Here is a 54,985-nt window from a genome sequence, read left to right on the forward strand (position 1 = left end):
CGGGGTACTTACGGGGTGCTGGCACTGCTGTAGTTCTCCTTACGCCTGGATCGTAACCCAGGCTTCAAGGACTCCACGAAAATCAGTGCAGCTCACGGTGCTCTGCTCGCCGCGTTCACCTACGATCCGAACGGAAACCTGCTCACCACCATCGACGCCACCGGCGCGCGCACCGGCCGGGAGTACGACGCACAGGGCCGCCTGCTGTCGGTCACCGACGCCCTCGGCCAGAGCCGGCGCTTCGAGACCAACCCGGCGGGCCTGATCACCGCGGTGTCCGACGGACTCGGCCATACGGCCCGCGTCACCTACGACGCCTTCGGCCGGGTCGTCGCCTTCACCGATCCGTTGGGTGCGACCACCCGCCTCGTCCGGCGGACGGAGGGTGAGGTCACCCAGCGCGTCCATCCCGACGGCGCCAGGGAGACGTGGACCTACGACCCCGAGGGCAACGTCGTCGAGCAGCGTGACCAGGCGGGCGCGGTCACCCGGTTCACGATCGGCCCCTTCGGACGGTTGGCCGGCCGCATCCTGCCCGACGGTGAAGAGCAGCGGTTCGACTACGACACCGAGCTGCAACTGCTCGCAGTCACCACGAACGGTGCGACCTGGCGGTACAGCTACGACGAAGCGGGCCACCTGATCGGCGAGACGGACTTCAACGGCCGCAGTCTCGCCTACCGGCGCGACGGCGCCGACCAGCTGGTGGAGACCGCGGACTCCGCAGGTCGCCGCACCGCCTTCGCCTACGATCTGCTGGGCCAGCTGGTCGAGCGCAGGAACCACGACGGCACCGTGACCACGCTCGGCTACGACCGGCAGGGCTGCCTGACCCGGGTCGAGAGCCGCGGAAGGGTCCTGGAGTACACGTACGACGCGGTCGGTCGCGTCCTGAGCGAATCCGTCGACGGCCGGACGACGGCGTACGCGTATGACGCTCTCGGCCGGCGCACCAGCCGTACGACGCCGAGCGGCATCGTCTCGACGTGGAGCTACGATGCCAACAACCAGGCCACCGGTCTCAGCGGCCCGCTCGGCACCCTTGCCTTCACCTATGATGCGGGCGGTCGGGAGACCACCCGCTACCTGGGCAGTGCTGCGGCACTGACCCAGACATGGGATCCCTGCAACCGGCTCACGGCCCAGGCGATCTGGGCCCGTGACGCTGCCGCGGAGTCCCACAGCGGCTACACCGGTCTGCAGGAGCGCGCCTACGGCTACCGCGCCGACGGCATGCCGACCACCGTGACGGACCGGCTCCGCGGCGCACGCGGGTTCGACCTGACACCGGCGGGCCGGATCACCCGGGTGACTTCCCCTGCCTCGACCGAGAGCTATGCCTACGACCCTCTGGGCAACATCACCCGCGCCGAGAACACCCTCGAACCCGACGGCGCCGCGGCCGGTGAGCGCACCTTCACCGGGTCGCTGCTGCGCGCCGCGGGGCGCATGTCGTACGAGTACGACGACCACGGCCGCCCTGTCCGCGCACTGATGCGCACCCTGTCGGGCCGGCGCCGTGAGTGGCGGTACTCCTGGGATGCCGAGGACCAGCTGGTCAGGATCGACACGCCGGACCGCGGTTCGTGGGAGTACGACTACGACCCGATCGGGCGCCGTGTCGCCAAGCGGCGCCTGGGGGAGCGCGACGACCGGACCGGCGCCGTGCAGGACGTCGTGTTCGCCTGGGACGGCACTCAGCTGATCGAGCAGTACAGCACCTTCGCCGACGGCAGTCGCCACAACACCTCCTGGGACTGGGAGCCGGGCGCCTGGAAGCCGGTGGCGCAGACCGAGTGGACGTGGCACCCGGGCGCCGGACGCGATCGGGAGGTCACCGACCAGCACTTCTTCGCCGTCGTCACGGATGTGGTCGGTACCCCCAGTGAGCTGGTGACCGCAGACGGAGAGGTCGTTCGGCTCACCGACACGGACGTGTGGGGCCGCCGCCTCCCGGGCAACGCCGTCGGTGGACCGGCCTGCCCCCTGGGACGGCCCGGCCAGTACCACGACGAGGAGTCCGGGCTCGACTACAACCTCTTCCGCTACTACGACCCCGCAACCGGCCGCTATCTGACCACCGACCCCCTCGGACTGGACGCAGGACCCAACCCGCACGCCTACGTCCCCAACCCGCTGTTCTGGATCGACCCCCTCGGGCTGGCGAAGCAGCCCTCCGGCATGGGCGGCTGGTACGGCAAGCTTCAGCCGGCCAACTGGACCGACGGCAGCGACAACACGCGCTACGAGATCAACCACCTGCCCGCCAAGGACGCCTACCTCCACCTCGGTCTGCCCACCGACCTCAAGGAGGCCACCGGTCCGGCCATCCGGATGGAGTACGACGACCACCGGAACTTCATCAGCACCGGATCGGGACGCGCTTCGCAGGCCTGGCGCGCCAAACAGGCGGCGCTCATCAGGCAAGGCAAGTTCGACGTCGCGATGGCGATGGACATCGGCATGATCCGCAAGCAGTTCGGCACCAAGTACGATGCCGCGATCAAGGAGATGGTCGACTCGCTGCCGAACAACAGGAAGTTCCAGAAGTACCTGGCCGACAACGGCTGGAAGATCCGGACCTGCCTTCTAGGATGACACGCATGGACATCGAGCTGGACCCGCCGAACGGCATCACGGGCTTCCCCCTGGGCATGCCCGCGCAGACCGTCAAGGAGGCCGCCGCAGCGCTGGGGCGGGTCAAGGTGCAGGACGACGGATCCGCCAGCCGGTTCAGCTACATGAAGGTGACCGTCCTGCATCCGCAGTTCGAGGTCGTGTTCCACCTCGAGGACGGCCGGACCCTGACCGCCGCCGAGGTGTGGAACCCCCGTCCCGGCCCCGAGGACGTCACGGTGCGCTTCCGCGGCATCGACGTCTTCCGCACGCCCGCCCTCCGCCTGGTGGAGCAGCTGGAGACGATGGGCCTCACTGTCCTGCACAGCGAGCCCAGCTACTGGTCCGTCCCCCGGCTCTCCCTCGGCCTCACCCGCGTCGCCGGTCACGAGGTCCCCCTGGACACCGACGGCGGGCCGCTGTACTTCCAGGCGGTCCTGACCGGCCCCGCCGACTACTACGACCACCTGATCGCGTAGGTGCTGCCCGGGGACCATTCCGTCGTGGGATCCGCGATGCGTACAGCACCCTGATGGAGCACACCCGGTGCCTCTGCGGAGCCTGGTACCCGCCCACGCCGGAGTGCGGCATCGAGCACCGGGAGCACGCCTCCTTCGAGGAACCGATCGTCGCTGACGTCGGTTTGATCCCTGCGATGCCGCACGAACTCTGCCCGCATCCTGTCGACGGCCCACTGCCGGTCCGGATCCGCAACCTGGCCTGTCGGCCGATCCACCGTCACGGAGAAGGCTCAGTAGTTGATTGCGCGGGGATGGTGCGCGTCCGTCGACGGTGGAAGAATGAACGCTTTACTCCGGTTGAACTCGTGAAGTCCCGTCTTGTGATCAAGGTGGCTCGATCTTCAGACCGGTCCCGGCGAGGCAGCCATCGATCCGGTCGGGCCGGTACTGGATCTTCTTCAGCTTCCGCTTCACCACGCGGGTGAGGTGGTCGAGGTTGGTGGCGGCGAGGTTCGCCAGGGAGCTCTTGAGCTGCGACCAGATGCCCCCCTGCGGGTTGAGCTCAGGCGCATACGAGGGCAGCTGGAACACCGTCAGCCACTCCTTGTTCTCCTCGGCGAAGTCGAACAGCTCCTGGACCAGGTGCACGTTGAGGTTGTCCCAGCACCACACCAGCGGAGCACGGAGCTGCTGATGGGTGATGACGATCAAGTCCCGGTAGTCCCGCCACGTGAACGCCTTCCGCTCGCCCTTGCGGCCCCGGTAGACGTGGAGCTTGTAGAACAGGTGCGAGCGATCTCCGAGGCGGTAGCAGACCACGCCGGCCACGTTCAACCGGCCGCGGTTGCTGCCGCGCACGTGCACCACCGGGCGCGCTCCGCGCGGTGCCCAGGTGCGTCCCTTGGGCGGCCTCAGCCCCTGGCCTGTCTCGTCCGCGCAGCAGATCCAGCCGTGCCGGGCCGCCGCGGTGGTTTTATCTGAACCGCACCGGCTTGGTCGGACCGGGCTGCGCTGCTACGATCCGCCGCCCGCCGGTGTGGATACTGGCGGCATGCGCATCGACTACGACCCCGAGGCCATGGACGCGGGGGCCTTCTACAAGCTGCTGACCGCCGTCGTCGTCCCCCGGCCCATCGCGTGGGTCTCCACGCTCGCCGGCGACGGGCAGACGGCGAACCTCGCACCGCACTCGTTCTTCACGGTCGCCTGCACCGAGCCGCCGATCGTGCAGTTCACCTCCGTGGGGCGGAAGGACTCGCTGCGGAACGTGGAGGCGACGGGCGAGTTCGTGGTGAACTTCGCGCCCGAGCCGCTCTTCGAGCAGGTCAACGCGACGGCCACCGACTTCCCCGGCGACGTGGGGGAGTTCGACGCGGTGGGGGTGGAGCGGGAGCCCAGTGTGCGGGTGAAGCCCCCGCGGGTGGCGGCGTCGCCGGTGGCGCTGGAGTGCCGGCTCCACAGCACGCTGCGCCTCGGCAACTCCACCGTGGTCTTCGGGCAGGTCGTGCACGCCGCCGTGCGCGAGGAGGTCGTGGTGGACGGGCACCCCGAGATCACCCGGATGCAGCCGCTGTCCCGCCTCGGGAGGAACGAGTGGGGGCTGACGAGCGGCATCCGGGAACTGGCCCGGATCCGGTACCAGGACTGGGAGCCGCAGGGCTGAGCCCGCGACCGTGAAGCGCTGCTGCGGTTCCGCTTAAGAAAACCTCGATGGACTTAAACCCCGCCACCGGGCAGATTGCTCTCTGCCCGGTGGATCACCGGGCCGGGGACCACCCGCACCCCCAGAACCGCACGCGCGGGCCCCCGCGCGCAGGACCGCACGCACAGGAGCCGCAGCCGTGAAGGCACTGGTGAAGGAGAAGGCCGAGCCCGGGCTGTGGATGATGGACGTGCCGGAGCCGTCCGTCGGTCCCGGGGACGTGCTGATCAAGGTGCTGCGCACCGGCATCTGCGGCACCGACCTGCACATCCGCGCCTGGGACGGCTGGGCGCAGCAGGCCGTGCGCACCCCGCTGGTGCTCGGCCACGAGTTCGTGGGCGAGGTCGCCGAGGTCGGCGCGGACGTCGTCGACGTCGCGCCCGGCGACCTGGTGAGCGGCGAGGGCCACCTGGTGTGCGGCAAGTGCCGCAACTGCCTGGCCGGCCGCCGCCACCTGTGCCGCGCCACCGTCGGCCTCGGCGTCGGCCGGGACGGCGCGTTCGCCGAGTACGTGGCGCTGCCCGCGTCCAACGTGTGGGTGCACCGGGCCCCGGTGGACCTCGACGTCGCGGCGATCTTCGACCCGTTCGGCAACGCCGTGCACACCGCGCTGTCCTTCCCCCTCGTCGGCGAGGACGTGCTGATCACCGGCGCCGGCCCGATCGGCATCATGGCCGCCGCCGTCGCCCGCCACGCCGGTGCCCGCAACGTCGTCATCACCGACGTCAGCGAGTACCGCCTGGAGCTGGCCCGCAAGGTCGGCGTGAGCCTGGCCCTGAACGTCGCCGAGACCTCCATCGCCCAGGGCCAGCGCACCCTCGGCCTGCGCGAGGGCTTCGACGTCGGCCTGGAGATGTCCGGCCGCCCCGAGGCCATGCGCGACATGATCGCCAACATGACGCACGGCGGCCGGATCGCCATGCTGGGCCTGCCGTCGGAGGAGTTCCCCGTCGACTTCGCCCGCGTGGTCACCTCGATGCTCACCATCAAGGGCATCTACGGCCGCGAGATGTTCGAGACCTGGTACGCGATGTCGGTGCTGCTGGAGGGCGGCCTCGACCTCAGCCCGGTGATCACCGGCCGCTACGCCGCCGCCGACTTCGAGGCCGCCTTCGACGACGCCGCGAGCGGACGCTGCGGCAAGGTCATCCTCGACTGGACCGCCTGAGCCCTCCCCACGGCCGCCCCGCGGCCGCCCACCGCCGCCAAGCCCCTGCGCACCCCGGGAGCCCCCGCCATGTTCGACTCGGTACGCGACGACCTGCGCACCACCCTGGACGAGATCCGCGCCGCCGGCCTGCACAAGCCCGAGCGCGTCATCGGCACGCCGCAGAGCGCCGCCGTCGACGTGACCGCCGGCGGCCGCCCCGGCCAGGTCCTCAACTTCTGCGCCAACAACTACCTCGGCCTCGCCGACCACCCCGAGGTCGTCTCCGCCGCCCACGACGCCCTCGACCGCTGGGGCTACGGCATGGCCTCGGTCCGCTTCATCTGCGGCACCCAGGAGGTCCACAAGGAGCTGGAGGAGCGCCTCTCCCGCTTCCTCGGCGCCGAGGACACCATCCTCTACTCGTCCTGCTTCGACGCCAACGGCGGCGTCTTCGAGACCCTCCTCGACGAGCGCGACGCCGTCATCTCCGACGCCCTCAACCACGCGTCGATCATCGACGGCATCCGCCTGTGCAAGGCCCGCCGCCACCGGTACGCCAACCGCGACATGGCCGACCTGGAGAAGCAGCTCAAGGAGGCCGCGGGCGCCCGCCGCCGCCTCATCGTCACTGACGGCGTCTTCTCCATGGACGGCTACGTCGCCCCGCTGCGCGAGATCTGCGACCTCGCCGACCGGTACGACGCCATGGTGATGGTCGACGACTCGCACGCCGTCGGCTTCGTCGGCCCCGGCGGCCGCGGCACCCACGAGCTGCACGGCGTCATGGACCGCGTCGACATCCTCACCGGCACCCTCGGCAAGGCCCTCGGCGGCGCCTCCGGCGGCTACGTCGCCGCCCGCGCCGAGATCGTCGCCCTGCTGCGCCAGCGGTCCCGCCCGTACCTGTTCTCCAACTCCCTCGCGCCGGTCATCGCCGCCGCCTCCCTGAAGGCCCTCGACCTCCTGGAGGAGTCCGAGGGCCTGCGGCAGCGGCTGCGCGACAACACCGCGCTCTTCCGCTCCCGGATGACGGAGGAGGGCTTCGAGATCCTCCCCGGCGACCACCCCATCGCCCCCGTCATGATCGGCGACGCCGCTGTCGCCGGGCGGATGGCCGAGCTGCTGCTGGAGCACGGCGTGTACGCCGTCGGCTTCTCGTACCCGGTGGTGCCGCAGGGCCAGGCCCGCATCCGGGTCCAGCTCTCGGCCGCCCACTCGGCCGACGACGTGGAGAAGGCGGTGGCCGCGTTCGTCGCCGCGCGCGCCGCCCTGGCAGGATGACCGTGTGATCGATGCGCGGCGGCTGCGGACCCTCCGGGCGGTGGCGGACCACCGGACGGTGACCGCCGCTGCCGCCGCGCTGTACGTCACCCCCTCCGCCGTCTCCCAGCAGCTCGCCGCGCTGGAGGCGGAGACCGGGCACCGGCTCCTCGAGCGGCACGGCCGCGGCATCCGCCTCACCGCGGCCGGCGAGATACTCCTCAGCCACGCCAACGCCGTCCTCGCCCAGCTGGAGCGGGCCGAGGCCGAGCTCGCCGCGTACACCTCCGGCGCGGCCGGCGAGCTGACCGTCGCCTCCTTCGCCACCGGCATCGGCCTGGTCCTCGCCCCCGCCCTCGCCGGGCTGGCCCGCACCTCGCCCGGCATCCGGGTGCGGGTGCGCGACGCCGAGGGCGACGAGAGCCTGCCCATGGTGCTGGACGGCCGCGCCGACCTGGCCGTGGCCGTCGAGTACCGGGGCGCTCCGCGCGAGGACGACCAGCGGCTCGCCCGGGTGCCGCTGTACGCCGAGCCCTTCGACGCGGTGCTGCCGGTCGCCCACCGCCTCGCCGGCTCCGGCCGCGTCCCGGTCGCCGAGCTCGCCGAGGAGCCGTGGATCGGCCCCTACCCGGGCAACCCCTGCCACGACGTGGTGGTGCTCGCCTGCGAGTACGCCGGCTTCCAGCCCCGGATGGAGCACTCCTCCGACGACTTCCGTGCCGTCGTCGCCCTGGCGGGCGCCGGGGCCGGGGTCGCGATGGTGCCGCGCTCCGCGCTGCGCGGCATGGACCTCACCGGCGTCGTGGTCCGGCCCGTCGACGGCGTCGCCGCCACCCGCCGGGTCTTCGCCGCCGTGCGCCGCGGCGCCGAGGACCACCCGCTGATCCGGCCCGTCCTGGAGGCCCTGCGCACCGCCGCCGGCCAGGTCCTGCCGGCTGCCGAGGGTTCCGAGGGTGCCGACCGGGCCGCCGGCCCCGCCGGAGGCGGCTGATCCGGGCCGGATCCCGCCGGATCCCGCCGTCAGGCGGCCTGCCGCTGCCGCAGGCGGCTCGCTACGCTGAGGGGCCACCCAGGGGCGGCGGCGGGGGAGGCAGGATGGGTCTGCGGCGGGGACTGCTCGCGGTGCACGCGCATCCCGACGACGAGTCGCTCTTCACGGGCGGCGTGCTGGCCCAGCACGCCGCCGAGGGCATCCCCACCGCCGTGGTCACCTGCACCGACGGCGAGGTCGCGGAGGGCGCCCCGTTCGCCCCGCCGGGCACCCGGGCCGAGGAGCTGGCGCGGGCGCTGACGGTCCTCCGGGCGGGCAGGCCGGACATCCTCCCCTACCGCGACTCCGGACCCCTCGGCCGCGGGCACGGCTCGCTCTGCGCGGCCCCCTTCGACGCGCTGGTCGCCGCACTCGTCACCCGCATCCGCCTGCTGCGCCCCGCCGCCGTGGCCACCTACGACGCGTTCGGCGTCTACGGCCACCCCGACCACGTCCGCGTGCACCGGGCCGTCCTGGCCGCGGTGCACGCGGCGGCCCACGGCGGCGTGCAGCCGGAGGCGGGCCCCCCGTGGGAGGTCCACTCGGTCTGGCTGGCCACCGTCCCCGAGTCGCTGGTCCGCGAGCTGACTGCACTGGGCCTGGAGGCACCCCTGCCCTGCACCCCCGACGACCGGATCTCGGCGGCTGTCGACGTGCGGCCCTGGCTGGACGTCAAGTGGGAGGCGGTGCGGGCCCACGCCTCGGAGTTCGCCCGCGGGGCCCGCATCTCCGCCTTCCAGGAGCCCCGGCTGCGGCGGCTCTGCCTCGGCACCGAATGGTTCCTGCACCACCCCGGCCCGGCCGCCCGCCCCGCCGCGGCGCCCCGCGCCCGGCCCCGCCCCCGCCTGCTCGCCGACCCGTTCTGAGACCGGCCGCCGTCCCGTCGGCCCGCCCCCGGCAGGCGCCGCCGCCCGTCGGTCAGCCACCACCGCCCGGGCCGGAGAGCCGGGGGAAGAGCGGCACCGGAGGCGCCAGTGTGCTCCCCGCGCACCGCGCCGCGATCCGCGCCGCACCGTCGGGGAGGAAGGGCGCCAGTTCCCTCCCCAGGGTCCGGCAGCAGTGCACCAGGACGGCCAGGGACTCGTCCAGCCGTCCGCCCGCCCTCCGGTCGCCGCCCCCCTCCGCGCGGGCGAGCTCCCAGGGCCGCACGGACTCGACGTACCGGTTGGCCTCCTCGACGACGCGGAGGACCGCCCCGGTCGCCCGCCGCAGGTCGAACGCGTCCAGCGCCTCCGACACCTGCACGGCCACCTCCCCGCACGCCGCCACCGCCGCGCAGTCCGGCAGCGGTGCCTGCGGCACGGCCCCGTCCCGGTAGCGGTGGACCATGGCGACGGTCCGGCTGACCAGGTTCCCCACCCCGTTGGCGAGGTCGGTGTCGTACCGGGCCGCCAGCCGCTCCTCCGTGAAGTCCACGTCTCCCGTCCGAGGCACCTCGCGCAGCAGCCACCAGCGCACCGCGTCCGTCCCGTACCGTCCGACCAGCTCCACCGGGTCGGCCGCGCCGCCGCCCGCCGACTTGCTGATCTTCCGCCCGTCCGCCGTCAGGTAGCCGTGCACCAGCACGTCGGTCGGCAGCGGCAGCCCGGCGGAGAGGAGGATCGCGGGCCAGTGCACGGCGTGGAAGCGCACCACGCCTTTGCCGACGTGGTGCACCCGCCGGTCGCCGCCCTCCCACCACGTGCGGTAGGCCGCGCCGTCGGTGGCGTAGTCCAGCGCGGTGATGTAGTTCCCCAGGGCGTCCCACCACACGTACACGACCTGGCCGGGGTCGTCCGGCACCGGCACGCCCCAGCCGCGGGCCCGCTCCCGGGAGCGGGAGACCGGGAAGTCCCGCAGCCCGGAGGCGATGAAGGCGAGCACCTCGTTGCGGCGCGCCTCCGGTTCGACGCGCAGCCTGCCGCTCGTGACGAGGGCGTGCAGCCGCTCCGCGTACCGGGAGAGGCGGAAGAACCAGTTCTCCTCCACCACCAGGTGCGGTTCGGTGCCGTGCTCGGGACAGCGGCCGCCGTCGAGCTCCTCCTCGGACCAGAACTGCTCGCAGCCCACGCAGTACAGGCCCGCGTAGTGCTTCCGGTACAGGTCGCCGTTGGCCGCACAGGCCCGCCACAGCCGCTCCACCCCGGGCCGGTGGCGCGGGTCGCTGCTGGTGCGGAGGAAGTCGTCCGGGGAGAGGGAGAGCGGGCCGTGCAGCGCGGCGAACGCGTCCGCGTTCCGGTCCACCAGCTCCCGCACCGGGACGCCCAGGGACTCGGCGGCCAGCACGTTCTTCAGCGAGTTCTCGTCGGTGCCGGTGAGCAGGCGCACCCGGTGGCCGAGCCGGCGGTGGTGCCGGGCCAGCACGTCGGCCTGCACCAGCTCCAGGGCGAAGCCCAGGTGCGGGCGGGAGTTGACGTAGGGGATGGTGGTCGTCAGGTAGTGGCGGGGCGCACCGGAGCCCGTGGATCCGGCATGCGCCGGGCACGGCCGGTCCGGCTCGTGCGCCTCGTCCGGCTCGTGTGCTTCCTGCGGCTGGTGCGCCTGGGTGTCGTCCACGGTCGGGGAGCTCCTCGTCGTCGGGCGGCGGGGCTCCGGGTGCGCGGTGCGCGCCGAGGCCCCGGTGCGGGGCCTCGGATGGTGTGGTCGTCCGGATTCAGCAGCCCCTGGAGCGGGGCATCATCGGCTGGTGCGCGGGCGGCCTGGACATGCGGCCGACGCTAGCAGGGCGCACGGGCCGCCCGCACCGGGATTCCTCCGCACCCGGGACGGCCGCCGCGGCCCCCTCAGCCCCCCGCCGGTTCCGCCGACTCCGCCGGTTCCGGCGGCTCCGGCGGCTCGTCGCCGAGCAGGTAGCGGGCTCCCGGCCCGCCGTCCGCCGCCGCGTCGTCGGGGTTGTACAGCCGGCAGGTGCGCAGCGACAGGCAGCCGCAGCCGATGCAGCCGTCGAGCTTCCGGCGCAGCCGCTCCAGCTCCGCGATCCGGGCGTCGATGCGGTGCTGCCAGGTCGACGCCACCCGCGCCCACTCGCGGGCGTTCGGCGACCGGTCCTGCGGCAGTCCGCCCATCGCCCGCCGCGCCTCCTCCAGCGACAGGCCGACCTGCTGCGCCGCCCGGACGAACGCGACCCGGCGCAGCGCCGCCCGCGCGTACCGGCGCTGCCCGCCGGCGGTCCGCTCGGAGTGGATCAGGCCCAGCTCCTCGTAGTAGCGCAGGGCGGAGGGGGCGAGTCCGCTGCGGGCGGAGAGCTCCCCGATGGTGAGGCGGTCACGGAGTGCGGTCACACCGCCGATCCTAGGCCCCTTGACTTCAAGCGCGCTTGAGGTTGCAGCATCGTCCCATGACGCTGACCAGTGAGAGCGCACGCCTCGGCCACCGCGACCTGCCCCGCCTGATGGCCCTGATGACCGGCGACGAGAAGCACGGCCCGGCCGCCACCTCCACCCTCGACGTCCTGTGGGTCCTCTACGACCGGGTGCTGCGCGTGACGCCGGAGACCGCCGACGCCCCCGACCGCGACCGCTTCCTCCTCTCCAAGGGCCACGGCCCGATGGCCTACTACGCGGTGCTCGCCGCCAAGGGGTTCCTCGACCCGGCGCTGCTGTCCGGCTTCGGCGGCTTCGACTCGCCGCTCGGGTACCACCCCGACCGGGTGCTGGTGCCCGGCGTGGAGATCGGCAGCGGCTCCCTCGGCCACGGCCTGCCGCTGGGCGTGGGCACCGCGCTCGGCCTCCGCGCCCAGGGTCTGACCGACTCCCGGGTCTGGGTCCTCACCGGGGACGCCGAGCTCGACGAGGGATCCAACCAGGAGGCCGCCGCCTACGCGGGCGCGGTCGGCCTGGAGGCCCTGCACACCGTCGTCGTCGACAACTCCTCCGCCACCCACGGCCGCCGCGGCGGCATCGCCGCCCGGTTCGCGGCGGAGGGCTGGTCGGTGCTCACGGCGGACGGCCGGGACCACGAGGCCCTGGAGGAGGCGTTCACCGCCCCGCACCCGGGACGGCCGCACGCCGTCGTCGCCGTCGTCGAGCCGAAACACTGACCGGTCCGCCCGCCGGCCCGCCCCGGACGCCCCGCCCCTGCCCGTCCTCCCTGCCCGCCTGCTCGCCCGCCCGTCCCTCCGTCCGCCTGCCCGCCCGATCAGGAGACCCCGCCGTGCCCGCCATGCGCGACCGCTTCGCCGCCGTCACCACCCGCCTGCTCGACGAGGACCCGCGCCTCGCCCTTGTCCTCGCCGACATCTCCGCCGACCGCTTCACCGCGGCCGCCGCCGCCCACCCCGACCGGGTCCTCAACGTCGGCATCCGCGAGCAGCTGATGGTCTCCGTCGCCGGCGGCCTCGCCCTCACCGGCCTCCGGCCGGTCGTGCACACCTTCGCGAGCTTCCTCGTCGAGCGCGCCTTCGAGCAGGTCAAGCTCGACCTCGACCACCAGGACGCCGCCGCCGTCCTGGTCAGCGCCCTCGGTTCGTACGACTGGCCCGAGGGCGGCCGCACCCACCAGGCGCCCGGCGACGTGGCACTGATGGACACCCTGTCCGGCTGGACCGTCCACGTGCCCGGCCACCCCGACGAGGCCGAGGTGCTGCTGCGGGACGCCGTCGCCTCCGACGACCGGGTCTACGTGCGGCTCTCCGCCCAGCAGAACGCTGCCGCGCGGCCCGTGGTGCCCGGGCGGTTCACCCCGGTGCGGCAGGGCTCGGCCGGGACGGTGGTCGCGGTCGGACCGATGCTCGACGCGGTGCTCGCCGCCGTCGAGGGACTGGACGTCTCCGTGCTCTACGCCGCCACCGTGCGGCCCTTCGACGGCGCCGCGCTGCGTGCCGCGACGGGGGGCGCGGCCGACGTGGTGCTGGTGGAGCCGTACCTCGCGGGCACTTCGGTCCCGTTCGCCGCACAGGCGCTGGAGGACCGTCCGCACCGGCTGCTCGGCCTCGGCGTCGCCCGTGCCGAACTGCGCCGCTACGGCACCATGGCCGACCACCTCGCGGCCCACGGTCTGGACCCCCGCTCCCTGCGCGCGCGCATCTCCGGCTTCCTGCCGCTGCCGGTGTGACGCCGGACCCGGCCGGGGTCCGCCCAGGTCCGGCCGGGTCCGGCGGCGTGTCCCGCCCGGTGGGGCGGGGCCGGGCCGTCCCGGGACGGCCCGGCCCCGCCGGCCGTCAGGCGGCCGTCCGGTGGACGGTGCACCGGTCCGCCGGGTCCGCCTCCCGGCCGCCCGCCGGGGCGGCGGGGAGCCCGCCGGGCCGCTCCGTGGCGGCGCGGTCCACGCCGGCGGCCTCCCTGCCGTGGCGCTCGACACCGGCCCGCTCCACACCGGCCCGCTGTGCGCCGACCCGTTCCGCGGCGGACGGCCGCCCGGTGCGGCGCAGCAGCAGCCAGGCTCCGGCGGCCGCCGCCGCGGGCAGCGCCCCGGCGAGGAGCGAGGCCGTGCCCATGCCCTCGACGAAGGCCTGCCGGGCGGCCGCCATGACCGCCTCGGCCGCCGGGCCGGGCAGTCCGGCGGCGACCTCGGCGGCACCGCCCAGGGAGTCGCGCACCCGGTCGGCGGCACCGCCGCCGACGCCCGCCGGCACGGCGACCCCGGCCCGGTACAGGCCGGTCAGGACCGATCCGATCAGCGCGATGCCCAGGGCGGCCCCCAGCTCGTACGCGGTCTCGGAGACCGCGGAGGCGGCGCCCGCCTTGCGGGCGGGGGCGGCGGCCAGCACCAGGTCGGTGGCCAGGGTGTAGACGACGCCCTCCGCCGCGCCGACGGCGAGGAAGGCCGCGCCGAGCAGCGGGTACGGGGTGCCGGTGCCGGTCCAGCCGAGGGAGCCGAGTCCGGCGCCCATCAGCAGCAGGCCGCCGGCCAGGGCCGCCCGGGGGCCGGAGCGCCGGGCCAGCCGTCCGGCGAGCAGGCCGCCCGCGATCGCGCCGCCGAAGGCGGGCAGCTCGGCGAAACCGGCCCGCAGCGGCGACCAGCCCCGGACGAGCTGGAAGTACTGCGAGACGAAGAAGACCACGCCGGACAGGCCGACCAGCGCGACCAGCGCGGCGGTCACCGCCGCGGTGAAGCGGCGGTCGGCGAAGAGGCGGACGTCCAGCAGCGGCACCGCGAGCCGCAGCTGCCGCCGGACGAACACGGCCAGGGCGGCGGCACCGGCCAGGCCCGCGGCCAGGACGTCGGCGCGGCCGGGGCCGTGCACGGCGGCCTCCTTCACCGCGTACACGGTGCCGACGACGCCCGCCAGGGACAGCGCCACGCTCGGCAGGTCCCACGCGCCGGGCCGCGGGTCCCGCGACTCGGGGAGCAGCCGGGCCCCGAGGACGAGCAGCAGCGCCATCACCGGCAGGTTGACCAGGAAGACCGAGCCCCACCAGAAGTGCTCCAGCAGCAGGCCGCCGAGCAGCGGACCGGCCGCGGCGCCCGCGGTCGCGGCGGCGCCCCAGACGCCGATGGCGGTGGCCCGCTCGCGGTCGTCGGGGAAGAGGGTTCGGATGAGCGACAGGGTGGACGGCATGATGGCGGCGCCGGCGACGCCGAGCACGGCGCGGGCGGCGATCAGGGCGCCGGGGCCCGGCGCGTACGCGGCGGCCAGCGAGGCCGCGCCGAAGCCGGCCGCGCCCCAGAGCAGCACCCGCCGGCGTCCGAGGCGGTCGCTGAGCGAGCCCATGGAGACCAGCAGGCCGGCCAGGACGAAGGAGTAGACGTCGCCGATCCACAGGAGCTGGGTGCCGCCGGGCCGCAGGTCCTCGCTGATGAAGGGGACGGCCAGGGAGAGCACGGTGGCGTCGACGGCGACCAGCAGCACGCCGAGGACGAGCACGCCGAGGGGGGTCCACCGGCCGCGGTCCGACAGGGCCGGTGCGGTGGTGGCGGGGGCCGCGGCGGTCGGGTGAGCGGCGATGGGACGCGTGCCGGCGGTGGCGGGGGTCGCGGGGGTGTGCTGCGTGCGGGGGGTGGTCATGGTGCGGATCTCCTGGTGGCTCCGCCGAGGAAGAGCTCGGCGAGGGCGTGGGCACTGTCGCGGGGGGCCAGCCGGCCGTCCTGGACGGCCCAGCCCACGCCCGCGACGAGGTCGAGGAAGGCCTCGCTCAGCCACGCGGCGGGAAGTTCGATGCGGAAGGCGCCCTCCTGCTGGCCGCGCAGGAACAGGGCGCGGACGCGGGCGTCGAGGCGGTCCCAGGCCTCGCTGATCCCGGTGTCCTCGTAGAGCTTGCTCTCGCCGGTCAGGAAGGCGCAGAGCTGCGAGAGCGGGATGACGGCGTCGACCAGCCGGCGGACGGCCGCCACCGCGTCGCCCTCGTCGATCCGGGCGTCGTCCAGGGCCTGGGCGAACCGCCGCAGGGCCAGTGCGCCGACCTCCCGCACCAGGGCGTCGCGCCCGGGGAAGAGCCGGTGCAGGGTGGCGCGGCTGACGCCCGCGGCGCGGGCGATCTCGTCCATGGCGGCGTTCGGCTGCCGGGAGAGGACGCCGACGGCGGCGTTGAGCACGGAGTCGCGGTCGATGGCCATGAGTCAACCATAGCCCATGTGAGACACAACTGTCTCACTGGTAATCGTGGCGTATCCGATGAGACCTTCCCGGAGCGCTTGCGCGGGGGAGGCGTGCAGGGGAGGAGGTGCGCCGGAATCGACCGGACCGCGTCCGACCCGCGCAGGTCCGGTGACCGTGCGGCCCCTGCGCCCGGCCGCGGCCCGGCCGGTCCGGCCGGTCCGCCGACACGCCCGCGCGGGGGCGGCCGGGAACGCGCAGAAGCCGGCGTGCGGCACGGGGCCGCCCGCCGGCTTCGTGGCCGGAGGCTCGGGAGGGGAGGGAACAGGAGGGGACGGGAGCGGGACGGGGCGCAGCTGCGGCCGCCCCGGAGCGTCAGCTCTGGTTGTAGAACCCGGTGTCGTCCAGCGGCCGGTCGATCACCATGACCTCCACCTCCGGCGGTGTCAGCAGGAACACCCGCCGGGCGATCCGCTCGATGGAGCCGCGGGTGCCGAAGACCAGGCCGGAGGCGAAGTCGACCAGCCGCTTGGCGTCGGCGTCCGGCATCTCCGAGACGTCCATGACCACCGGCGTGCCGGACCGCACGTGCTCGCCGACCACCCGGGCGGTCTCGAACCCGCTCGGGCGCACCGAGACGATCCGCGCCGCCTCGGCCGGGGCGGGCGCCGCCACCGCCTCCGTGGCCCACGGATCCTCGTGGACGGGGACCGCGTAGCCGCCGGAGGGCATCAGCCACCCGTGGTGCTCGTCACGAAGTGCTCCCATGCCGCGCCTCCTCATCCCGTCACATCCTGTTCCGGCGGCCTACCCGTCTTCTGACGTGTCATCCACTCGCCGGAACTGTCCGAGTATCGCACTGATCAGTCCATCCGCGCCCGCACGGGACCGCCGTACGGGTCGTGGCGCGTGCGACACCGGTCGTCTCCTGCGACGCCGCAGCCCGGCGCCCGGTTCCGCGGACGGGAACGTCAATCCGGCGTGACCCGGCGTCACCCTTCCGGTCGTCACTCCCCGGTGGCACCGTCGATCCGCTCGCGCAGCAGGTCGGCGTGGCCGTTGTGGCGCGCGTACTCCTCGATCATGTGGACGAGGATCCAGCGCAGCGAGACGTCCTCGCCGCGCCGCTGCCTCCTGCCGACCGTGTCCAGCGGCAGGCCGGCCGCGGCCTTCCGCGCCCCCTCGCACTCCGCCCGCCAGGTGGCGAAGGCCTCGGCCGGGTCGGCGGTGTCCACGTCGTCGAAGTCGCCGTCCGGCCGCTCCTCGCTCCAGTAGCGGCCCCGGGTGAACTCCTCGCCGCCCAGGATCCCCTGGAACCAGTGGCGCTCCACCTCGGCCATGTGCCGCACCAGGCCGAGCAGGGACAGGTTCGACGGCTCCGCCGAGCGGCGGCGCAGCTGGTCGGCGTCCAGCCCCTCGCACTTGAGGGCGAGCGTGGCGCGGTGGTAGTCCAGCCAGGAGTCCAGCATGGTGCGCTCGTCGGAGACGAAGGACGGGTCTGTGCGTGTCTCGGTCATGCCGGACATCCTGGCGGCCCGCTCCCGGGGGCGCGAGCACATTTCCGGGCGCCCGGACCCCGGGCCGCGCTACGGTGGGGCGCCCCCGACGACCGGAGGCCGGACCGCGTGGGGGCCGGACCCCGGCGGCGGGGGACGACGAGGGGGACGGCGATGCGCGGTGCGGTGAAGGGGGCCAACCTGGCCCTGCGCTTCCTGCTGGAGCTGGTGGCGTTCGCCGCACTCGCCTACGGCGGCTACCACGCCCCTGCGCCCCTGCCGCTCCGGATCGCCCTGGCGGTGCTGCTCCCCGCGGCCGCGGCCTGGCTCTGGGGCCGCTACGCCTCGCCCCGCGCGGTCGTCCGCTCGGCCCCCGCCTGGCTCGCCACCCAGCTCGCCGTCATGGGCGCCGCCGCCGCGGCCCTGACCGCCACCGGGCACCCGGCCGCCGCCGCCGGCTTCGCCGTGCTCGTGGTCGCCAACACCGCGATGCTGGCCGCCGTGGGCTCCTGGCACCCGCCCCGTCCCGGCGGCGCTCCCCGCCCCGGCGGCGGACCCGGCCCCGGCGGGCGGGCCGACCGCCGGGAGGGCGGTCAGCCCGCCAGCGCCCCGTAGGCGGCGAGCACGACGGACGCGCCCCGCGCGTCGCCCAGCGCGCCCGGGTGCATCCGGTTCATCATGTACGCCACCGTCAGCCGCGCGTCGAGGTCGACCACCACCAGCGACCCGCCCCAGCCGCCCCAGAAGCAGGCCCGCGGGTTGGGGGAGACCGGCAGCTCGGGGCAGTTGAGCCCGTACCCCATGCCGAGGCGCAGCACCGCGCCGAGCACGCGGTCCGGCCCGTACGCCTGCTCCTCGAAGACCCGGGCGCAGCCCGCCTCCGACAGCAGCCGCACCCCGCCCGCCTCGCCGCCGCAGGCCAGCACCGACTGGACGGCGGCCACCGAGCGGGCGTTGCCGTGGCCGTTGGCGGCCGGGACCTCGGCGCGGCGCCACGCGGCCGTGCAGGCGTCCGCGGGCCCGACGCGCGGGTTGCCGACCCGGGCGAGCGGGTCCGCGGGTGCGCCGGGCTCCGGCGGCGCCCAGGAGACCGGGGCCACCCGCGCGTCGTCCTCCGGTGCGAGCCCCAGGTGGAAGTCCGCGCCGAGCGGCCCGGTGACCTCCTCGGCGAGGAAGGCGCCCGGGGTGCGGCCGGTGATCCGGCGGACGACCTCGCCGACCAGGTAGCCCTGGGTCAGGGCGTGGTAGCCGGACTCCGAGCCGGGCTTCCAGGCGGGCGCCTGGCGGGCCAGCAGCCCGGTGGCCCTCTCCCAGTCGTACAGGTCGGCGACCTCCAGCCGCTCGGTCCACACCGGCAGGCCCGCGGTGTGGCCCAGCAGGTGCCGCACCTCCACCTCCTCCTTGCCGGCGGCGGCGAACTCCGGCCAGTACCGGGCGACGGGCGCGTGCAGGTCCAGCTCGCCCCGGTCGGCGAGGACCAGGGCGCACAGCGCCGTCATGGTCTTGGTGGTGGACCAGGTGTTGACCAGGGTGTCCCGCTCCCAGGGCCGGGTGCGCCCCTCGTCCGCCCAGCCGCCCCACAGGTCGACGACCGTCTCGCCGTCGAGCTGCACGGCCACCGAGGCGCCCAGGTCGGACCCGCGGTCGAGGGAGGCGGCGAGCGCGTCGCGCACGCCCTGGAACCGGTCGGCGCAGACGCCGTGGATGTCGGCCATGGCGGGACCCTACCGGCGGGTAGCCCGATACGGAACGGGGTCGTCCCCCGCACGGCCCGGCGGGCGGCACAATCGCGTCATGCGCGCCGACCGCCTCCTCTCCCTCCTCCTGCTGCTCCAGGGCCGCGGCCGGATGACCGCCGGGGAGCTCGCCGCCGAGCTGGAGGTCTCCGTCCGTACCGTCTACCGGGACGTGGAGGCGCTGGCCGCCGCCGGGGTGCCCGTCTACGCCGACCGCGGCCCCGACGGCGGCTACCGGCTGCTCGACGGCTACCGCACCCGCCTCACCGGCCTCAACGCCGACGAGGCCGGATCGCTCTTCCTCGCCGGACTGCCCGGACCGGCCGCCGAGCTCGGCCTCGGCGCCGAACTGGCCGGAGCGCGGCTGAAACTGCTCGCCGCCCTGCCCGCCGAGAACGCGGCCCGCGCCGAGCGGGTCCGCGAGCGGTTCCACCTCGACCCGGGACGCTGGTTCGCCGACGCGACGCCCGTGCCGCACCTGGGCGCGGTCGCCGACGCCGTCTGGCGGCAGCAGGGGCTGCGGATCCGCTACCGCAAGTGGGGCCCGGCCGAGGTCGACCGCGAGGTGCGCCCGCTCGGCGTGGTCCTCAAGGCGGGGGAGTGGTACCTGGTGGCGCAGGCCGGCGCCGACGGGCCGCCCCGCACCTACAAGGTCTCCCGCATCCTGGAGTGCGTCCCCGGCGGCGGCCCCTTCGAGCGGCCCGCCGGGTTCGACCTGGCCGCCTTCTGGGACGGCTGGTCCCGGCGCTTCCAGGAGACCGCCCACGGCCGCACCGTCGACGTGCTGCTCACCGCGGAGGCCGCCGCACGCGTCCGGGCGCTCTTCGCGCCGGTCCAGGCCCGCGCCGTCGACGCGGCCGAGGCCGCCGCGCGCGCCGCCGCGGGCCCCGGCGGCCCCGCCCCCGGACCGGTCCCCGCCCCGCGTCCCGCGGAGGCCCCCTGCCCCCCGGGGCTCCACGCCCCCGGCGCACCCGGCCCCGGCGCACCCGGCCCCGACGGCCGCCTGCGGGTGGCGCTCCCCGTCGAGTCGCTCCGCCACGCCGCCTCCGACCTGCTGCGCCTCGGCGCCGGCGCCGAGGTCCTCGGCCCCCCGGAACTGCGCGCCGAGATGGCCGCCGCCGCCCGCGCCCTGGCGGAGCTGTACGGGGGAGCGGACCCCGTGACCGGCTCCGCGACGTTAGGCTGAGACCGGGTCCGCAGGGCGGCAGCGCCGCCGGCGGCGGCCTGTGCACCGGGAGGCGAGATGGACGAGCACCCAGCCGGGTCCCGGCCCGACCCGCCGGCCCCGTGGCCCGCCGGTCCCGACGCCAGCCTGGCCCTCAACCGGATGGGCAGCTTCGACTGGGACCTCGACACCGGCCTGCTCCACCTCGACCCGGTCGCCCTCGGCATCTACGACCTCGCCCCCGAGGAGTACCGCTCGGACCCGCTGCAGCTGGGTGAACGCATGCCCCCGGAGGAGCGCGCCGCCGTCGACGCCCACGTCTCCCGGGCGATGAAGGACGGCAGCTCCACCTACGGCTACTACTTCCGCGTCCTGCCCCGCGACGGCGCCGACCGCTGGGTCCACACCCAGGGCCACATCCACCGCGACGCCCTCGGCCGCCCCCGCCGGGTCATCGGCATCCTCCGCGACGCCACCGACGAGCTGGCGCAGGCCGCCGACCGCCTCGCCCTGGAGCGCGAGCGCGCGCGCCGGGCCGAGGTGGTGCAGGGCACCGCCGCCGCCCTCGCCCACGCCGTCACCGTCCAGGACGTCACCGCCGTCCTCAGCGACCCGCACGGCCTGGGCCGCCTCGGGGCCGCCAGCCTGGTGCTGGGCGTGGTCGAGAACGGCCGCGTCCGGGTCCTCGCCGAGGGGCGCGAGGGCAGCAACGTGCCCGAGCTGGAGTGGACCCGCGTCGAGGACGACTTCCCGCTCAGCGAGGTCATCCGGACCAGGGGCCCGCTCTTCCTCACCTCCGCCGAGGAGTTCGCCGCCCGCTACCCGAGGCTGTGGCCGTACATCCGCCCGCTCGGCGCCACCGCCGCCGCCTACCTGCCGCTGGTGGCCCAGGGCCGCCCGATCGGCGGCCTCGGCCTCCTCTACCACGGCAAGGACTCCTTCCCCGCCGAGGAGCGGGACCTGCTGCTCGCCCTGAGCAGCGGCATCGCCCAGAGCCTGCAGCGGGCCATGCTCTTCGACCAGGAGCACGACCTGGCCAAGAGCCTGCAGACCGCGATGCTGCCGCGCAGCCTCCCCGAGGTCGCGGGCTTCACGGTCGCCGCCCGCTACCGCTCCGCCCGCACCGGCCGCGACATCGGCGGCGACTGGTACGACGCCGTCCCGCTGCCCGGCGGCCGCGTCGGCGTGATGGTCGGCGACGTCCAGGGCCACGACACCCACGCCGCCGCCGTCATGGGCCAGCTGCGCATCGCCCTGCGCGCCTACGCCGCCGAGGGGCACTCGCCGGCCACCGTGATGGCGCGCGCCTCGGTCTTCCTCTGCGAGCTGGACACCGACCGCTTCGCCACCTGCGTCTACGCCGACGTCGAGGCCGCCACCGGCACGGTGCGGCTGGTCCGCGCCGGGCACCTCGCGCCCATGCTGCGCCACGCCGACGGCTGGTGCCGCCAGGTGCCCGGCCCGGTGGGGCTGCCGCTGGGCCTGTCCGCCCAGTTCGGCGACCTGGAGTACCCGGTCACCTGCGTCGAGCTCGCCGCCGGCGAGACCCTGCTGCTGTGCAGCGACGGCCTGGTGGAGCGCCCCGGCGCCGACCTGGACGAGGGCATGGCCCTGCTCGGCCGCTCGGTGCACGAGGGCCCGCGCGACCCGGAGGCGCTGGCCGACCGGCTGTGCGAGGTGATGGCCGAGCAGACCGGCGGCGAGGACGACATGGCGCTGCTGCTCCTCACCCGGCTGGAGGGCGCGGCCGGGCCCGCCCGCCTCCTGCACCAGTACGTCGCCCCGGCCGACCCCCAGGCGCTCGTCGCCGCCCGCCACCTCATCCGGGAGGCGGTGCACAGCTGGGGCGTGCCGGAGCGCTCGGACGAGGTGGAGCTGGTCGCCGACGAGCTGGTCACCAACGCGCTGCGGCACACCGACGGCGGCGCCCTGCTGAGCCTGCGGCTGCTGGCCGGGGGCCGCCCCCGGCTGCGCATCGAGGTCCAGGACCGCTCCAGCGCGCTGCCCCGGCGCATCGAGCCGGGCTGGGAGTCCACCTCGGGCCGCGGCATGCTGCTGGTCGACCGGGTGGCCGACGTCTGGGGGGTGGACCCGCGGGGCGCCGGCAAGTGCGTGTGGGGCGAGTTCCTGGTGGCCCGGGGCACCGAGGGGTGACCTGCGGCCGCGCGCCCGGGACGGCCCCGCCCGGGCGGCCGCGACGGCCCGGACACACGACCGGACACACGGCCGGGCCGCCTCCCCGCGGCGGGGAGGCGGCCCGGTACCGGTCCTTGCGGTGCCCGCTACGCGTCGCGCCTCAGCCGGGCCGGCCACCAGGCCCGCTCGTCCAGGTCGTACACCAGGGCCGGCACCAGCAGCGACCGCACCAGCAGCGTGTCGAGCAGGACGCCGAAGGCGACGATGAAGGCGATCTGGGTGAGGAACGCCAGCGGGATCACGCCGAGCGCCGCGAACGTCGCCGCCAGCACCACGCCCGCCGAGGTGATCACCCCGCCGGTCGCGGTCAGGCCGCGCAGCACGCCCTCCCGGGTGCCGCGCCGCTTGGACTCCTCGCGGACCCGGGTCATCAGGAAGATGTTGTAGTCCACGCCGAGCGCCACCAGGAAGACGTACCCGTACAGCGGCACCGCCGGGTCGGTGGCCGTGAAGTCGAACAGGTGGCGGAAGACGAGCGCCGACACGCCGAGCGTCGCCAGGTAGGAGAGGGCGACCGTCGCCGCCAGCAGCACCGGCGTCAGCAGGGAGCGCAGCAGCACCACCAGGATCGCCAGGATGCAGAGCAGCACCACGGGCGTGATCACCGCCCGGTCGCGCTCCCCGGTGACCCGGGTGTCGTACTGCTGGGCGGTGAACCCGCCGACCTGCGCCTGCGCGCCCGGCACGGCGTGCACCGCGCTCCGCAGCCGCTTGACGGTGTCCACCGCGGCGTTGCTGTCGGCGGCGTCGGCGAGGGTGACGTCCAGCCGCACCCGGCCCTCGACCTGCACCGGGGCGCCGCCGGGCTTCCCGCCGGTCCACGGGGCGACGCCGCTGACGCCGTCGACGCCCTTCGCCGCCGCGGCGACCCGGTCGGCCGCGCCCGCCTCGGCGATCACGACGGCGGGGTTGCCGGAGCCGCCGGGGAAGTGCCGGGTGAGCATCTCCTGCGCCGCCACCGACGGCTGGGCGGTGGTGAACAGCTCGCTCTGCGGGACGCCGCCGGACTTCAGCAGCGGCGAGAACGCCGCGAACACGGCGAGCACCGCGAGGCTCAGCGCCCACACGGCGCGCGGCCGGCGCCCCACCAGGGCGGCGACGCGGCGCCACACGCCGTGGACCGGCGTGCCGTCGCCGTGGGCGGGCTTCGCGGGCCAGTACGCCGTGCGGCCCAGCAGCACGAGCGCCGCCGGCAGGAAGGTCAGGGCGGACAGCACCGCGCAGGCGATGCCGATGGCGCCGACCGGGCCGAGCGCCCGGTTGTTGCTGAGGTCGGAGAGCAGCAGCACCAGCAGGCCGAGGGCCACGGTCAGGCCGGAGGCCGTGATGGGCTCCACCGACTGCCGCCAGGCCGTGCGCATGGCGGCGAAGCGGTCGGCCTGCTGCTCCAGCTCCTCGCGGAAGCGGGCGGAGAGCAGCAGGGCGTAGTCGGTGGCGGCGCCGATCACCAGGATGGACAGCAGGCCCTGGATCTGCCCGTCGACCTTGACCAGGCCCTGCTTCGCCAGCGCGTACACGATCGCGCAGGCCACCCCGAGGGCGAAGACCGCCCCCATGATCACCAGCAGCGGGAGCAGGACGCTGCGGTAGACCGCGAGGAGGATCACCAGCACCACGCCGAGGGCGACGCCGAGCAGCAGCCCGTCGATGCCGGCGAAGGCGCCCGCGAGGTCGGCCTGGACGGCGGCGGGCCCGGCGAGCCCGGCCGTGACGCCGGGCACCTGCGCCACGGCGGCGCGGACGGCGTCGACGCTGTCGGGCACCTTCTCGCCGAGGTCGGAGCGGAGCTCCACCACGCCCTCCAGCGCCTTCCCGTCCTTCGACGGCAGCGCGGGGGTGGCCTTGCCGGTGGCGCCGGGGACCTGTGCGGCCTTCTGCAGGGCCTGCTGGGCGGCGGCGCGCTGGGCGTCGGTGACGCGCCCGTCCTTCGCCTCCCAGACGACGACGATCGGCAGGCCGGCGTCCTTCTCGAAGGCCCGCCGGGCGGCGGCGACCTCGGTGGACTCGGCGCTCTGCGGCAGGAAGCGGGTGCTGTCGTTGGTGGCGACCTCGCCGAGCCTCCCCGCGAAGGAGCCGAGCCCGCCGCCCAGGGCGAGCCAGGCCACGAGCAGCAGGAGGGGGAGGAGCAGCCGCGTTCTGCGGATGTTCTTGGGCATGGCAGGGGGAGTCCTCGATCCGGAGGGAGGTATCTCTCAATCGTTGAGAAGCTTAACGCCTGAGCTACCTACCCGGTGCCGCCGAGCCTAAGCTGGTCCCGTCCGCCAGTCCACCGCAGTCCGCCACCGCAGTCCGCCACCACCGGAAGGGGCCCCTTGCCCGCTGACGACCACGCCCCGCCGCCCGCCCCGGACCGCCGCACCTTCGGCCGGCTGCTGCAGGCCCTGGCGTCGGAGATGAACCTGCTGGGCCACGACTTCGCCGCGTCCCAGGGGCTGCACGCCACCGACGTCCAGGCGCTGCTCGCCGTCATGGGCAGTTCGGCCGGACCGTCCGCCGAGGCCGGCGGGGCGGCCACGCCCGGGCGGCTCCGCGAGGAGCTGGGCCTGACCTCGGGCGCGGTCACGGCCGTCCTCGACCGCCTGGAGCGCGCCGGGCACGTCCACCGCACCCGCGACAGCGCCGACCGCCGGCAGGTCCGGGTGCACTACACCCCCGGGGCCAGCCGGGTGGCGATGGAGTGGTTCACCCCGGTGGCCGAGTGCACCGACACCGTCCGGGCGGAGTTCGACGCGGCGGAGCTGCGGGTGGTGGCGCGCTTCCTGGAGCGGATGACCGAGGAGCTGGAGCGGCTCCGGCTGGACCGCCGGCGCGAGGCGGCCGAGGGAGGGGCGCACTGATGGACGCCGCCCGCCCCGCGCCCCCCGCCCGCCCCGCGCGCCCCACCCGCCCCGCGCGCCCCGCGCGCCCCACCCGCGCCGAGCTGGAGGCCGCCCGCGACCGGACCGTCCCCGACGTCGTCGCCGACGGCCTGCGGGTGCTCTTCTGCGGCATCAACCCCGGCCTGTGGTCGGCCGCCACCGGCCACCACTTCGCCCGCCCCGGCAACCGCTTCTGGCCCGCCCTGCACCGCTCCGGCTTCACCCCGCGCCTGCTGCGGCCCGAGGAGGAGCGCGAGCTGCTCGGCCTCGGGCTCGGCATCACCAACGTCGTGGCCCGTGCCACCGCCCGCGCCGACGAGCTCGCCCCGCAGGAGTACACCGAGGGCGGCCGCCTCCTCACCGCCCGGGTGGAGCGGTACCGGCCGCGCTGGCTCGCCGTCGTCGGCGTCACCGCGTACCGGGCCGCCTTCGCCGCGCCGAAGGCGGCGGTCGGGCCGCAGCCCGGGCGGATCGGGGGGTCCCGGGTCTGGGTGCTGCCCAACCCCAGCGGACTCAACGCCCACTGGACGGCGCAGACCCTCGCCGAGGAGTTCGCCCGTCTGCGCGCCGCCGCCGACGGGACCGCCCCCGCCCCCGACGCGGAGCCGCTGCCCGGCCTCTGACAGCGGGCCGCCGGCCGCTCTGCAGCGCCGCGCCCTGACCTGCGGGTCCGCGCCCTGACCTGCGGGTCCGCGCCCTGACCTGCCGGTCCGGCCCGGTGCGCCCCGGCGGTCCGCTTCCCCCGTGCGGTCCCGGCGCAGGTCCGTCAGACGGCCGCCCGGCGCCGCGCCCGCCACAGCGAGGCGGCGCTCAGCAGCCCCGTGACGGCGATCAGGCCGGCGGAGAGCAGGAAGGCGGGGGAGCCGGGCGAGGACGCCGAGGCGCCCGCGACGACGTACGCGGCCGTCCCCGGAATCACCCCGAGCGCCGTCGCCGCGGTGAACGGCAGCGCCCGCACCCCGGAGAAGGCGGCGCCGAAGTTGGCCGCCGCGAACGGCACCCCGGGCACGATCCGCAGCAGCAGCACGCTGCGGAAGCCCTGCCGGGTCAGCCGCCGGTCCAGGGCGGTCAGCGCCCTGCCCCGCAGCAGCGGCCGCACCGCGTCGCGCCCCAGGGTGCGCCCCAGCCCGAAGGCCAGCCAGGCGCCGAGGGTGGTGCCCGTCACGGCCAGCGCCAGCCCCTCGTGGACGCCGAAGAGCGCGCCGGCGGCCGCGTTGAGCGCGGGCTTCGGCACGAAGGCGAGCGTGCCGAGAGCGAAGAGCGCCGCGAAGGCGGGGCCCGTCCAGGGGGCCGGCACGAGCGTGGCGAAGCCCTGGGAGAAGACCTGCTGCGGGCTCCACAGCAGCAGCGAGCAGGCCGCGGCGGCGAGCACGAGGACCAGCAGGGCCAGGCGTGCGCGCGGCGACGCCGGGGCGCCGCGGGGTGCGGGGTGCGCGGCCCCGCCGGGGGGCCGCCCGTCGGCCGCCGGTCCGCCGGGCGGCGGTACGTCGGGCACGAGGCTGCCGGGCGCCTGTCCGCCGGGTACGGGCCCGCCGGGCGTCCGTTCGCGGGGTGTCCGTTCCTGGAGCATCCGTGGAGCCTACAGCGGGCCGGGCCGCCGCACCCGTTGTCGTCCACTTGACGATAAATGGGTCGGCTCTCTATCGTCACCATGACGAAAAGGGGGAGCGACATGGCCGACATCACCAGGCGCCTCGGGTTCCGACACCTGCGCGCCGCACCCACCGCCCACATCCGCCACCTGCGCGGCGGCACCCTCGCCCACGACGGCGTCGGCCTCGCCTTCTGGTTCCGGCCGCTGGACGCGGCCCTCTCCGAGGTCCCCGTCGACGACCGCGAACTGGCCGTGCTCTTCCACGCCCGCACCGCCGACTTCCAGGACGTCACCGTCCAGGCCACCCTCACCTACCGCATCACCGACCCGGCCGTCACCGCCGCCCGCGTCGACTTCTCCGTCGACCCCGACACCGGCGCCTGGCGGGCCGCCCCGCTCGACCGGCTCGGCACCCTCCTCACCGAGACCGCCCAGCAGCACGCCCTCGACCTGCTCGCCCGCACGCCGCTGGCCGCCGCCCTCACCGACGGCGTCACCGCCGTCCGCGAACGCGTCACCGCCGGCCTCGCCGCCGACCCGCGCCTCGCCGATACCGGCCTCGCCGTCATCGCCGTCCGTGTCGTCGCCCTGCGCCCCGAGCCCGAGGTGGAGCGCGCCCTGCGCACCCCCGCCCGCGAACGCGTCCAGCAGGAGGCCGACCGCGCCACCTACGAGCGCCGCGCCGTCGCCGTCGAACGCGAACGCGCCATCGCCGAGAACGAACTCGGCAGCAGGATCGAACTCGCCCGCCGCGAGGAGCAGCTCCTCGCCCAGCAGGGCGCCAACGCCCGCCTCCAGGCCGAGGAGGGCGCCGCCGCCGACCGGATCAGCGCCGAGGCCGAGGCGTCCCGCCGCACCCGCCTCGCCGAGGCCGAGGCGGACGCCGCCCGCGTCCTCGGCGACGCGAGGGCCGCCGCCGAGGCCGCCTGGCTCACCGCCCACCAGCAGGCCGACCCCGCCACGCTCCGGGCCCTCGCCCTCCTGCGGCTCGCCGAGCACCTGCCGCGCATCGACAGCGTCACCCTCACCCCCGACCTCGTCACCGGCCTCCTCTCCCGCCTCGGCGCCGCCCCGGCGGAGGCCGCACCGGGCAGGGCCGCCCCGGAGGAGGCCGGACCGGGGACGTCCATCCCGGGGAAGGCCGCGCCGGGGGAGGGGCGCGGCTGATGGCGCTCGCCCCGCGGGTGGTCGTCGTCCACCGCCGCACCGAGTACGAGGAGCTGGTCGCCCGGCACGGCACCCCCGGCCAGGCCGCGTTCTTTCTCGCCTCCCGGGGCCGCTCCCTCGACGAGGCCGAACGGCGCCACCACCGCACCCTGGCCGCCCTCGCCGAGGTCGCCGCCGCCGTGCCCTCCGACTGGCGCCGCACCCGCGTCGAGCGCGGCGACCTCGCCCGGTTCCTCTTCGCCCCGGACGACGTCGTCGCCGTCGTCGGCCAGGACGGCCTGGTCGCCAACACCGCCAAGTACCTCGACGGGCAGCCCGTCGTCGGCGTCGACACCGACCCGGGCCGCAACCCCGGCGTCCTGGTGCGCCACCGGCCCGAGGACGCGCCCGCGCTGCTGCGGGCGGCCGTCGGCCCCGCGGCCGGCCGCCGCCTGGAGGAGCGCACCATGGTCGAGGCGGTCGCCGACGACCCCCAGCGCCTGCTGGCCCTCAACGAGGTCTACCTCGGCCAGCCCGGCCACCAGACCGCCCGCTACCGCCTCGCCGCGGGCGGCGCCCGCGAGGAGGCGCAGGCCTCCTCCGGCGTGCTGGTCGGCACCGGCACCGGCGCCACCGGCTGGTGCCGCTCCGCCTGGCTGGAGCGGCGCAGCGAGCTGCCGCTGCCCGCGCCGTCCGCCGCCGCACTCGCCTGGTTCGTCCGCGAGGCGTGGCCGTCGCCCGCGACCGGCACCGCGCAGGTGCAGGGACTGCTGGGCCCGGGGGACCGGCTCGCCCTCACCGCGGAGTCCGACCGGCTGGTCGTCTTCGGCGACGGCGTGGAGTCCGACGCCCTGGAGCTCACCTGGGGGCAGACCGTCCGCGTCGGCGTCTCCGCCACCCGGCTGCGGCTGCTCGCCTGACGGCGGCGGCGTGCGTGGCGGCGCTGCGGGCGGGACCGGCCCGTCGCCCGGCCGGCGTCCCCGCCGTCCTGCTGCCGGCCCGCCGGCCCCCGGGGGCGCCGCCGCGCACACGGCCGGGGCCGGGCGGACCGGTGACCGCAGCCGCACCCCAGGGGGCTGCGACCGGCCTCCTCCGGTCCCTCCGCGGGCGCCGGGGACCGCCCGTGCAGTACCGTCGTCCGTCCGCCGGAGGGCCCGCGCCCGTCCGCGTGCGGCGGGAGCGTCCGGGGCGGCCGCCCCGCCGACGGGCGGCGCCTTTGACCCGCCCGGACGAGGGGACCCTGCCGCATGACCGCCGACGACCTGCTGCTGGGGGCCGCCGTCCTGCTCGGCGCGTCCGTCCAGCGCCTCACCGGCATCGGCTTCGCCCTGGTCGCCGCACCCGTCCTCGCGCTCCTGGTCGGTCCCGCCCAGGGAGTGCTGGTCGCCAACTGCGCCTCGGGCGCCGTCAGCGCGCTCGGCCTGTGCGAGGGCTGGCGCCGGGTCCGGACGGCGTCGATGGTGCCGCTGGTCCTCGCGGCGGCCTGCACCGTACCGGCCGGTGCCTGGGTCGCGGACCGTCTGCCGAGGAACGTCCTGCTCACCGCCGTCGGCACGGCGGTCGCCGCCGCGGTGCTGCTCGTGGCCTGCGGGGTGCGCGTCGCGGCGCTGCGCGGCCGGGGCGGCGCGGTCGCGGCCGGGGCGGCCGGCGGCTTCCTCAACGCCTCGGCCGGGGTGGGCGGCCCCGCCCTCTCGCTCTACGCGGTCAACGCCCGCTGGCCGATGCGGGAGTTCGTGCCCAACGCGCAGTTCTACGGCGTGCTGGTCAACCTCTCCTCGGTCGCCGTCAAGGGCCTGCCCCGCCTCCCCGCCCCGGTGTGGCTCCTGCTGGCGGCGGGGGTGGGCGGCGGCGCGCTGGCCGGACGCCTGCTGGGCGACCGGATCCCCGAGCGCCGCGCCCGGCAGCTCGTCCTCGGCCTGGCCCTCGCCGGCGCCCTGGCCGTCCTGGCCAAGGGGCTCCTCGGCTGAACCGCCGGGCGCCCCGGCCCCCGGAGGCCGGCGCCCGGCGGCACCGGCGTCAGCGGACGGGGTCGGGGACGGCCGGGGCGGCGTCCGCCGGCGCGGGAAGCGCGGCGCCCCGCAGGGCGCCCGCGGACACCACCAGGGCCGCCACCAGGACGGTGACCAGGCCGAAGGAGACGGTCAGCGACGTCGCCTGGGCCAGCGCGCCCACGGCGGCCGGGGCGACCAGGCCGGAGGTGTAGGTGATCGTGGCCACGCCCGCGATGGCCTGGCTGGGGTTGGGGCCGCTGCGCCCGGCTGCCGCGAACGCCAGCGGGACGACCACCGCCACGCCGACGCCCAGCAGCGCGAACCCGGGGACGGCCAGCGCGGGCGTGTCCGCCGCCACCACCAGGAGGCCGCCCGCCGCCGCGGTCGCCCCGCCCAGCCGCACGGCCCGCACCGGGCCGGTCCGCCGCACCACGGCGTCCCCCGCCAGGCGCGCCCCGGCCATGGTGAAGGCGAAGCCGGAGTAGCAGGCGGCCGCCACGCCCGCCGAGGCGCCCGTGACGTCCTTCAGGTAGACGGCGCACCAGTCGGCGCTGGCGCCCTCGGCGAAGACCGCGCAGAAGCCCACCAGGCCGATCGCCAGCGCGGCCCGCGGCGGCAGCGCGAACCGCGGCGGGGCCTCCTCCCCGGGCGCGGGGCGCACGTCCAGCAGGCCGCGGCAGACCACCAGTCCGCCCGCCACGAGCAGTGCGGCCATCACCCCCAGGTGCAGGCGGGCGTCGACCCCCGCGTGCGCGGCCAGCACACCGAAGCCCGAGGCCGCCAGGCCGCCGACGCTCCACATGCCGTGCAGCCCCGACATGACCGACCGCCCGAGCCGCTGCTCGACCTCGACGCCCTGGGCGTTCATGGCGACGTCCGCCATTCCGGCGGTGCCGCCGTAGACCAGCAGCGCCACGCAGAGCGCCGGCAGGCCGGGCGCGGCGGCGGGGAGCGCCAGCGAGGCGCACCACAGGGCGAGCAGCCCGCGCACCGCCGCCCGGCCGCCGAAGCGGTGCACGATCCGGCCGGCCAGCGGCATCGCCAGCGACGCGCCGAGGGCGGGCATGACCAGGGCCAGGCCGAGGGCGCCGGCCCCGAGACCCAGCCGCTCCTGCACCCAGGGGATGCGGGTGGCGAAGCTCCCCGTGACGGCCCCGTGGAGGGCGAAGACGAGGGCCACGGCGACCCTGGCCCTGCGGACGGCGTGCTGGTCCATGCGTGCGTGTCCTCCCCGGTGCGCGGCCGGGCGGCCCCGCGGTGGTCGTCGTCGGTCCGGTGCGGTTCCGGCCCGGTGTGGTGCTGCTGGTGCGGTGCTGCCGGTCCGGTGCGGTCGGCGTCCCGCGGTCCTGGCGGGGCGCGGTGCCGGGTGTCCCGGCCGCGTCCGCCGTGCGGGCGCACGGTCGGGGCCCGCACGGTCGGGCCGGTGCGGTCGGGGCCCGCACGGTCGGGCCGGTGCGGTCGGGGCCCGCACGGTCGGGCCGGTGCGGGCGGGCGGTGGTGGCGAGCGGTGGTGGCGGTGCGCACGGAAAACTATCAGGAAGGGTCCCTGATAGAAAAGGCGCGCACCTTCTGGGAGGATGCGGCCCCATGACCACCGCCCGCACGGCCACCCCGAGCACGGCCCGCGCGATCAACGACCGGCTGGCCCTCGGCCTGCTGCTCGAACAGGGCCCGCTCACCGCCGCCCGGCTCAGGGACCTCACCGGCCTCTCCCGCCCCACCGTCTCCGACCTCCTGGAGCGGCTCGGGCGGAGCGGACTGGTCGCGGTGGTGGGGGAGGCGGGCGAGGCCCGCCGCGGCCCCAACGCCCGTCTCTACGGGCTGGTCGCCGACCGCGCCCACGTCGCCGGCGTCGACGTCCGCACCGTCGGCGTGGGCATCGCCGTCGCCGACCTCGCCGGGCGCACCCTGGCCACCGCCGACCTGCCCGTCACGCCCGGCACCCCGCCCGCCGCCCTCGTCGACGCCGCCCTGGAGGCCCTCGCCGACACCGCCCGCCGCGCCGGGGCCGGCGCCCTCCACACCGTCGCCGTCGGCGCACCCGGGCTGGTCGACCCCGCCACGGGCGAACTCCGGGCCACCGCCGAACTGCCCCACTGGCACGCCGACCTGGTGCAGGTGCTCCGCGCCCGCACCGCCGCCCCCGGACCGTTCGCGGGCTCCCTGGTCCTGCTGGAGAACGAGGTGAACCTCGCCGGCATCGCCGAACGGCGCCTCGGCGCGGTCCGCGACCGCGACACCTTCGTCCTGCTCTGGCTCGGCCACGGCGTGGGCGCCGCCGCCGTCCTGGACGGCAGGCTCCGCCGGGGTGCGTCCGGGGGCACCGGGGAGATCGGCTTCCTGCCCGTGCCCGGCACCTCACGGCTCCCCAGCGCGACCGACTGCGAGGGGGGATTCCACAGCACCGCCGGCGCCGCGGCCGTCTGCGCCCTGGCGCGCGACCACGGCCTGGCCGCCGGTCCGGCCGACGACGCGCCCGCCGCCGAGGCGGCCGTGCGCGCGGCCCTCGCCGCCGGGGAGTCCGGCGGGCCGTTCCTCGACGCCCTCGCCGCACGGGTGGCGGTCGGCGCCGCGGCGGTCTGCGCGGTCCTCGACCCCGGCTGCGTCGTCCTCGGGGGGGAGGTCGGCCGGGCGGGCGGAACCGCCCTCGCCGACCGGGTCGCGGCCCGCCTGGCGGACCTCCTCCCGCTGCGGACCGAGGTCCGGTCCGGCACCGTCACCGGCAGCGCCGTCCTCGGCGGGGCCGTGCTCACCGCCCTGGACGCCGTTCACCAGGACCTCTTCGGCGCCCCCTGAGCCGCGCCCGCGACCCCTCCGGACGGCCGCCGGCCCTGTGAACCCGCAGGCCCGCACATCCGGACGGCCGCCGGCCCTGTGAACCCGCAGGCCCGCGCCACCCGTGGACGGGGCCACCTGCGGGGCTGTCCGCAGGGCTGTCCGCGGGACCGCCCTCAGCGGGGGGCGTCCGCCGCCCGGTGCACGCCGCTGCCGCCGCCGTGGTGGGCGGCCTCCGGCGTCTGCAGCGCGGGCGTGCCCAGGACCACCGCCGCGACCAGCCCGGCCGCCGCGGCCACGCCGAAGGCGGCCCGCCCGACGACCTGCCGCACCGTCGGCCCCTGCTGCGGCCGCACCGCCGCGTCGCCGAGGAACTCCTCCGCCGGACCCCTGCCCTGCTCCATGCCCTGCTCCCTGTGCACAACAGCCGTACCGTACATCCCGCGCTTTCCGGGCCCTTCCCCGGGTTCCGGTGCGCAGCGGTGCACACCGCCGCGGACCGGACGCCTCCCGGACCTTCCGGACGAGCGCTGATCCGCCGCTTGCCCGGATCGCGGGACTTCAACCCGGATCGCGCTCCCGGCCCGTCCCGTGTCCCCCCGATGCGCCACACGCCCGGCACCGGGGCGCGCCGCACGCCGCTCCGGTCGTACGGCAGGATGGCCCCGGTCACCGCGGCCCCGCGCCCGGCCGCCGATCCGCCCGCAGCCCGCGCCGCCCCGGCGCCCGCACCACCGAGGAGGGGCCCCGATGCCGCAGCCCGGCCGGCCCGCGAACAGCTACCGGATCGGGGAGGCCGCCGCCCTGCTCGGCGTCAGCCCCGACACCGTGCGCCGCTGGATCGACGCCGGCCGGCTCGCCGCCGAACGCGACGAGCACGGCCACCGCATCGTCCCCGGCGCCCGCCTGGCGGCCTTCGCCCGCGAGCTGGCCCGCCCGGAGAACGCCGCGGCGGCCGGCCTGCCCTCCTCGGCCCGCAACCGCTTCCGCGGCATCGTCACCGAGGTCGTCCTCGGCGACGTGGCCGCCCAGGTGGAGATCCAGGCCGGTCCGTTCCGGGTGGTCTCCCTCATCAGCCGGGAGTCCGCCGAGGAGCTGGGCCTGGAGCCCGGCTCCCCGGCGGTCGCCGTGGTGAAGTCCACCAACGTCGTCGTCGAGCGGGGCTGAGGCGCACCCGTGCAGCACCCCGCGCCCTCGGGCCCCCGGCCCCGTCACGCCCGGCCCCGCGCCGCCGCCCCCGCGCCGCCGCGGCCCTCCCCGCCGTGCCGCTCCCCGCCACGGCCCTCCCCGCCGTGCCCCGGGCCGTCGCCCACCGCGGCGACCCCTACCGCCACCGGGAGAACACCCTCCCGTCGCTGCGCTCCGCCCTGGCCGCCGGTGCCGACGCGGTCGAGGTCGACGTCCGCCTCACCCGCGACGGCGTGCCGGTCCTCCTCCACGACCCCACCCTGAGGCGCCTGTGGGGCCTCGAACGGCCGCTCGCCGCCCTCACCCTGGCCGACCTGCGCCGCATCGAGGGCCCGGCCGCGCCGCTGCGCGTGCCGACCCTCGCCGAGGCCCTCGCGCTGGTCGCCGCGGCGCCGCCGACCCCCGCCGGCCGGCCGCCCCTGCTCATGGTCGACCTCGACGACGCCGGACCGGCCGCGGCCGCCTGTGCCGAGGCCGCGCGGTGCGGCGCGGCCGACCGCGTCGTGTACTGCGGGCCGCCCTCGGCCATGCTCGCCGTGCGCCGCCACGCGCCCGCCGCCGAGGTCTCGCTGACCTGGCGGACGCCGCTCGCGCCCCCGCCGTCGCTGCTCGCGGACCTGCGGCCGCACCTGCTCAACCTGCCGTTCGGCCTGGTCACGCCGGTCCTGGTGGACCGCGCCCGCGGGGCGGGCCTCCAGGTCAGCGCCTGGACGGTGGACGTGCGCCGCACCATGGCCCGGGTGCTGCGCACCGGGGTGGTCTCCCTCACCAGCAACCGCATCGGCGTGCTGCGGGCGCTGATCGACGCCGCCGCGGCGGCCGGACCGCCCGGGTGAGCCCTCAGCCGCCCCCGGCCGCACCGCCCGCCGGACCTCCGGCCTGACGCGCAGCCGGGCCGACGTCGCTGCCCGGCCCCCCGTCCTGCGCCCCGCCCGGCCCCCGGTCCGCGCCCGCGTCCGCCGCCCGTTCCAGCCGGGCGGCCAGCGTCCGCAGGTGCGCCGCCAGCTCCGGGGGCTCGTGCACCTCGAAGTCCACGCCGAACATCGTCAGGTGCACCGCCAGCCCGTCCAGCGAGTCCGACCCGGCGCGCAGCACGCAGCTGTTCCCGTCCACCGGCTCCACCCGGGCGGACGTCGGGCTGGTCCGGGCGGCCACGACCTCCGCCGGGGCCTGCAGGGTGACCCGGGCCCGGTAGCGGTACACGTCCGTGGAGACCCCGCGCGACACCCGCTCCGCCGCGCCCTCCGGCGGTTCACGGGCCTCGAAGCGCGGGCCGGTCGGCAGCGGCCCGGTGATCCGGTCCACCCGGAAGGTGCGCCAGTCCGCCCGGTCCGTGTCCCAGGCGACCAGGTACCAGCGGCGCCCGGTGCAGACCAGCCGGTGCGGCTCCGCCACCCGGGCGCTCCCCGCGCCCCCGTGGTCCCGGTAGCCGAACCGCGTGCGCATCCGGTCCCGGCAGGCGCCCGCGAGCACCGTGAGGACCTCCGGGTCCACCGCGGGGCCCTCGCCGTGCAGCGGGACCGTCGCGCCGTGCAGGGCGGCCACCCGGCGGCGCAGCCGGGACGGCAGGACCTGCTCCAGTTTCGCCAGCGCGCGCACCGAGGACTCCGCCATCCCGGCGACCGTGCCGTGCGCGGCCGTCCGCAGTCCCACGGCGACGGCCACCGCCTCGTCGTCGTCCAGCAGGAGCGGCGGCAGGGCCGTGCCGGCGCCCAGCCGGTAGCCGCCCGCCGCGCCCGGCGTCGCGTGCACGGGGTAGCCGAGCTCGCGGAGCCGGTCCACGTCCCGCCGCACCGTGCGCGCGGTGATGCCGAGGCGCTCGGCGAGGGCGGGGCCGGTCCAGTCCGGGCGGGACTGGAGCAGGGACAGCAGGCGCAGCAGGCGTGCGGAGGTCTGGAGCACGGGTCCGACTCTGCCAGCCCTCGCGGACAGGTGCCGTCCGTGTCGCAGGATCCGTGCCGAGGTGCCGGTCCCGCCGGGCGCGGAAGGCGCCCCGGCAGGGCAGGACGGCGGGTCAGCCCCGCCCGGCCGCGCGGTGCTCGGCGCCGGCGGCCTGCTCCAGCAGCAGGAACGCCAGGCTGCGCGCCTCCTGCGGGCTGAGGCCCGCCCAGGCGCGGGAGGCGCCGTCGCGCTCGGGGCCGATGTCCAGGGCGATCCGCGGGAAGGGGCCGCCGGCGCCGCCGAGGCACAGGGCGGCGACGGAGATGCGCCGCCCGCAGGCCGTCACCAGCGACGCGGGCGCCCGGTCGGGGCGCGGCGAGGCCTCCACGGGGGCGGTGTCGCGGGGGAGGGGCTGGCGCTGCGGCCCGGCGGTGGTCATGGCGTCCTCACGTTCTCTCGGCGCACCCGGTCTCGCACCCGGTCTCCTCTGGTTCAGCACCGGCGCGCCGCCGCTTGTTCCGCGTCCCGCCGCCGTTGTGCGCCGGACGGGACGCGGTGACGCCGTGTCACCGGCGGCCCGGCCCGGGACCCGGACCCGCCCGGACCCGCCCGGGCCGGGCTCACCCTGCGGGGCGCCGGACCGGCCGAGGGGGGCCGGGCCCGCGCGGCGTCACGGCCGACGGGGGCCCGTCCGGGCGGGCCGCCGGGGCAGGCGCCCCCGGCGGCCGCGCTGACGTGCCGCCGCGCGCCCGTCACCCGTGCAGGACGGCCGCCCGGGTGCGGTCGGCGGGGGAGCCGGAGGCGCCGCTGCGGTTCCGCGGCAGGTGCCGGTCCAGCGAGGCCGCGACGGGGCCGACGACGGCGACGGCGAGGAAGGCCCAGCAGAACATGGCCGGGCTCTCCGTCGTTCTGGATCGGCCACAGGGAACCGTTTCCACCTTGGCTGAGCGGCCGGCCGGTGCCGTAGCAGGCAACGTTTGCCCTGTAAGCGTCTGAGGCCGTCAGCTCGTGCTGAGTGGTGCGCTCGCCTCAGCGTCGAGCTGGTGGTCCGCCCGGATGTAGCTTTCGGGAAGCAGGTCGGCGACGGGCACCATCCGGAGGCCGTCGCTTGTCCCGACGATGACCTTCAGGGCTGGGAAGTAGTCGAGGAGGACCTGGCGGCAGCGGCCGCATGGGGGCACGACGCCTCGGCCACGGTCGCCCACGGCGACGATGGTGTCCAGGTCGTGGGCGCCCTGGGCGGCAGCAGCGCCGATGAGGACCAGCTCCGCGCAGGGGCCTCCGGTGAAGTGGTAGGCGTTCACCGCGGTGATGATCCGGCCGTCTCGGGCACGGGCCGCAGCCGCCATCGTGTGGTTGTCGCCCCGACAGCGTGTGGCCGCGACGTGTGCCGCGGCCCGGATCAGCTCATGGTCGACGCGGTCGTTCTGTGTGGTCATCTTCTCTGCCTTCATGCGGTTTCAGGCGACGTCGGCCCTGTCGACGACGGCGCGCAGGCGCTGGTCGTCGGCGTGGCGGTCTCGCCGGATGATGTAGCTGCGGATCATGCTGCCCTGCTCCTTGTGGCCGGCGTGGCCGGTGCCATCGAGGGTGACGTAGCGCAGGGCCGTGAACTGGGCTTCTATGCGGTTGAGCCAGGAGTTGCGGGTCGGGGTACAGACGATCTCGACATTGAGCCGTTTCCCACTTGGCTGAGCGGATGGCCGGTTGGTGCGGGGTGGGGTCCGGGAAGGGGTGAAGCTCCTGGTGGACGGGTTGTCGACCAAGAGCGACCTGTCCGCCCGGAGCTTCGCATGCTTGTCTGCCCATCGGGGATCGATCTGTCCAGCACCGCCCTGCGGTACCTCTCCCGCTCGCGGACCGCCCGGCGCCTGGAGCTCGGCAGGCGGTGTCGCCGGCTGAGCGCGGACCGGCAGGCCCTGCTGGTCCTGGCCCACCTGCGGTGCGGGCACACGCCCCCAGCCTCCGGCCGGGAGGGACCCCCGACGCCCGGCTCGCGGCCGGGTTCGGCGTCGGGATCGCCACCGCCCACCGCTCCGTCACCGAGGCGGTGGAGGTCCTGGCCGCCATTGCCCCCGACCTCGCCGAGGCCGCCCGGCCCGCCGTACGCAAGGCCTTCGTCATCCTGGACGGCACCCTGCTGCCCATCGACTGTGGCACCTCCCGGCCGGAGGCTGGGGGCGATCGCCGCCGCCCGCCCCCACTACTCCGGGAAGCACAAGAAGCACGGCATGAACGTGCAGGTCATCGCCGACCCTCCCCCAGCCTGACGGCCGGGGATGCCCCCCTTGGCCGGCTGATCTGGGCCTCGCCCGCCCTGCCCGGCGCGGTCCACGGCATCAAGGCCGCCCGCACCCACGGCGTCTTCGACGTTCTGGCCGAGGCCGGCGTGCGGTGCTGGGGGACAAGGGGTACCGGGGCGCCGGCGGCACTGTCCGGGTGCCCTACCGCGGCCGCTGGGACAAGCTCTCCGCAGGCCAGAGGGCCGATGGGGGCACCCCCGGCCGAAGGCTGGGGGAGTCTCCCACGCCAGGATCCGGGCGGTCGGAGAACAGGCGTTGGCCACCCTGAAGAGCTGGCGACTGCTGCGCAAGCTCCGCTGCAGCACCACCCGCATCACCGACCTGGTCAGGGCCGTCCTCGCGCTTCAGCTCGCGACGTCAGGCTGAGGTTGGAAAAGGCTCAGGGCCTTCTCCTGGTGCACTGAGAAGTACGCGTAGGCCGTGGAGCCGGAGCAGAGGCCCCCCGGCGCCCGTCCCCGCTCAGGCGCGGTCCGCGGCCTCGTTCGACGCCGGCCCCGCCCGCCGCGTCCCCTGCGGGAGGGTCCCGGCGGCGGCAGCCCGGTCCAGGTGCTCCAGCAGGACCTGCCGCAGCTCGCGGGCGGCCCGCGGCGGCTCCACGTCCCTGCGGTGCGCGAGCCCCACCGTCCGCTGCAGGACCGCCCCGGCGAACGGCGTCACCTGCACCGACGGCCGCCGCTCCGCCACCATGCTCGGCACCACCGCGAGCCCGAGGCCCGCCTCCACGAACCCCAGGACCGCGTCCATCTCGCCGCCCTCCACCGCCAGCACCGGGTCGAACCCGGCCGCCCGGCAGGCCGCCACCGTGGTGTCCCGCAGGTCGTAGCCGTGCCGGAACATCACCATCGGCCGGCCCTCCAGGTCCGCCACCCGCACCGGCCGCCCGCCGCCCGGCGGCGGCGAGCCCGCCGCGGAGGCCACCACCAGGTCCTCCCGCAGCAGCTCCGTCGTGGCGAGGGCGGGGTCGTTGCCGTGCAGCGGCAGGATGATCAGCGCCAGGTCCAGGCTGCCGTCGGCCAGCCCGCGCACCAGGTCCCGGGAGCCGCCCTCCTGCACCACCAGCCGGATGCCGGGGTAGCGGCGGTGGTAGGCGCGCAGCACCTCCGGCAGCAGGCCGGTGCACAGGCTCGGCGTGGCGCCCAGGCGCACCCGGCCCCGGCGCAGCTGGGCGAGTTCCTGCACCTCCTGGCGGGCGCTCTCGGCGTCGGCCAGGATGCGGCGGGCCAGCGGCAGCAGCGCCTCGCCCGCGTCGGTCAGCGCGATGTTGCCGCGGGCGCGGCTGAACAGCTCGGCGCCCAGCTCCCGCTCCAGCGCCCGGATCTGCTGGGAGAGCGAGGGCTGCGCGACGTGCGTCCGCTCCGCCGCATGGGTGAAGTGGCGGGTCTCGGCGACGGCCACGAAGTACACGAGCTGCTGGAGCTGCACGCTCCCACGATAGTCCCCGCCTATCGGAACGAGCCCGTTCATGTCTTGGACCTGTCAGCCTCGGCGGCCGTAGCGTCCCGTCCATGGCACTGGCGACCCGGACGGCGCGCACGTCCGCACTCGGCACGCTGTGGGGCTCGACCGTCGGCAAGAAGGCGGTCATGGCGGCCACAGGCGTGATCATGCTCCTCTGGCTCACCGCCCACATGCTCGGCAACCTCAAGATCTTCTTCGGGCCGGCCGAGTTCAACGGGTACGCCGCCTGGCTGCGCACCCTCGGCGAGCCCGCCCTGCACGAGGCGTGGTTCCTGTGGATCCAGCGCGCCGTCCTCGCCCTCTGCGTCGTCCTGCACGGCGTCGCCGCCTACCAGCTCAGCCGGCGCGACCTCGCGGCCCGCCCGCAGCGGTACGCCCACCGCAGGCCGCGCGCGAGCTATGCCACCCGCACCATGCGCTGGGGCGGCGTCATCCTCGGGCTCTTCGTCGTCTGGCACCTGCTCGACCTCACCGCCGGCGTCGTCAACCCCCTCGGCGAGGACGGCCACCCGTACCAGAACGTCGTCGCCGACTTCCGCACCTGGTACGCGGACGTCTTCTACATCGCCGCGATGCTCGCCCTCGGCCTGCACGTGCGCCACGGCTTCTGGAGCGCGGCCCAGACGCTCGGCGCCAACAACCGACGCCGCGACCGCGCCCTGAAGGCGACCGCGAACGTCCTGGCGGTGCTGCTGACCGCGGGCTTCGTCTCCGTGCCCGTCGCCGTGATGACCGGACTGGTGGACTGACATGACCGACACGACCGCGACCCCCGCCCCCGCGACCCCGGCCCAGGCCCCCGCCGTCGGCGCCTACACCGTCGGCGACCCCCTCGCCGACACCAGGGCCCCCGCCGGGCCCGTCCACGAGCGCTGGGACACCCGCCGCTTCACCGCGAAGCTCGTCAACCCCGCCAACCGCCGCCGCCACACCGTCATCGTCGTCGGCACCGGCCTGGCCGGCGGATCCGCCGGCGCCACCCTCGCCGAACAGGGCTACCGCGTCGTCCAGTTCTGCTACCAGGACTCTCCCCGCCGCGCCCACTCCATCGCCGCGCAGGGCGGCATCAACGCCGCCAAGAACTACCGCAACGACGGCGACTCCGTGCACCGCCTCTTCTACGACACCGTCAAGGGCGGCGACTTCCGCGCCCGCGAGTCCAACGTCGCCCGCCTCGCCCAGGTCTCGCTGCAGATCATCGACCAGTGCGTCGCCCAGGGCGTCCCCTTCGCCCGCGAGTACGGCGGCCTGCTGGACACCCGCTCCTTCGGCGGCGTCCAGGTCTCCCGCACCTTCTACGCCCGCGGCCAGACCGGCCAGCAGCTGCTGCTCGGCGCCTACCAGGCGCTGTCCCGCCAGATCGACGCGGGCGCGGTCGAGATGCACCCGCGCACCGAGATGCTCGACCTCGTCGTCATCGACGGCCGCGCCCGCGGCATCGTCGCCCGCGACCTGGTGACGGGCCGGATCTCGGTCCACCTCGCCGACGCCGTCGTGCTCGCCACCGGCGGCTACGGCAACGTCTTCCACCTCTCCACCAACGCCAAGAACTCCAACGCCACGGCCGTCTGGCGCGCCCACCGCCGCGGCGCCTGGTTCGGCAACCCCTGCTTCACCCAGATCCACCCCACCTGCATCCCGCGCTCCGGCGACCACCAGTCCAAGCTCACGCTGATGAGCGAGTCGCTGCGCAACGACGGCCGCATCTGGGTGCCCAAGGCCAAGGGCGACACCCGCCCGCCCGCGGAGATCCCCGAGGAGGAGCGCGACTACTACCTGGAGCGGATCTACCCCTCCTTCGGCAACCTGGTGCCCCGCGACATCGCCTCCCGCGCCGCGAAGAACGTCTGCGACGAGGGCCGCGGCGTCGGCCCCGGCGGCCAGGGCGTCTACCTCGACTTCGCCGACGCCATCGCCCGCATGGGCCGGGAGAAGGTCGCCGAGAAGTACGGCAACCTCTTCGAGATGTACGAGCGCATCACCGCCGAGGACCCCTACACCCGGCCCATGCGCATCTACCCCGCCGTCCACTACACGATGGGCGGCCTGTGGGTCGACTACGACCTGATGACCACCGTCCCCGGGCTCTTCGCCGTCGGGGAGGCCAACTTCTCCGACCACGGCGCCAACCGCCTCGGCGCCAGCGCCCTCATGCAGGGCCTCGCCGACGGCTACTTCGTCCTGCCGACGACCCTCGCCGACTACCTGGCCCGCCACCCCCACGACGAGCCCGACCCCTCCCACCCGGCCGCCGCGGCGGCCGTGGCCGAGACCCGCGAGCGCCTCGCCCGGCTGCTGGCCGTCGGGGGCGACCGCACCGCCGAGTCCTTCCACCGCGAGCTCGGGCAGATCATGTGGGAGCACTGCGGCATGGCCCGCACCGAGGCCGGGCTGCGCGAGGCCCTGAAGCGCATCCCCGAGCTGCGCGAGGAGTTCTGGCGCCGCGTGCGGGTGCCCGGCGGCGGCGCCGAGCTCAACCAGCAGCTGGAGAAGGCCAACCGCGTCGCCGACCACCTGGAGCTCGCCGAGCTCATGTGCCTCGACGCCCTGCACCGCACCGAGTCCTGCGGCGGCCACTTCCGCGAGGAGTCGCAGACCCCCGACGGCGAGGCCCTCCGCGACGACGAGCACTTCTCCTACGTCGCCGCCTGGGAGCACACCGGCGGCGGCCCCCCGGTCCTCCACAAGGAGGAGCTGGTCTTCGAGTACGTCCACCCCACCCAGCGGAGCTACGCGTGAACCTCACCCTGCGCATCTGGCGCCAGCGCTCCCCCGAGGAGCAGGGGGCCATGACCACCTACCGGGTGGAGGGGGTCAGCCCCGACATGTCCTTCCTGGAGGTGCTGGACGTCCTCAACGAGGAGCTCGTCCTGCGCGGCGAGGACCCCGTCGCCTTCGACCACGACTGCCGCGAGGGCATCTGCGGCTCCTGCGGCATGGTCATCGACGGGCAGGCCCACGGCCCCGAGCGGACCACCGCCTGCCAGCTCCACATGCGGCACTTCCGCGACGGCGACACCATCGACGTCGAGCCGTGGCGCGCCGCCGCCTTCCCCGTCGTCAAGGACCTCGTCGTCGACCGCTCCGCCCTCGACCGGATCATCGGCGCCGGCGGGTACGTCACCGCCCCCACCGGCTCCGCCCCCGAGGCCCACGCCACGGCCGTCCCCAAGGAGGCCGCCGACACCGCCTTCGAGCACGCCGAGTGCATCGGCTGCGGCGCCTGCGTCGCGGCCTGCCCCAACGGCTCGGCGATGCTCTTCACCTCCGCCAAGGTCGTCCACCTGAACGTGCTGCCGCAGGGCGCCCCCGAGCGCGAGTCGCGGGTGCTCGGCATGGTGGCCGCCATGGACGAGGAGGGCTTCGGCGGCTGCACCAACACGGGGGAGTGCGCCACCGCCTGCCCCAAGGGCATCCCGCTGCCGTCCATCGCCGCCATGAACCGCGAGTACCTGCGGGCCCTGCGCAAGGGGGGCGCCCGCCGGCCCTGACCGTCACCCCGGCCCGGCGGGGGCGCCCGCCGGGCCGGGCACCGGGCCCGGCACGGGGCCGGGGACAGGGCCGGGCCGGCGCGGGCGTGACCAAGCCCACGCCCCGAGGGGGGACGCGGGCCGCGACCCGGTCACTACAGTCTGCGGCGTGGAGTTCCGTACCGACATCCTGGGCGAGCCCTACGAGGCCGTCGACCTGCCCCTGGCCGCCGACGAGGAGGGCGAGGTCCTCGCCACGCTCGTCCGCCGCCGCGCCGCCGCCCCCGGTGACGGCGCCGGGCCCTCCCGGCGCGCCGTGCTCTACGTCCACGGCTTCGTCGACTACTTCTTCCAGACCCACCTCGCCGACTTCTACACCGAGCGCGGCTACGACTTCTACGCCCTCGACCTGCGCAAGTACGGCCGCTCGCTGCGCCCCCACCACTCGCCCAACTTCGTCCGCACCCTCGACGCCTACGACGAGGAGCTGGACGAGGCGGTCCGCATCGTGCGCGAGGTCGACGGCCACGACCTGCTCCTCGTCAACGGCCACTCCACCGGCGGCCTCGTCACCGCCCTGTGGGCGCACCGCCGTGCCGGACAGGGCGTCGTCGACGGGCTCTTCCTCAACAGCCCGTTCCTCTCCATGCCGGCGGGCTCCCTGGTCCGCACCCTGGGCGCCCCCGCCGTCGACGCCCTCGGCCGCCTCGCCGGCACCCGCCGCCTGCCCATGCCGCCCGCCCCGCACTACGTGCACAGCCTGCACCGCGACTTCCGCGGCGCCTGGGAGTTCGACCTCGCCCTGAAGCCCGCCGAGGGCTTCGGCGTGTACGCGGCCTGGCTCGCCGCGATCCAGCAGGGCCACCGCCGGGTGCGCCGCGGCCTGGACATCGACGTCCCCGTCCTGCTGATGGCGGCCACCGCCTCCAGCACCGCCACCCGCTGGGACGCCGCCCTGCACCGGACCGACGCCGTCCTGCGCGCCGACGACATCGCCGCCCTCGGCCCCCGTCTCGGCCGCCACGTCACCACCGTCCGCGTCGAGGACGGCGTGCACGACCTGGTGCTCTCCGCCGACGAGCCCCGCGCCCGGGTCTTCCGCGAGCTGGACCGCTGGATGGCCGCCTACCTGCCGGACCCCGTCCGCGGCTGAGCACCCCTCCCCGCCGCCGGGCCGGTGCCCGCCGCCGGGCGGCCGGGCCCGGGGCGGTGGGGCCGCCCCGCGCCCGGGAGCGGCCCGTGCCCGAGAATGGTGCGGTGCCCCGCCCCGAACCGGCCCGCCCCGAACCGGCCGACGCCCCCGAGCCGTACGCGCCCGAGCCCGCCGCAGCCCCCGCCGACGAGCCCGTCCCCGCCGACGAGCCCGTCCCCGTGCAGCGCGCCGTCGCCCTCGGCACCGCCCGCCTCCTCCCGGACGTCGACCGGCCGCGCGCCCGCCTGCTCACCCTCGACGGCACCCCGCAGTCCTACGTCGACCCCGACGACCCCGCCCATCTGGAGTTCGAGTACGCCCGGCGCCTCGGCCACGTCGTCGACACCGCCGCCGCCCCCGGCCTGCCGCTGGACGTCCTGCACCTGGGCGGCGGCGCCCTTGCCCTGCCCCGGTACGTCGCCGCCACCCGGCCGGGATCGCGCCAGCGGGTGGTCGAGATCGACGGCCCGCTGCTGGAGCTGATCGCCGAGGAACTGCCCTGGCAGGGCCCGGGGGTGCATGTCGACGCCGTCGTCGGGGACGCCCGCGAGGCGCTGGCCGCCGCTCCCGACGGCTCCGCCGACCTGGTGCTCGCCGACGTCTTCGGCGGCTCCCGCGTCCCCGCGCACCTCACCACGGTCGAGTTCGTCCGGGAGGCCGCCCGGGTGCTGCGCCCGGGCGGCCTGTACGCGGCCAACCTCGCCGACGGCCCGCCGCTGGACTTCGCCCGCGCCCAGGCCGCGACCGTCCGCGCGGTGCTGCCCGAGGTGTGCCTGATGGCGGAGCCGTCGGTGCTGCGCGGCCGCCGCTTCGGCAACGTCGTGCTGGTCGGCTCGACCCGCCCCCTCGCCGCCGCCGACCTCGCGCGGCGCCTGGCCGCCGACCCCTTCCCGGCCCGCGTGGTCGACGGCGACGCGCTGGAGCGGTTCGCCGGCGCCGCCGCGCCGGTCACCGACGCCGCCGCCCGCCCCTCCCCGGAACCCCCGGAGGGCGCCTTCACCCTCTCCTGACGGTCCCGGCCGCCCGGGGCGGCCTCCCCGCCTCCCGGCCCCGGCGACGGCCCCGGCGACGGCCCGGCCGGACAGCCGTACGCCGGGGGGCGCCCCCCGGCCCGGCGGTGCCAGAATGCGGGCAGGCCCCCGCACCGGAGCGGCGGCCCCCGCAGCAGTCAGGAAGGACCCGGATGACCGCCGACGGAGTGCCCGCCGCCCCCCGGGCCCGGCTCGGGGCGGTCCCCGAGACCGCGCTGTGGACCCTGTACCACCGCGCGGTCGAGGCCCGCCGCCCCGACACCCTGCTGCCCGACCCCGAGGCGGTGCGGCTCGTCGAGGAGGTCGACTACCCCTTCGAGGAGCGCTTCGGCGACCCGGACTCCGCCGGCGTCCGCCTCCAGGGGCAACTCCAGGCCCTGCGGGTGCGCTGCTTCGACGCCGAGGTCGCCGACTTCCTGCTCCGCCGCCCGCGCGGCACCGTCGTCTGCCTCGGCGAGGGGCTGGAGACCCAGTTCTGGCGGGTCGACAACGGCCGGGCCCGCTGGCTCACCGTCGACCTGCCGGAGTCGGTGGAGCTGCGGGAGCGCCTGCTGCCCCCCGGCCCGCGCCAGCGGCTGCTCGCCTGCTCCGCCACCGACCACCGCTGGGTCCGGGAGGTCGACCCCTCCCAGGGTGTCCTCGTCACCGCCCAGGGACTGCTCATGTACCTGCTTCCCGGGGAGGTCCGCGACCTCCTCGCGGCCTGCGCCGAGGCCTTCCCCGGCGGCGGGATGGTGTTCGACGCCGTGCCCCGCCGGTTCGCCCGGCTGGCCCGCGAGGGGCGGCTGCGCTCCGGCGGCTACCAGGCCCCGCCGATGCCCTGGGGGATGGACGCCGCCGAGCAGCAGCGGCTGCGCACCGCCCACCCCGGCATCGCCGCGGTCCGGGACGTGGTGCCGCCGCCCGGACGGGGCGTCCTGGGCGCGCTCCTCCCGTACGCCCTGCGGCTGCCCGTGGTCCGGAGCCGGCGCCCGTCCGTGGTGCACCTGGACTTCGCCGTGCCGGGCGGCCCCGCGGAGCGGTAGGCGCCGGGCGGCCGGTCCCACCGGGCCGCCCGGCCCTCCACGACGTCCCGCACGACGGCACGGCCTCCGCGCCCGGCCGTCCCGCACGGCGGCGCGGTCTGCGCCCGGCCGGTCCGTTGCCCCCGGCGCCGCACGGCCCGCCCCGCGGCTCTCCCCGCGCCCGGCGCCCCGCCGTTGCCCCGCCCCGCGTGACGCCCCCCCGGCCCCGCCCCGCCCCGCCGTCGGGCCCGGCCGCGGCTCCCCGGCGGGCGCCCTCCGGCCGCTACGCGCGACAATCGGGTGACCGGCGGCTTCCGCGGGGCCCCTTCGGCCCCGCCCCGGGGGCCGAAGGGGCCCTGCGCCGCGATCCGGCTTCGGGGCGAGGTTGGAAGTCGGGGGACGACGGCCTCCCGGAGGTGACTGCGGTGCCTGTCCGTGTCGGTGAACTCCCTCGCGCCGGCCTGTGGCGCCACCCGCGTACGGTCCTGGCGGCCGTCATGGCGCTGCCGGTCGCCCTTCTGGCCGTGGACGAGCTCACACCGCCCGACATCCGGTTCGGGGCTCTGATGGTGGCCGCGCCCGCCCTGGCGGCGGTGTTCTGCACCCCGGCCGGCGTGCTGCTCGTCATCCTGGTGACGATCCCGTGCGTCGTGCTGTCCGCCGGGGCCAACCAGCTGCTCGACGCGGCCAACTTCCCCGTCCAGCTCGGCACGATCGCGCTGATCAGCCTGGCCTCCGTGGCCGCCAGCGCCGTACGCCTGCGGCGGGAGCGGGAACTGGCGCGCTCACGCTCCGTCGCCGCGATCGCGCAGCGGGTCCTGCTGCGGCCGCTGCCCCGACGGATCGGCACCCTGACACTGGCCTCCCTCTACCGGGCGGCCGACGAGGAGGCCGCCGTCGGCGGCGACCTCTACGCGGCCGCGGACCTCCAGGGCACCACGCGCATCCTGCTGGGCGACGCGCAGGGCAAGGGCCTCGCCGCCCTCGAGACGGCGGGCTGCGTGCTGGGCGCCTTCCGGCGAGCCGCCCGCCACCGCGTCCCCCTCGGCGAGCTGGCGGCCGAGCTGGAGGAGGACTACCGCGAGGACCTGCGGGAGGAAGCGGCCGCAGCGGAGGCCGGCGAGCCGGGATCGCGGCCCGCGGGCCTGGGGGAGGAGGGCTTCGTCACCGCCGTGGTGCTGGACGTCCCGCGGGACGACGCGGGACTGGTCCGCATCGTCAACCTCGGGCACCCCCCGCCGCTGCTCGTCCACGAGGGCAGGGTCTCCCCGCTGGAGCCCACCGTGCCCGCGCCCCCGCTCGGCCTGGGCGACCTCGACAGCACCCCTCCGCACGTGGACACCGCGGCCTTCCCGCCCGGTGCCACCCTGCTGCTGTACACCGACGGGCTCATCGAGGCCCGCGACGCCACCGGCGCCTTCTACCCCCTCATCGACCGGCTCCGCGACCTCGCCCCGCTCGCGCTGCCGCCCCGCGAGCTGCTGGCGGTCGTCCACCGCGACCTGCTGCGCCACGTCGGCGGGCACCTCGGCGACGACCTGGCCATGGTCGCTGTCCACCGCGCGGCGGAGCCCAGGACGGCGGGCCGCCGCGCGGAGGTGCCCGCCGATGTCGCACAGGGACGGCTCTGACCCGCGCCCGCGCCGCGGGCACCGCCAGGCCGGCGCTCCCGGCACCCGGCCCGCCGGACGGAGTCCCGCGCCGCAGGCGGCCGGGGACCGGCCTCCTACCAGGCGAGGACGGCGTGGACCTCCTTGCCGTCCGGGCGGACGGCGGTCCGCAGGTCGCGGGCCAGACGCTGGACGAGGGGCCAGCCGAAGCCGCCGGTGCCGCGCGCCAGGTCGGGCGTCCGCGGACGGGGCAGGAGCGGGCTGGTGTCGTACACGACGGCGTGGACGCCGTCGCGCAGGTGGGTCAGGCACAGGGTGAGGGGGCCCGGGGCGTGCCGCGTCGCGTTGGTGACCAGTTCGGAGACGACCAGCAGCACACTGTCGCGCGTGTCCTCGCCCCCGGGCGGGACGGCGCGGGTGAGCGCGGCGAGGAAGGCCTCGGCGGTACGGCGGGCCAGGGTGACGCTGCCGGGGCGGCCGTCGAGGTCCGCACACACGTGCTGTCCGGCGGGGGAGTGCTCGGAAAGGAGGTCCATCGGCCGTCCGTCCTGGTCATTGCTCGTCCACGTCTGGGTGCACCAGGGCGTATGCCCTCCGCAGCCGCGCCGATACCTCACCTTTGCCCGATCTCGCCCCCTCCCGGGCGGCCGCGCCCTGCGGCTCCGCAGCGAGGACACCGCGCCGTCCACCGTGCGGCTCCCCGCCGTCGGGCCGCCCGCCGCGGTCCGTCCCACGACGCCCCGTCCGCGCACCGCGCGCGGGACGACCGCGTGCCGCCGGTGCGGCGTCACCGGCAACGCGTCCTCGGCGCCGCGTCCTCGGCCTCCCGTCACCGGTGGACGGTCAGCCGGGGACGGTGGCGCACCATCGCCTGCACGACCTCCTCCGGGCCGGCCGGCAGCGAGACCGTGGAGATGTTCGCGGGCCCGAACCCGAGGCGCAGGTTGGCGGAGGCGGTCGCCCGCACGATCCGCGGGGCGCGGGCCAGGTACCCGGCGGGGTCGTGCAGCACCAGCCCGATCATCCGCCGGCTCGCGGACCGGACCTCCACCTCGCGGATCCTGACCCCGTCCACCTCCTCCCAGGCGATCCTCCCGAGCTGCACGTGGTCCAGCCCGGCCTCGTCCAGGACCAGTTCGGGCCTGCGCCGCACCAGGCGGGACCCCGACACCGCCGCGCAGAGCCCGAAGAACCCCACGGCGGCCGCCCCGCCGAGCACCGCCTTGACCGAGTCGTGGCGCACCAGCAGCACCGCGCCCAGGGCGCAGAAGGCCAGTGAGCCCAGGAACAGGAGGAGGACGCGGCGCAGGGAGGACGGGTACGCCGTCGGCGGCAGGGCCGCTCTCCTCTCGGTCACGGGCCGCACGACAGGGCCGCCGCGTCCGTCCGGGGAAGCCCGGCCCGCGCCGCACCGCCCCCGGAGCGGCCGCCCCGGCAGGGCCGCCCCCCGGGGTACGCCCGCGCCGGGACGAGGGTCAGGCGGTCCGTGCGTCCGGGGCCTCCAGGAAGGGCAGCACGGTGCCGGCCAGGAGGGGGTGGGTGAGGATGTCGTAGTGGGTCGCCCCGGGAAGGACGGCGAGCCGGGCCGTGGAGCGGTCCGACCCGTCCCAGCCCGGGTCGCGCAGGCCGCCGCCCAGCAGGGCGTAGGCCTCGACCATGTGGTCCGGGCGCACCGCGTCGGCGTCGCCGAAGACCAGCAGGGTCGGGGCGGTGATGCGGGCGGCCTCGGCGGTCCAGTCGAAGTCGCGGTGGAGTTGCTCGGCGATCTTGCCGACGAGCACCGGCCAGTCCTCCGGCCGCGGCGCGTGCCGGGCGTAGGAGGCATAGGCGGGGGACTGCCGCAGCGCCTCGGCGGCCTCCGCGCTCATCGCGTCCATGCCCGCCAGGGCCTCCGCGTGCCAGCCGCCCCGCCTGAGGGCGGCCGAGACCAGGACCAGGCGGCGCACCGCCCCGGGGTGCTGGACCGCGGTGCGCAGCGCGACGGCCGCGCCCAGGGAGTAGCCCAGGACGTCGGCCCGCGGCAGGCCGAGGTGCGCGACGAGGGCCGCGACGTCGTCGGCCATCAGCTCCGGCCGCAGCGGGCGGTCGACGTCGGCGGTGCGGCCGTGGGCCTGGAGGTCGACCAGGACCACCCGGCGCCGTGCGGACAGCGCCGGGAGCAGCGGGGCGAACATCTCCCCGGACCCGATGCCGCCGTGCAGCAGCACCAGCGGCTCCCCCGAGCCGTGCTCCTCGACGTACAGCGGCACCCCGTTGACCTCTGCGCAGCCCATCGCCTCACCCTTCACCTCTCGTGCGGTCGTCACCGAGGGGTGACCGCCGCGGCTGCCCGGACTCATCGGTCCCCACCGTCCCCGCGCTGCCGACCTGCTCAGCACGGCCTGAGGACCCGCCCGGACCCAGGGCCCGTCACGCCCCGACGCACCGTCGGACAATCACCTCCTCAACAACGTGACAACGCCTTCCGACGGCCCACGGCCGCCGCCCTTTCGAGAGCACGCGCCGCATTCCGGTCGCCGTGCGCGCCTGAGCCCTCGAACCCGCCCGGCCGCTCCCCGGCCCGGGAGACCCCGGCCTGGGAAACCCCCGCCCGGGACAGTGCCGCACACCGAACCCCGCCCACCCGTCGCCGCACCGGCCAGGACCTCACCGCCCGGCAGAGGTCGTGGAACCGAGTCCACACCGTCCACGACTCCGCCACGGCCGTCCGGACGGCGTCACCGCGAAGTCCGGGATTTCGGATGTTCTCACCATCGGGATGTTCACTGTATCTTCTGCTGTGAGCGCCCAGGCTTGTGCTCCGGCGCAGAGACGGCTGCGCACCGAACGGCTGTGCAGCAACGGACGGAAGGGGTCGCAGATGGGCCGGTTGACCCGGGCCCAGCAGCAGGAGCGCACCCGCGCCGCCGTGCTGACAGCGGCGAAGGCCGAGTTCACCGCGCACGGATACGCCCTGGCGAAGGTGGACCGGATCGCCGAGCGGGCCGAACTGACGCGTGGCGCCGTCTACTCGAACTTTCCGAGCAAACGCGCCCTCTATCTGGCGGTGCTGATCGACATGGTCGAGCGCGGCGCCACCGCCAAGGACGACACCCGCGCCGAGACCTCCCGCCCGCCGACGTCCCCCGCCCGTGCCTCCATCGCCGAGGCCCTCGACGCCTTCGCCCGGAGCCGACTCGAGCGACTGCCGCCGGCCGACCGCACCCCCTCCGTCGGCCGCGTGCGGCTGCGTGCCCTGGCCGAGGTGCTCGACGACGAACCGATGCGCGCCGCGTTCGGCCAGGTCGCGCGCCTGGAGGCGCTGCTGCTCGCACTCGCGCTGGAGTCGCTGGATTCGCGCGGGTCCGCCGTCGCACCGCCCGCGCGGCAGGTACGGCGGGCTCAGCTCGTCCTGCGGTTGCTGGACGGCCCGGGCGCCTCGGCGGATCCGGCACTCGGAATCGGTGACCCCTTCGACATCGCGCAGGCCTGCGCGCACCTGGCCGGGCTTCCCCTCGCCGACACCTGGAACCCGCCGCATTGGCCCTACGTCCCGCCCGCGCAGGCCTGCCACGACCCGTGGGACCCGCCGCGGGAGTTGCGGGACCTGCTCGACCGGCGTCCGGTCGGATTCGCCGAGGACGGTGTGATCACGGTCCTCGGCACCCGCCGCCTCGAGGCCGCGGAAGAGGCCGTCCGCGCCGCACGGGCCGGTGACCAGGTCACCGTGGCCGTCGCCACCGCCGCCCCCGCCGAGATCGGACGCCTCGTCCGACTGAGAATCGGCGACTTCGCCCACAGCCTGGGGCGCGTGTTCGGCCCCGACGGCCGGCCCGGCCTGCGGCTCGTCCTCGACGACCGCGGCCTGCTGGCGTCGGCCGTCGGCGTTCCTGACGCCGCCGACACCGCCGAGTACGCGGTCCGCATCCGGCACGGCATGATCGTCACCCGGGCCCAGGGACCGGGCGCCGCGTACGCCGCGGCCACGGCTGCTCTCGACCGCACCACCGCAGACGTCTCCGACACCGAACCCGATGGGGCCGCGCCATGACCCAGCCCGTTTCGTCCGACGCCACCAGCACCGATCTGCTGGTGCTCCACACTCTTCGCTGCATCGGCTTCTCGGGCCTGTCCGCCGTGGCCGGGGCGACAGGACTGCCCGAGTCCGACGTCGAGTCGGAACTGATCGACCTCGCCGTCGACGGCCTCGTCACGCGCACCGCGGGCGACTTCGGCGGCTGGGGTCTCACGGACGCCGGCCGCGCCGCCGACGCCGAGCGGATCGCCGGCGAGGTGGCGGCGGCCGGTGTGCGGCCCGCGCTGTCCGCGGCCTTCGACCGGTTCCTCGTCCTCAACCCCGAACTGCTCGACCTGTGCACGGCCTGGCAGACCCGCACCGTCGACGGCAGCATGACGATGAACGACCACAGCGACTCCTCGTACGACGCCCGGGTCCTCGACCGGTTCGCGGACTTCCACCGGCGTGCGGAGCCGCTGTGCGCGGAGCTGTCCGCGGCACTGCCCCGGTTCCAGCGCTACCCCGTACGCCTCGCCGACGCGCTCGCCCGCGCCCGGTCCGGCGCGCTGGAGTACGTGACGGACAGCACCGCCTCGTACCACACCGTGTGGTTCCAGCTCCACGAGGACCTGCTGACCACCCTCGGCATCCCGCGCCACTGACCCGCGGTCCGCCGCCCCGTGGCACACCTCCCCCCGGGGCACACCCCTGCCCGTGGCATCCCTCTCCCCACGGCCGAATCAGCAGAGGCGACGCAGAGATGACGACGCGATGACCTGGATCCACCCGCTCTCGGCAGAGGTCGAGGAGACCGTGGACGTCCTCGGCGGCAAGGCGCACGGGCTCATCGTGCTCCGGCGTCTGGGGCTGCCCGTGCCACCGGGGTTCGTCATCGGTACGGAGGCATGCCGCGCCTACCTCCTCACCGGGAGGCTGCCCGACGGCCTCGGCACCGAACTGGCTCACTCTGTAAGGGCCTTGGAGGCTGCAGCGCACCGCACACTCGGTGGACCCGAACGGCCGCTGGCCGTGTCGGTCCGCTCCGGCGGCCCCGTGTCGATGCCCGGCATGATGAGCACCGTCCTCAACCTCGGACTCACCTCCGAGGCGACCGTCGCGCTGGCCGAGGAGACGGGCGACCCGCGCTTCGCGCTGGACTCGCGGCTTCGCTTCCTGACCAGCTTCGCCTCGGAGGTCGTGGGTGTGGGCCGGCGGAGCCTGGCGCACGCGGAGCAGGTCCTGGCAGGTGCGGAGTGGGCTATCGGCGGCCAGGACGACGACCTGAGCGGCTTGGAGACGGCGATCCGCGAGGTCGAGCAGCTGATCCGCGACCGGAGCGGCGAGTCCGTACCCGAGGACGCGGCCCGGCAGTTGGAGCTGGCCGTCGAGGCGGTGTTCTCGTCATGGGACACCCCGCGCGCCAGGACCTTCCGCGCGCTGCACGACATCCCCGGCGACCTCGGCACGGCGGTCACCGTCCAGGCGATGGTGTTCGGCAACCGCGACGGGCGCAGCGGTACGGGTGTCGCCTTCAGCCGCGATCCCAACACCGGCGAACGGGTTCCGTTCGGAGAGGTCCTGTTCGGCCGGCAGGGCGACGACGTCGTCTCCGGCACCTCGATCACCCGCCCCCTGAGCGAGCTGGCCGACCGGGAACCCGCCGTCTGGGCAGGGTTGTCGGCGGCGCTGGACCGGCTGGAAGAGCATGACCGCGACGCGTGCTACGTCGAGTTCACCTTCGAGGCAGGCGAGTTGTGGATCCTCCAGGCCCGCCCCGGGCGGTTCGTCGGGCGCGCCGCGGTCCGGGTCGCGGTGGACCTCGCCGAGGCCGGGACGATCGGGCGCGACGAGGCCCTGCTGCGCGTCTCGCCCCAGCAGCTGTCCCAGGTCCGGACCCCGCGGATCACGGTGGTCGATCCGCGGGACGTCTTCGTCCGGGGGCTCGGGGCTTCCCCCGGCGTCGCCGTCGGCCGGGTGGCCACCACCGCCGACAGCGCGGCACGGCTGGCGGCGGGCGGACCGGTCGTCCTGCTGCGTCCCGACACCTCGCCGCTCGACCTGCACGGCCTGGCCGCCGCGGCCGGGGTCGTCACCGCACGCGGCGGGCCGACCAGTCACGCGGCCGTGGTGGCGCGGGCGATGGGCAAGCCCGCCGTCGTGGGCGCCGCGGGCCTCACCGTCGACGCCGCCGCGGGCTGTGCTCGGGCGGGCGGGCGCGTCCTGCCCGAAGGCACGCTCATCGCCCTCGACGGGACGAGCGGTGAGGTCGTCGTGGGCGAGCCCCGCGTCACGACGGACGCGGCCGACCCCCACCTGCGCCGACTGCTCGGCTGGGCGGACGACGTCGCGGGCGGCGCCGACGGCGACCGTGACGAGACGGAACGCCTGGCCTCGGCGCAGGCTGTCCTGCGAGGTGCCGGTGGTCAGGGGGCGCCCGGCCGGATCCGCGGGCTCCGGTAGGGCAGAGGGACCGGTGCGCGGGTGGTCGGACGCTGCGCGACCTGGTGCTGGCAGCCCACGAGCGGCGGATCCTTCAACCTGCCCGCCGCCCGCCGCCCGCCGCCCGCCGCCTGCTGCCCGCGGACGTCAGCGTCGTCCCACGGCCCTCCGGTACAGCGCCCGGCCGGTTCTCGCGCCGCAGCGCGGCCGGTTCCTCACGTTCGGCGCTGGTCAGGCCCTCGCGCTCGCCGGCGTCGACCCGGGCCTGGCGGACCCGGTCGCGGACCGCGGTCCCGGCCAGGTCGAAGTCCCGGGCGACCTGCCCGGCCGAGCGGTCACCGCGCCGCACAGCTCGACGATCCCGGCCTTGGACTCCGGCGTGAACGAGCGCCAGGGGCGAGGCTTCCTCTTCTCCGTGCTCTCCACGGCGGACATCCGTCCGGGGACTCAACCCCTGATCCCGGATGTCCGTCGAACCGCAGCAAGCCCACTTCTCGGCGACCCCCGGGACGCCGGCAACCCGGCCGGCTTCGCCGCGGCCGTCGCCGCCGACGAACGCGAGGAGACGGCGGCGGCCGCCGAGGCGGCCCCGGACGACTCCGGCCCGCACGCCGAGTTCGTGCCCCGGGTGCTCGGCGGCGCCGGAGCATCGGGGAGGGGCGGGGGGGGGGCCCACCCCCCCCCCCCCCCCCCCACCCCCACACCAGCGTGTCGTACCCCCCGCCGGCGCGCCCGAAGGGCGGGCGGGGGCCGGCCGCCCCGGCGGAGCCCACCATCCGGTTG

Annotated in this window: 51 protein-coding genes and 2 pseudogenes; 31 read left to right on the forward strand and 22 right to left on the reverse strand. The window is 76.3% G+C overall.

Annotated elements, in window-relative coordinates:
- The first annotated feature begins 102 nt into the window (after positions 1-102).
- Both ACFY07_RS25780 and ACFY07_RS25785 read left to right on the forward strand, forming a co-directional pair.
- Positions 103-2,598: an RHS repeat-associated core domain-containing protein gene (locus ACFY07_RS25780; RefSeq protein WP_390871986.1), complete on the forward strand. Its 2,496-nt coding sequence runs from the start codon at positions 103-105 to the stop codon at positions 2,596-2,598.
- Between the two features lie 5 nt (positions 2,599-2,603).
- On the forward strand, positions 2,604-3,095 hold the full coding sequence (locus tag ACFY07_RS25785; RefSeq protein WP_390871941.1) for a hypothetical protein: 492 nt from the start codon (positions 2,604-2,606) through the stop codon (positions 3,093-3,095).
- A 366-nt stretch (positions 3,096-3,461) separates the two neighbouring features.
- Here the strand turns inward: ACFY07_RS25785 and ACFY07_RS25790 are convergent, their stop codons facing one another.
- A complete protein-coding gene (locus ACFY07_RS25790) occupies positions 3,462-4,022 on the reverse strand; it encodes a transposase (protein ID WP_390871987.1) in 561 nt (186 codons plus the stop codon).
- Positions 4,023-4,128: 106 nt separating this feature from the next.
- Between ACFY07_RS25790 and ACFY07_RS25795 the strand changes: the two genes are divergently transcribed.
- From ACFY07_RS25795 to ACFY07_RS25815, 5 genes are all read left to right on the forward strand, one after another.
- Positions 4,129-4,740, forward strand: coding sequence for a flavin reductase family protein (locus tag ACFY07_RS25795; protein WP_390871942.1), 612 nt, complete (start codon positions 4,129-4,131; stop codon positions 4,738-4,740).
- A gap of 178 nt (positions 4,741-4,918) precedes the next feature.
- Entirely contained in the window at positions 4,919-5,947 is a 1,029-nt protein-coding gene (tdh, locus tag ACFY07_RS25800; protein ID WP_230746565.1) for an L-threonine 3-dehydrogenase, read from the forward strand.
- Between the two features lie 69 nt (positions 5,948-6,016).
- A complete protein-coding gene (locus ACFY07_RS25805) occupies positions 6,017-7,210 on the forward strand; it encodes a glycine C-acetyltransferase (RefSeq protein ID WP_390871943.1) in 1,194 nt (397 codons plus the stop codon).
- 4 nt (positions 7,211-7,214) lie between these two features.
- Positions 7,215-8,180 (forward strand): LysR family transcriptional regulator, encoded by a 966-nt coding sequence (locus ACFY07_RS25810; RefSeq protein ID WP_390871944.1) that lies wholly within the window; start codon positions 7,215-7,217, stop codon positions 8,178-8,180.
- 104 nt (positions 8,181-8,284) lie between these two features.
- The gene (locus ACFY07_RS25815) at positions 8,285-9,085 is read left to right on the forward strand and encodes a PIG-L family deacetylase (protein WP_390871945.1); all 801 of its coding nucleotides are present in this window, start codon (positions 8,285-8,287) and stop codon (positions 9,083-9,085) included.
- Between the two features lie 52 nt (positions 9,086-9,137).
- Here the strand turns inward: ACFY07_RS25815 and metG are convergent, their stop codons facing one another.
- Both metG and soxR read right to left on the reverse strand, forming a co-directional pair.
- On the reverse strand, positions 9,138-10,754 hold the full coding sequence (gene metG / locus ACFY07_RS25820) for a methionine--tRNA ligase (protein ID WP_390871946.1): 1,617 nt from the start codon (positions 10,752-10,754) through the stop codon (positions 9,138-9,140).
- Between the two features lie 227 nt (positions 10,755-10,981).
- Positions 10,982-11,479 (reverse strand): redox-sensitive transcriptional activator SoxR, encoded by a 498-nt coding sequence (soxR, locus tag ACFY07_RS25825; RefSeq protein WP_390871947.1) that lies wholly within the window; start codon positions 11,477-11,479, stop codon positions 10,982-10,984.
- Between the two features lie 56 nt (positions 11,480-11,535).
- Here soxR and ACFY07_RS25830 point away from each other — a divergent pair, with 56 nt between their 5' ends.
- Both ACFY07_RS25830 and ACFY07_RS25835 read left to right on the forward strand, forming a co-directional pair.
- Entirely contained in the window at positions 11,536-12,237 is a 702-nt protein-coding gene (locus ACFY07_RS25830) for a transketolase (RefSeq protein WP_390871948.1), read from the forward strand.
- Positions 12,238-12,350: 113 nt separating this feature from the next.
- Positions 12,351-13,250 carry a transketolase family protein gene (locus tag ACFY07_RS25835; protein ID WP_390871949.1) on the forward strand — a complete coding sequence of 300 codons (900 nt, stop codon included), beginning with the start codon at positions 12,351-12,353 and terminating at the stop codon, positions 13,248-13,250.
- Between the two features lie 106 nt (positions 13,251-13,356).
- On the opposite strand, the gene ACFY07_RS25840 is transcribed toward ACFY07_RS25835, so the two are convergent.
- From ACFY07_RS25840 to ACFY07_RS25855, 4 genes are all read right to left on the reverse strand, one after another.
- Positions 13,357-15,144, reverse strand: a complete 1,788-nt coding sequence (locus tag ACFY07_RS25840) for an MFS transporter (protein WP_390871950.1) — start codon at positions 15,142-15,144, stop codon at positions 13,357-13,359.
- Entirely contained in the window at positions 15,141-15,692 is a 552-nt protein-coding gene (locus ACFY07_RS25845) for a TetR/AcrR family transcriptional regulator (protein WP_390871951.1), read from the reverse strand. Before ACFY07_RS25845 ends, ACFY07_RS25840 begins: the two co-directional genes overlap by 4 nt.
- Before the next feature lie 355 nt (positions 15,693-16,047).
- Complete coding sequence (locus ACFY07_RS25850) at positions 16,048-16,440, reverse strand: cell division protein SepF (RefSeq protein ID WP_230746577.1); 393 nt, start codon at positions 16,438-16,440, stop codon at positions 16,048-16,050.
- 239 nt (positions 16,441-16,679) lie between these two features.
- Positions 16,680-17,189, reverse strand: a complete 510-nt coding sequence (locus tag ACFY07_RS25855; protein ID WP_390871952.1) for a DinB family protein — start codon at positions 17,187-17,189, stop codon at positions 16,680-16,682.
- 153 nt (positions 17,190-17,342) lie between these two features.
- Between ACFY07_RS25855 and ACFY07_RS25860 the strand changes: the two genes are divergently transcribed.
- Complete coding sequence (locus ACFY07_RS25860; protein ID WP_390871953.1) at positions 17,343-17,783, forward strand: YrdB family protein; 441 nt, start codon at positions 17,343-17,345, stop codon at positions 17,781-17,783.
- On the opposite strand, the gene ACFY07_RS25865 is transcribed toward ACFY07_RS25860, so the two are convergent.
- On the reverse strand, positions 17,762-18,883 hold the full coding sequence (locus ACFY07_RS25865) for a serine hydrolase domain-containing protein (protein WP_390871955.1): 1,122 nt from the start codon (positions 18,881-18,883) through the stop codon (positions 17,762-17,764). The genes ACFY07_RS25860 and ACFY07_RS25865 overlap by 22 nt on opposite strands.
- A 79-nt stretch (positions 18,884-18,962) precedes the next feature.
- Between ACFY07_RS25865 and ACFY07_RS25870 the strand changes: the two genes are divergently transcribed.
- Complete coding sequence (locus tag ACFY07_RS25870) at positions 18,963-20,090, forward strand: helix-turn-helix transcriptional regulator (protein WP_390871956.1); 1,128 nt, start codon at positions 18,963-18,965, stop codon at positions 20,088-20,090.
- A gap of 57 nt (positions 20,091-20,147) precedes the next feature.
- Entirely contained in the window at positions 20,148-22,223 is a 2,076-nt protein-coding gene (locus tag ACFY07_RS25875; protein WP_390871957.1) for a SpoIIE family protein phosphatase, read from the forward strand.
- Positions 22,224-22,351: 128 nt separating this feature from the next.
- On the opposite strand, the gene ACFY07_RS25880 is transcribed toward ACFY07_RS25875, so the two are convergent.
- On the reverse strand, positions 22,352-24,421 hold the full coding sequence (locus ACFY07_RS25880; protein WP_390871958.1) for an MMPL family transporter: 2,070 nt from the start codon (positions 24,419-24,421) through the stop codon (positions 22,352-22,354).
- Between the two features lie 156 nt (positions 24,422-24,577).
- Between ACFY07_RS25880 and ACFY07_RS25885 the strand changes: the two genes are divergently transcribed.
- Together ACFY07_RS25885 and mug are read left to right on the forward strand one after the other, a co-directional pair.
- Positions 24,578-25,102 (forward strand): MarR family winged helix-turn-helix transcriptional regulator, encoded by a 525-nt coding sequence (locus ACFY07_RS25885; RefSeq protein WP_390871959.1) that lies wholly within the window; start codon positions 24,578-24,580, stop codon positions 25,100-25,102.
- Complete coding sequence (mug, locus tag ACFY07_RS25890; RefSeq protein WP_390871960.1) at positions 25,102-25,746, forward strand: G/U mismatch-specific DNA glycosylase; 645 nt, start codon at positions 25,102-25,104, stop codon at positions 25,744-25,746. The genes ACFY07_RS25885 and mug overlap by 1 nt, the downstream gene beginning before the upstream one ends.
- Positions 25,747-25,889: 143 nt before the next feature.
- Here the strand turns inward: mug and ACFY07_RS25895 are convergent, their stop codons facing one another.
- Complete coding sequence (locus tag ACFY07_RS25895) at positions 25,890-26,693, reverse strand: TVP38/TMEM64 family protein (RefSeq protein WP_390871961.1); 804 nt, start codon at positions 26,691-26,693, stop codon at positions 25,890-25,892.
- A 102-nt stretch (positions 26,694-26,795) separates the two neighbouring features.
- On the opposite strand from ACFY07_RS25895, the gene ACFY07_RS25900 reads away from it, so the two are divergent.
- The 3 genes from ACFY07_RS25900 (at position 26,796) to ACFY07_RS25910 (ending at position 29,830) form a co-directional block, all read left to right on the forward strand.
- On the forward strand, positions 26,796-27,884 hold the full coding sequence (locus ACFY07_RS25900) for an SPFH domain-containing protein (protein ID WP_390871962.1): 1,089 nt from the start codon (positions 26,796-26,798) through the stop codon (positions 27,882-27,884).
- Complete coding sequence (locus tag ACFY07_RS25905) at positions 27,884-28,783, forward strand: hypothetical protein (protein ID WP_390871963.1); 900 nt, start codon at positions 27,884-27,886, stop codon at positions 28,781-28,783. The genes ACFY07_RS25900 and ACFY07_RS25905 overlap by 1 nt, the downstream gene beginning before the upstream one ends.
- Before the next feature lie 327 nt (positions 28,784-29,110).
- The gene (locus ACFY07_RS25910; RefSeq protein WP_390871965.1) at positions 29,111-29,830 is read left to right on the forward strand and encodes a TSUP family transporter; all 720 of its coding nucleotides are present in this window, start codon (positions 29,111-29,113) and stop codon (positions 29,828-29,830) included.
- Between the two features lie 49 nt (positions 29,831-29,879).
- On the opposite strand, the gene ACFY07_RS25915 is transcribed toward ACFY07_RS25910, so the two are convergent.
- Positions 29,880-31,070 (reverse strand): MFS transporter, encoded by a 1,191-nt coding sequence (locus ACFY07_RS25915; RefSeq protein WP_390871966.1) that lies wholly within the window; start codon positions 31,068-31,070, stop codon positions 29,880-29,882.
- Between the two features lie 371 nt (positions 31,071-31,441).
- On the opposite strand from ACFY07_RS25915, the gene ACFY07_RS25920 reads away from it, so the two are divergent.
- On the forward strand, positions 31,442-32,650 hold the full coding sequence (locus tag ACFY07_RS25920; protein WP_390871967.1) for an ROK family transcriptional regulator: 1,209 nt from the start codon (positions 31,442-31,444) through the stop codon (positions 32,648-32,650).
- Positions 32,651-32,805: 155 nt separating this feature from the next.
- Here ACFY07_RS25920 and ACFY07_RS25925 read toward each other — a convergent pair whose 3' ends face one another.
- Positions 32,806-33,033 carry a hypothetical protein gene (locus tag ACFY07_RS25925; RefSeq protein ID WP_390871968.1) on the reverse strand — a complete coding sequence of 76 codons (228 nt, stop codon included), beginning with the start codon at positions 33,031-33,033 and terminating at the stop codon, positions 32,806-32,808.
- Positions 33,034-33,379: 346 nt separating this feature from the next.
- Here ACFY07_RS25925 and ACFY07_RS25930 point away from each other — a divergent pair, with 346 nt between their 5' ends.
- A complete protein-coding gene (locus ACFY07_RS25930) occupies positions 33,380-33,796 on the forward strand; it encodes a molybdopterin-binding protein (RefSeq protein ID WP_390871969.1) in 417 nt (138 codons plus the stop codon).
- Between the two features lie 95 nt (positions 33,797-33,891).
- Positions 33,892-34,653: a glycerophosphodiester phosphodiesterase gene (locus tag ACFY07_RS25935; RefSeq protein WP_390871970.1), complete on the forward strand. Its 762-nt coding sequence runs from the start codon at positions 33,892-33,894 to the stop codon at positions 34,651-34,653.
- Between the two features lie 4 nt (positions 34,654-34,657).
- On the opposite strand, the gene ACFY07_RS25940 is transcribed toward ACFY07_RS25935, so the two are convergent.
- The 5 genes and pseudogenes from ACFY07_RS25940 to ACFY07_RS25960 form a co-directional block, all read right to left on the reverse strand.
- On the reverse strand, positions 34,658-35,719 hold the full coding sequence (locus tag ACFY07_RS25940; protein WP_390871971.1) for a helix-turn-helix transcriptional regulator: 1,062 nt from the start codon (positions 35,717-35,719) through the stop codon (positions 34,658-34,660).
- 112 nt (positions 35,720-35,831) lie between these two features.
- Positions 35,832-36,137, reverse strand: coding sequence for a hypothetical protein (locus tag ACFY07_RS25945; RefSeq protein ID WP_390871972.1), 306 nt, complete (start codon positions 36,135-36,137; stop codon positions 35,832-35,834).
- Between the two features lie 313 nt (positions 36,138-36,450).
- Complete coding sequence (locus tag ACFY07_RS25950) at positions 36,451-36,588, reverse strand: hypothetical protein (protein WP_390871973.1); 138 nt, start codon at positions 36,586-36,588, stop codon at positions 36,451-36,453.
- A gap of 111 nt (positions 36,589-36,699) precedes the next feature.
- Positions 36,700-37,137, reverse strand: a complete 438-nt coding sequence (locus tag ACFY07_RS25955; RefSeq protein WP_390871974.1) for a cytidine deaminase — start codon at positions 37,135-37,137, stop codon at positions 36,700-36,702.
- Positions 37,138-37,158: 21 nt separating this feature from the next.
- Positions 37,159-37,371 (reverse strand): annotated as a pseudogene (locus ACFY07_RS25960) (IS630 family transposase); the annotation flags it as partial.
- A gap of 120 nt (positions 37,372-37,491) precedes the next feature.
- Between ACFY07_RS25960 and ACFY07_RS25965 the strand changes: the two are divergent.
- Positions 37,492-38,367, forward strand: a pseudogene (locus ACFY07_RS25965) (transposase family protein).
- A 93-nt stretch (positions 38,368-38,460) separates the two neighbouring features.
- On the opposite strand, the gene ACFY07_RS25970 reads toward ACFY07_RS25965, so the two are convergent.
- A complete protein-coding gene (locus tag ACFY07_RS25970) occupies positions 38,461-39,423 on the reverse strand; it encodes a LysR family transcriptional regulator (RefSeq protein WP_390871975.1) in 963 nt (320 codons plus the stop codon).
- Between the two features lie 83 nt (positions 39,424-39,506).
- Between ACFY07_RS25970 and ACFY07_RS25975 the strand changes: the two genes are divergently transcribed.
- From ACFY07_RS25975 to ACFY07_RS26005, 7 genes are all read left to right on the forward strand, one after another.
- Positions 39,507-40,208, forward strand: a complete 702-nt coding sequence (locus ACFY07_RS25975) for a succinate dehydrogenase cytochrome b subunit (protein WP_230746615.1) — start codon at positions 39,507-39,509, stop codon at positions 40,206-40,208.
- Between the two features lies 1 nt (position 40,209).
- Positions 40,210-42,198 (forward strand): fumarate reductase/succinate dehydrogenase flavoprotein subunit, encoded by a 1,989-nt coding sequence (locus ACFY07_RS25980; protein ID WP_390871976.1) that lies wholly within the window; start codon positions 40,210-40,212, stop codon positions 42,196-42,198.
- Positions 42,195-42,950: a succinate dehydrogenase/fumarate reductase iron-sulfur subunit gene (locus ACFY07_RS25985; RefSeq protein WP_230746619.1), complete on the forward strand. Its 756-nt coding sequence runs from the start codon at positions 42,195-42,197 to the stop codon at positions 42,948-42,950. Before ACFY07_RS25980 ends, ACFY07_RS25985 begins: the two co-directional genes overlap by 4 nt.
- Positions 42,951-43,098: 148 nt before the next feature.
- Entirely contained in the window at positions 43,099-44,082 is a 984-nt protein-coding gene (locus ACFY07_RS25990; RefSeq protein ID WP_230746620.1) for an alpha/beta hydrolase, read from the forward strand.
- A 218-nt stretch (positions 44,083-44,300) separates the two neighbouring features.
- Positions 44,301-45,131 (forward strand): spermidine synthase, encoded by an 831-nt coding sequence (locus tag ACFY07_RS25995; RefSeq protein WP_390871988.1) that lies wholly within the window; start codon positions 44,301-44,303, stop codon positions 45,129-45,131.
- Positions 45,132-45,304: 173 nt separating this feature from the next.
- Positions 45,305-46,177: a class I SAM-dependent methyltransferase gene (locus ACFY07_RS26000; RefSeq protein WP_390871977.1), complete on the forward strand. Its 873-nt coding sequence runs from the start codon at positions 45,305-45,307 to the stop codon at positions 46,175-46,177.
- A 404-nt stretch (positions 46,178-46,581) separates the two neighbouring features.
- Complete coding sequence (locus ACFY07_RS26005) at positions 46,582-47,787, forward strand: PP2C family protein-serine/threonine phosphatase (RefSeq protein WP_390871978.1); 1,206 nt, start codon at positions 46,582-46,584, stop codon at positions 47,785-47,787.
- 95 nt (positions 47,788-47,882) lie between these two features.
- Here ACFY07_RS26005 and ACFY07_RS26010 read toward each other — a convergent pair whose 3' ends face one another.
- The 3 genes from ACFY07_RS26010 to ACFY07_RS26020 all read right to left on the reverse strand — a co-directional run bounded on the left by ACFY07_RS26010 (position 47,883) and on the right by ACFY07_RS26020 (position 50,039).
- Complete coding sequence (locus tag ACFY07_RS26010; RefSeq protein ID WP_390871979.1) at positions 47,883-48,302, reverse strand: ATP-binding protein; 420 nt, start codon at positions 48,300-48,302, stop codon at positions 47,883-47,885.
- A 293-nt stretch (positions 48,303-48,595) separates the two neighbouring features.
- A complete protein-coding gene (locus tag ACFY07_RS26015) occupies positions 48,596-49,123 on the reverse strand; it encodes an STM3941 family protein (protein ID WP_390871980.1) in 528 nt (175 codons plus the stop codon).
- Between the two features lie 118 nt (positions 49,124-49,241).
- The gene (locus ACFY07_RS26020) at positions 49,242-50,039 is read right to left on the reverse strand and encodes an alpha/beta fold hydrolase (RefSeq protein WP_390871981.1); all 798 of its coding nucleotides are present in this window, start codon (positions 50,037-50,039) and stop codon (positions 49,242-49,244) included.
- Between the two features lie 587 nt (positions 50,040-50,626).
- Here ACFY07_RS26020 and ACFY07_RS26025 point away from each other — a divergent pair.
- The 3 genes from ACFY07_RS26025 (at position 50,627) to ACFY07_RS26035 (ending at position 54,223) form a co-directional block, all read left to right on the forward strand.
- Positions 50,627-51,796, forward strand: a complete 1,170-nt coding sequence (locus tag ACFY07_RS26025) for a TetR/AcrR family transcriptional regulator (RefSeq protein WP_390871982.1) — start codon at positions 50,627-50,629, stop codon at positions 51,794-51,796.
- On the forward strand, positions 51,793-52,425 hold the full coding sequence (locus ACFY07_RS26030; RefSeq protein ID WP_390871983.1) for a transcriptional regulator: 633 nt from the start codon (positions 51,793-51,795) through the stop codon (positions 52,423-52,425). Before ACFY07_RS26025 ends, ACFY07_RS26030 begins: the two co-directional genes overlap by 4 nt.
- Positions 52,426-52,534: 109 nt before the next feature.
- On the forward strand, positions 52,535-54,223 hold the full coding sequence (locus tag ACFY07_RS26035; protein ID WP_390871984.1) for a pyruvate, phosphate dikinase: 1,689 nt from the start codon (positions 52,535-52,537) through the stop codon (positions 54,221-54,223).
- Positions 54,224-54,296: 73 nt separating this feature from the next.
- Here ACFY07_RS26035 and ACFY07_RS26040 read toward each other — a convergent pair whose 3' ends face one another.
- Positions 54,297-54,551, reverse strand: coding sequence for a hypothetical protein (locus ACFY07_RS26040; protein ID WP_390871985.1), 255 nt, complete (start codon positions 54,549-54,551; stop codon positions 54,297-54,299).
- Positions 54,552-54,985 lie beyond the last annotated feature (434 nt).

The organism is Streptomyces sp. NPDC001380, assembly GCF_042895785.1.
Classification (GTDB): Bacteria; Actinomycetota; Actinomycetes; order Streptomycetales; family Streptomycetaceae; genus Peterkaempfera.

What these genes read in the sequence shown, in the direction of transcription:
- ACFY07_RS25785 (WP_390871941.1), top strand. Translation starts at nt 2,604, where the DNA reads ATGGACATCGAGCTGGACCCGCCGAACGGCATCACGGGCTTCCCCCTG.
- ACFY07_RS25795 (WP_390871942.1), top strand. Translation starts at nt 4,129, where the DNA reads ATGCGCATCGACTACGACCCCGAGGCCATGGACGCGGGGGCCTTCTAC.
- ACFY07_RS25805 (WP_390871943.1), top strand. Translation starts at nt 6,017, where the DNA reads ATGTTCGACTCGGTACGCGACGACCTGCGCACCACCCTGGACGAGATC.
- ACFY07_RS25815 (WP_390871945.1), top strand. Translation starts at nt 8,285, where the DNA reads ATGGGTCTGCGGCGGGGACTGCTCGCGGTGCACGCGCATCCCGACGAC.
- ACFY07_RS25830 (WP_390871948.1), top strand. Translation starts at nt 11,536, where the DNA reads ATGACGCTGACCAGTGAGAGCGCACGCCTCGGCCACCGCGACCTGCCC.
- ACFY07_RS25840 (WP_390871950.1), bottom strand. Translation starts at nt 15,144, where the DNA reads ATGACCACCCCCCGCACGCAGCACACCCCCGCGACCCCCGCCACCGCC.
- ACFY07_RS25845 (WP_390871951.1), bottom strand. Translation starts at nt 15,692, where the DNA reads ATGGCCATCGACCGCGACTCCGTGCTCAACGCCGCCGTCGGCGTCCTC.
- ACFY07_RS25850 (WP_230746577.1), bottom strand. Translation starts at nt 16,440, where the DNA reads ATGGGAGCACTTCGTGACGAGCACCACGGGTGGCTGATGCCCTCCGGC.
- ACFY07_RS25855 (WP_390871952.1), bottom strand. Translation starts at nt 17,189, where the DNA reads ATGACCGAGACACGCACAGACCCGTCCTTCGTCTCCGACGAGCGCACC.
- ACFY07_RS25860 (WP_390871953.1), top strand. Translation starts at nt 17,343, where the DNA reads ATGCGCGGTGCGGTGAAGGGGGCCAACCTGGCCCTGCGCTTCCTGCTG.
- ACFY07_RS25865 (WP_390871955.1), bottom strand. Translation starts at nt 18,883, where the DNA reads ATGGCCGACATCCACGGCGTCTGCGCCGACCGGTTCCAGGGCGTGCGC.
- ACFY07_RS25870 (WP_390871956.1), top strand. Translation starts at nt 18,963, where the DNA reads ATGCGCGCCGACCGCCTCCTCTCCCTCCTCCTGCTGCTCCAGGGCCGC.
- ACFY07_RS25875 (WP_390871957.1), top strand. Translation starts at nt 20,148, where the DNA reads ATGGACGAGCACCCAGCCGGGTCCCGGCCCGACCCGCCGGCCCCGTGG.
- ACFY07_RS25880 (WP_390871958.1), bottom strand. Translation starts at nt 24,421, where the DNA reads ATGCCCAAGAACATCCGCAGAACGCGGCTGCTCCTCCCCCTCCTGCTG.
- mug (WP_390871960.1), top strand. Translation starts at nt 25,102, where the DNA reads ATGGACGCCGCCCGCCCCGCGCCCCCCGCCCGCCCCGCGCGCCCCACC.
- ACFY07_RS25895 (WP_390871961.1), bottom strand. Translation starts at nt 26,693, where the DNA reads ATGCTCCAGGAACGGACACCCCGCGAACGGACGCCCGGCGGGCCCGTA.
- ACFY07_RS25900 (WP_390871962.1), top strand. Translation starts at nt 26,796, where the DNA reads ATGGCCGACATCACCAGGCGCCTCGGGTTCCGACACCTGCGCGCCGCA.
- ACFY07_RS25905 (WP_390871963.1), top strand. Translation starts at nt 27,884, where the DNA reads ATGGCGCTCGCCCCGCGGGTGGTCGTCGTCCACCGCCGCACCGAGTAC.
- ACFY07_RS25910 (WP_390871965.1), top strand. Translation starts at nt 29,111, where the DNA reads ATGACCGCCGACGACCTGCTGCTGGGGGCCGCCGTCCTGCTCGGCGCG.
- ACFY07_RS25915 (WP_390871966.1), bottom strand. Translation starts at nt 31,070, where the DNA reads ATGGACCAGCACGCCGTCCGCAGGGCCAGGGTCGCCGTGGCCCTCGTC.
- ACFY07_RS25920 (WP_390871967.1), top strand. Translation starts at nt 31,442, where the DNA reads ATGACCACCGCCCGCACGGCCACCCCGAGCACGGCCCGCGCGATCAAC.
- ACFY07_RS25925 (WP_390871968.1), bottom strand. Translation starts at nt 33,033, where the DNA reads ATGGAGCAGGGCAGGGGTCCGGCGGAGGAGTTCCTCGGCGACGCGGCG.
- ACFY07_RS25930 (WP_390871969.1), top strand. Translation starts at nt 33,380, where the DNA reads ATGCCGCAGCCCGGCCGGCCCGCGAACAGCTACCGGATCGGGGAGGCC.
- ACFY07_RS25945 (WP_390871972.1), bottom strand. Translation starts at nt 36,137, where the DNA reads ATGACCACCGCCGGGCCGCAGCGCCAGCCCCTCCCCCGCGACACCGCC.
- ACFY07_RS25950 (WP_390871973.1), bottom strand. Translation starts at nt 36,588, where the DNA reads ATGTTCTGCTGGGCCTTCCTCGCCGTCGCCGTCGTCGGCCCCGTCGCG.
- ACFY07_RS25955 (WP_390871974.1), bottom strand. Translation starts at nt 37,137, where the DNA reads ATGACCACACAGAACGACCGCGTCGACCATGAGCTGATCCGGGCCGCG.
- ACFY07_RS25975 (WP_230746615.1), top strand. Translation starts at nt 39,507, where the DNA reads ATGGCACTGGCGACCCGGACGGCGCGCACGTCCGCACTCGGCACGCTG.
- ACFY07_RS25980 (WP_390871976.1), top strand. Translation starts at nt 40,210, where the DNA reads ATGACCGACACGACCGCGACCCCCGCCCCCGCGACCCCGGCCCAGGCC.
- ACFY07_RS26000 (WP_390871977.1), top strand. Translation starts at nt 45,305, where the DNA reads ATGACCGCCGACGGAGTGCCCGCCGCCCCCCGGGCCCGGCTCGGGGCG.
- ACFY07_RS26010 (WP_390871979.1), bottom strand. Translation starts at nt 48,302, where the DNA reads ATGGACCTCCTTTCCGAGCACTCCCCCGCCGGACAGCACGTGTGTGCG.
- ACFY07_RS26020 (WP_390871981.1), bottom strand. Translation starts at nt 50,039, where the DNA reads ATGGGCTGCGCAGAGGTCAACGGGGTGCCGCTGTACGTCGAGGAGCAC.
- ACFY07_RS26025 (WP_390871982.1), top strand. Translation starts at nt 50,627, where the DNA reads ATGGGCCGGTTGACCCGGGCCCAGCAGCAGGAGCGCACCCGCGCCGCC.
- ACFY07_RS26030 (WP_390871983.1), top strand. Translation starts at nt 51,793, where the DNA reads ATGACCCAGCCCGTTTCGTCCGACGCCACCAGCACCGATCTGCTGGTG.
- ACFY07_RS26035 (WP_390871984.1), top strand. Translation starts at nt 52,535, where the DNA reads ATGACCTGGATCCACCCGCTCTCGGCAGAGGTCGAGGAGACCGTGGAC.